Genomic DNA, 57,671 nt, shown 5'->3' on the forward strand with positions numbered 1-57,671 from the left:
CCGCCTCCGGCGCTGAACACCGGAGAGAACCTCGCCATCGTTGTAACGCCTGGTCGTACCGTCAGTCATATGCCTCACTCTTATCTAAGAGCGGGGCCCTGTCAGGTCATTTAGGGGGCCACCTCACATATTGTCTTCGTTAAAGACACATGCAGAGAATGAAGTGCAGCCATATTGCAGACTTAGCTGCTTGGGCGAGGGGTGTCACCCAAATCGGGCAGAAGGCTGAGCCGTTCTCTCGGCAATCGCGACCAGACCTTCACTCCATGATGCGTCGCCGGATAAGCCTGCGCCAAGGATCTTCGCGTGCGGTGGTAAATACCTAAATCAAACCACCGCGGCGAATATGAATGGATGGCCGAAGTTGAAGAGAAGGGAGGAGTTTGCGAGTGTCCGCTTGTATTTTTGCTTCAGATCGGAGCCCATAAGTGAACCATTGTAACCATAAGGCTGGTCGATGGTAACAAACACCTAAATATTGGAGATGCTTTCGGTTAGCCTGTTTCCGTACATTAAGCCGGGCCCGAACTCGAACGCCCTATAAAAGTATATGGTACCTGAACCGATCGCGCGGGCCGGTCGCCTGCCTGTTGGTACGAGGGATCGGCCAGGATATCGATGGCAACGCTTGCAAGAACGGCATTGGGCTGACGAATTGTGGTCAGCTGAGGCCACGCCATGCGGGAAATAGGCGCGTCGTCGAAGCCGACGACGGAGAGGGCCTTTGGTACGGGAATGTTCCTGTGCGCGGCGCTGACCAGAACACCCAGAGCCATCTCGTCGTTGGCGGCGAACACGGCGCTGGGATGGTCGTTGGTCGAGAGGATCGCGTCGCCGGCCGCCATGCCCGACCTGAAACTGAAGTCGCCGGCTTGAATCCAAGCATCTCTAATGCCGATTCCGGCGCAACGCATCGCGTCGCAAAAGCCCGCCAGTCGTTTGCCAGCCGCATCGTGTGATACGATCCCCTGAACGAACGCAATGTCGCGATGCCCCAGCGTGATAAGGTGATCGGTCATATCGCGCGCGGCCTGGTAGTCGTCGATGTGAATCACCGCGGCCGATGAGCCGTTTCGTGATGAATTCAGTTTCACGACCGGGATGCCGCGTTGATCGAGCAGGTCGGTGAGATCGGACCAGTCGCAGATCGGCGGGGTTAGAATGACCCCGGCGAGCTGCAAGGCCTGCAACGTTCTTGATACCTCGTCGAGCGTCTCGGGCCCGTCGCGGTCGATCCTTTCGACGACGAGATGATAGCCGTGATGGCGGCAGCGGGCCATTGCGCCCAGTTGGACCTCTGCAGCGTACCCCGATGCCGGATCGTCGAAGAATAATCCGATGAGGTAGGACCGCGAACTCGACAGGCTGCGGGCATAGGCGTTCGGGCGATAACCCAGTTCCTCGACGACACTCAGCACATGGTCTCGTACCGCTGGCCGAACATGTGCCTCCGCATTCATCACCCGCGAAACGGTCTTGGGCGACACGCCTGCAGCGCGCGCGACATCCTTGATAGTTACCGGCGGCATCATCGTGTTATCAATCCCATGTGCGATGCCGCCACCACGCGAACGCCGCGATGAACGTGTAGCAGATGCCAGGGAGCATGAATGACATCCTCAAGCTGACCACGTCCGCGACAACGCCGGTCAGCAACGGGATGACGGCGCCCCCGACGACTACCATGCACAACAGCATCGAGGCATAGGTCGCGGTGGAATGATCGTCGGGCAGCGAAAGCGCGAAGATCGTCGGATACATGATCGCGTTGCACAGCCCGACTGCAAGCAGCGCCGTGGCAGCCACGGGCCCGTGCAGGCCGATCGCCGCCGCCACGAGCGCGACGGCGGCGATCGCGCAACCGAGCAGCATCGTCGGCGCACCATAGCGGGTGAGGTAGCGCGCGCCTACCAGTCGGCCGACCAGCGCACCGGTCCAGTACAGACCCACGAGTTGCCCCGCCGCGACCGGCGAGACGTCCAGAATGTCGGGCATCGCCAGATATTCTACGAGCAGCGTGCCGATCGTGACCTCGGCGCCGACATAGGCGAACATCGCGCCGCCACCTGCCAGCAAGCGCCGGTTCGACAACACGCCGACGATGCCGGAGAGCGGCACGCGACGCGGCGCCGAGGACGCGCGCAGCAGATCGCGTTGGCAGATGAAGGCTGCGGCAAGCACAAGTGCTACCAGCGCGACCGCAAGGAACGGCAGAACGACTCGTAAGTGGTCTGCCAGGTCACCAAATCGTTGCCTACCCGTCCCGAGCAGCAGCGCGGATCCTGCCAGGGACGCCAGTACGGTACCAAGCGAGTTGAAGCCTTGCAGCAGGGTCAGTCGGGAGACGGCGCGGCGTGCCGGTTCGACAACCGGGACGACTATGTTGGCGGCGATCTGCAGGAAGGTGACGCCGCCGGCAATCGCGAGGAGCGAGAGTAGAACCGTCATGTACCCAAGCGACCCGAGCGAGGCAGCCAGCAGGCCGCAACCCAGCACGATGACGACCAGTCCCGCCGCGATGCTTCGCATGTAGCCGAACTTCACCACCACCACGGTGATCGGCACGGCGAAGAGGAGATAGCTCGAATGGAACGCGAACTGCACCAGCAGCGAGCGCGTGTGGTTCAGACCTTCGATCATCCGCAACCGGGGCACCAGCAATCCGACAAGCGAGTTGAGGAATCCGCCGAGAAAATAGACGCCGATACAAAGCTGGAACAGCAGTGTCGCGCGCTGTTCGCCGGTAGCGGGCGCAAGGGGCATGCTGCTGGTGTTCACGCCTCATCCTAGCAAGGCGGGGCTGCTGCGCAATGTATGACAACGGCATCGTGCTTCGCATTGACATCGATGTCGGAGTTGGCGATCACGCTGCCAAGCCGCTCGGGAAAATGCGGCATGGGAGGATATCTACGATGAGCACGGGATTTCCGCGCATCGCCTGCGCGCTGCTGAGCGTCGCGCCGATGGCGCTTTCGGCGCAGGCTCTGCCAGGGGTGGGGTCTGCAAAAGCTTCAGCTTCCAAGGTGGCTGGCGGAACGGGCGCAAGGACGTCGGAAATCTGGCGTGACACGACGAGAACCGCGGCGGACCGGGCTGACGCTTTGGTAAAGGCGATGACCAGGGCCGAAAAGCTGCTGTACGTGCACGGCATATTTCCGCCGATGGCGAAGCCGATGACATCCGACATGATTCCGTCCGCCGGTTACGTGCCCGGATTCCCCCGTCTGGGTATACCGACGTTGCGTGAGAGCGATGCGTCGCTGGGCGTTGCCAATCAGGTCGAGCAGCGCAAGGGCGATGTGGCCACGGCGCTTCCCGCAAGCCTTGCCACTGCCGCGAGTTTCGATCCCGCCATTGCCTATGCCGGGGGCGCGATGATTGGCAGCGAAGCGCGGGCGAAGACCTTCAACGTATTGCTTGCGGGCGGCGTGAACCTGACGCGTGATGCCTGGAACGGGCGGAACTTCGAGTATCTCGGCGAAGATCCGCTGCTCACAGGCGTCATGGGCGCGGCGTCGATCCGGGGCGTCCAGTCGAACCATATCGTCTCGACGATCAAGCATTTCGTCCTGAACAGCCAAGAGACCGGGCGAGCCGTTCTCGACGCGCGGATCGATCCGACGGCACTACGGGAAAGCGACCTGCTGGCGTTCGAGATCGCGATCGCGGATGGGAAGCCGGGCTCGGTGATGTGCGCGTACAATCGCATCGACGGCGACTATGCTTGCGAGAACAAGTTCCTGTTGACCGACGTCCTGCGCAGGGACTGGAAATATACCGGGTTCGTCATGTCAGACTGGGGTGCCGTACACTCAACCGAGAAGGCAGCCAATGCCGGGCTGGACCAGGAGTCCGGCCAGGAACTGGATGCCAAGGTCTACTTCGGCACCCCGCTTGCGGACGCCGTCGCTGCCGGGCGGGTCTCGACGGCACGGCTCGACGACATGGTACGCCGGATCCTGACCGGGGTCATCGCCAGCGGTCTTTACGACAATCCCACGCCTAAATCCGCACAGCCGATCGACTATGCCGCCAACGCCGAGATCGCACAGCGTACCGCCGAGGCCGGTATCGTTTTGCTCAAGAATGAGAAGGGTCTTTTGCCGCTTGCCAAGACGGTACGATCGATCGTGGTCATCGGCGGTCATGCTGACGTCGGCGTGCTGTCCGGGGGCGGCTCGTCCCAGGTTCGCTCCGTCGGCGGCGTGCCGATCGAGATCCCGCTCAAAAGCGGCGCGGCGGCGTCGTTCGCCCGGGTCACCTATCACTCGTCATCGCCGCTGCGTGCCATCAGGGCTCTGGCGCCGAACGCGCAGGTGACGTTCGTCGACGGCACCGACCCCGTTGCCGCCGCCAAGGCGGCCCGCGCCGCCGACCTCGCGATCGTGTTTGCAACGCATTGGCAGACCGAAGCGCAGGATGCGCCCTCCTTGTCGCTACCTGATAATCAGGATGCGGTGATCGACGCAGTCGTCGCCGCCAATCGACGTACCATCGTCGTGCTGGAGACCGGTGGACCGGTTCTGATGCCGTGGGCCACGCGGGTGCCGGCGATCATCGAGGCCTGGTATCCGGGCCAGCGCGGCGGTGAGGCGGTCGCGCGCGTGTTGTTCGGCGAGGTCGATGCGTCGGGCCGGCTGCCGATCAGCTTCCCGCGGAACATCGAGCAACTCCCTCGCCCTCGGCCGGTGACGTCGCCGACTGGCGCGACCAGCAACGACGCCTCCGCCAATGCCGGCGCCGGAGATGCCAGCCTGCTTCCGGCCTATCCCGTCACCTATCAGGAGGGGGCGAACGTCGGGTATCGTTGGTATGCCTCACGCAAGGACACACCGCTGTTCCCCTTCGGCTTCGGGCTGAGCTACGCCAACACGAAGATCAGCAACCCACGGTTTTCAGGCGGGACCAATGCCAGCGTAACGTTCGCCGTTACCAATCAGACCGCACGTACCGGCACCGCCGTACCTCAACTCTACGCGACGTCGCCGGACGGTGGCGCGCCTCGGTTGGTCGGCTGGTCACGTCAAACGCTGGCGGCCGGCGAGACCAGGAACGTGACGATCACAGCCGATCCACGCGCGTTGGCACGGTGGGAGACCTCCGGCTGGCGCTTAAAGGGCGGCGCGTATGCGCTAAAACTCGCGACGGACGCGCAGACGACGATCGGCGCAGGGACGGTCATCCTGACTGACCGGCGCCTTGCGTCGGCCCGTGCTGCTTTTGACACACCTTGAAACAAATCCGGGCCTGTTGGACATCGATGTCACGCTCTGATTGACATCGATGTCGGACGGCAGCACGGTTGAGTAACGCGGGGTTACACCGCCAGAATCATATACCGGTAGGGACATGCCGGTCAGGGAGGATGAGTATGAGGGGATCTATTCCGTCGGCGTTCGCGCGTTCGACGTCGGTGTTCGCGCTGGTGGCGGGGCTGACGATGCCCGGCTTGGCGAATGCGCAGGCCGCTCCAGATCAGACGCCGACCGTTCAGGCTCAACAGGGCACGCCACAAGCCGATACGTCGCCAGGCGTTCCGCAGGTTGAGACCGGTGCGACCGCGACCAACGCGATGCCCGACCAGGCCCCAGGCGACGAGATCGTCGTGACCGGCGTTCGTGCCTCGCTCGAGCGGTCGATCGCGATCAAGCGGGACTCGTTCGGCGTCGTCGATGCGATCAGCGCGGAAGACATCGGCAAGTTCGCCAACACCAACCTCGCGGAATCACTGCAGCGCATCACCGGCGTGTCGATCGATCGCCGCAACGGCGAAGGCTCGACCGTCACGGTTCGCGGCTTTGGCGCGCAGTACAACCTCGTCACACTCAACGGCCGCCAGCTCGCGACATCGAACATCGTTGCGGTGGGCGGTGATCAGGGCGGAGACGGCGCCGGTGGCTTCGGTCGTTCGTTCGACTTCTCCAACCTCGCTTCCGAAGGCGTAAAGACGCTGGAGGTCTACAAGACCGGCCGCGCTGCGATCCCCTCGGGTGGCATCGGCGCGGCCGTGAACGTCGTCAGCCGTCGTCCGCTTGATTCCAAGGACACGGGTCTGCTGGGCTCGCTCGGCGTCAAGGGCAGCTACGACAACAGCTCGTCAGACTGTTTCGACTGCGGTGCGCGCGTGACGCCCGAAGTGTCGGGTACCGCCAGCTGGAGCGATCCCAACCAGCGCTTCGGCGTGTCGCTGTTCGGCAGCTACCAGAAGCGCAACTTTAGCTTCTCGAGCGTCGCGCCGGACAACTGGAACATCCGGTCGCTGACCGACTTCCTCAATCCCGGCAACGGCTTCGTCAACGGTCAGACGGTGATCAATAACCGTCCGACCAATGGCAACGTCCTGGTCTCCGTACCGAACGACTCGCGCTATCACTTCTCCGAGGCGAGCCGCGAGCGCATCAACGGGTCGGGCGTCATTCAATTCCGTCCGACCGATACGCTGACCTTCACTGCAGACGGTCTCTACGCCCAGCTGCGCCAGTCCGAACGTCGCTCAACCCAGTCCAACTGGTTCAACCGCCCGTTCGGCGTGGTCACGTTCGACGACGCCAGCAATGGCATCGCGACGACGAGCTTTCTGTCCGAAACGATCAACGGCGTGAAGGATGAAGCGTTCGAGCAGGCGTATCGCGCGCAGAAGAACAAGCTGTACGACTTCGGGGGCAACATCGAATGGAAGCCGACCGAGCGCTTCTCGCTGGCGATCGACGGCCATATCGGTCGGGCCGACAGCTCGCCTGACAATCCCAATGGCCAGACGTCGACCACGGTCGCCTTCAACGCGCCGGTCGTCGCCGCACATTCGCTGACGCTCGGCAAGAATGGCTTTCCGCAGCAGACGATCGCGATCAACGACGGTTCGGCCAGCACAACGCCCAACGGCCAGTCCTTCATCAAGGGCAACGGCAACGGCGTGATCGATCTCGGCGATCTGTCGAGCGCGGTACAGCGTCAGTTCGCGTCCAATCAGACGCAGCGCGTCAAGGAGCTTCGCGCTGACGCCGGATGGGCACTGAATGATCAGCTCCGCCTCGACGCCGGTGCCGATTATCGCACCACGAATACGCGTCAGACGCAGTACAACACGCGCCAGGTCCTGGGTGACTGGGGCAATTCGCTGCCGCCCGACATCGCGCGTCTCGCGCCCGGTCAGGTCTTCCAGTTCTGCAACGTGTGCAAGTTCGAGCACAACGACGGAAATCCGGACGCCAATACGCTGGTGGCATTCCGTACGCAGGACGCGACGAAGCTCTACAACACGCTGCACGACTATTATCTCGGCGTGACGAATGACGGCGTGAACCACGCCGACAACATCGACGCGAACGACGACAATCGCGTCCGCGAAAACATCTGGTCGGGCTATGTCCAGGGATCCTGGAACGGCAAGCTGTTCGATCACAATGCGCAGCTGGTTGCCGGCGTCCGGTACGAGAACACCAAGGTGCGTGCGGTGTCGCTCCAGCCGGTACCGACCGCGGTCGTGTGGACTGCCGACAACGACTTCTTCGTGTTGAACACCGCCGATCGGCAGACGCTGTCGTCGCGTGGCGGTTACAGCAACTGGCTGCCGTCGGTGGATGCCAAGTTCGAGGTCGTCGACAACCTCTTCGCCCGCGCCTCGTACAGCAAGACGATCTCGCGTGCCGGTTACGGCGACCTGTTCGCTTCGACCAACGTCGCCGGTCCGGGCCGCCCGACCGCGATCGGTGGCATTGCCACCGGCACGGCGCACAACACCGATCTCGATCCGCTGTCGTCGGACAATATCGACGTCTCGCTCGAATGGTATCCGCGCAAGGACGTGTTCCTGTCGGCGGGCTTCTTCAACAAGAAGGTCCATAACTTCATCGGCCAGACGGTGGTCAACCGCAATCTGTTCGGTCTGCGCGATCCCACCTCGGGCACCGCCGGGACGCGTTCGGGTACCGCGCGGGAGCAGCTCGCCGGTACGTTCAACGCCGACATCACCGACGTGAACTTGTTCACCTACACGGCGCTGCTGCAGCAGAATGCGGGCAACGTCGCGACGACGAACGCCCAGTTCGCGGCAAACTACAACACGCAGAGCCGCGCGTTGAACCAGGGGTTCGTCGATCAGATCCTCGGCCAGTACGATATCACCGCCAATGGGCAGGATCCGCTGTTCAACTTCGCGGTGAATACGCCGATCAACAACCAGGACGCGCACATCTACGGTGTCGAACTCGCCGGGCAGTATTTCCTCGGGGATACGGGCTTCGGCGTGGCAGCCAGCTACACGCTCGTACGCGGCAACATCGGCATCGACATCGCGGCTGATCCGAGCGTGAACACGTTCGCACTGGTCGGCCTGTCTGATACCGCCAACGCCACGCTGATTTACGACAAGAACGGTATCTCGGCGCGCATGTCGTACAACTGGCGCGACAAGTTCCTCAGCGGCATCAACCGCGGCGGCGATCGCAATCCGGTGTTCACCGCGCCCTATGGTCAGCTCGACCTGTCGGTGAACTTCGACCTCACCTCGCGTTTCGCGCTAGGGTTCGAAGCGATCAACATCACCGAGGAGGGCGTGCGCTCCTACGGCCGCGACAAGAGCAACATCTGGTACCTGTCGGAAGGGTCCGCACGGTATCTGGTCGGAGCGCGATACCGCTTCTGACCAAGCGGCGAGAAGGCCGCTGACGACAGCGGCCTTCCTCGTCTAGGATCATCTCATGGCCTCGGTACTTCTCAACAACATCGACCACCGCGATCTGCGTGTCGCGGTCGGTCATCACGCGCGCTACGGCGATGCGATCAACCAGACGCGCGTCTTCCCGGCCGAGTTCGAGGAACTGCAGCGCGACTATGCGATCCTGCTGCGTCGCGATGAGCATGGTGTCCTATTCTCGACCGTCCTGTTGGGGCTCGATCTGGATGAGAATCTATTCCTGGACGGCGAGAAGTGGGACGCGCGGTACGTTCCGGCGGCACGGGCCCGCGGTCCCTTCTCGATCGGTTCGGGTGCCGATGGCGAACCTATGATCCACGTCGATCCGGACCATCCGCGCATCGTCGATAACGGCGAGCCGGTGTTCCGCGAGCTCGGCGGTAACGCGCCGTTGCTCGATCACGTCTCGGCGATGCTGCAGCGGATCTATGTCGGCCTGGAGACCGAGAAGGCGATGTTCGACGCGTTCGCCGCCGCCGGCCTGCTCGAACCCGCAACGCTCCAACTCGATCTCGCCGACGGGCGTCGTTATGACATTCCCGATCGCTTCACCGTCGATGCGGGGAAGCTGGCTGCGCTCGACGGCGATACCCTGGCACGGCTCCACCGCGACGACTTCTTGCGTCCGGCGTTCTGGATCGCCTCTTCGCTCGGCAACCTTCGCCACCTGATCGATCGGAAGCTGCGGAATGAGCTTCATGGCTGAGAAATTGCACGTATCGCGACGCGTGCGCGAGATCGATCACTCCGGTGTTCTCGATCTGGAGGCGTTGATAGCGACGGAAGAGCCGGTGATCCTTCGCGGGCTCGCCGCCGACTGGCCGCTGGTCCAGGCCGGACGCAGGTCGCCGCAAGAGGCTGCCGCCTATCTGCGCCGGTTCGACGCTGGCCGTCCCGTCACTGGCTATGTCGGCGAGCCCGCGATCAGGGGACGCTTCCATTATGACGAGACCGCCACCGCGATGAACTTCTCCGCCCAGCGGATCGCGCTTGGCGACTTCCTCGATTCCGTGCTTGGTCATCTCGGCGACGCCGAGGCACCCGCTTATTATATCGGTTCCACCGATCTCGACACCTATCTCCCCGAGTTCCGCGCCGAGAACGACCTGGTGCCGCACGGCAACGTGTTCGATCGCCACCCGCCGCTCGCCAGCATCTGGATTGGCAACCGCACGATCGCGTCCGCGCATCATGACATGTCGAACAACGCGGCGGTCTGCGCAGTCGGGCGACGACGCTTCACGCTGTTCCCACCGGACCAGGTCGCCAACCTCTATCCTGGCCCGCTTGCGCCTACGCCGGGTGGACAAGTCGTGAGCATGGTCGATTTCGCCGCGCCCGATGTCGATGCCTATCCAGGCTTCGCCGCCGCAGTCGCCGCCGGATCGGTCGCGGACCTGGAGGCAGGCGACGTCCTCGTCTACCCGGCTTTGTGGTGGCACCATGTCGAGGCGCTCGACGACTTCAACGTGCTCGTGAACTATTGGTGGAACGCGGCGCCCGCCTTCATGGATACGCCGATGGACACGATGCTGCACGCTCTGCTGAGCCTGCGCGACCGGCCCGCGCAGGAGAAGCGCGCGTGGCGCGCAATGTTCGATCATTACGTGTTTGGCGATGCGGAAGCGGTCGCAGCGCATCTACCACCGCCTGCGCGCGGACCGCTCGCACCGCTCGACGAGCCCGGCGCACGTCAGTTGCGCGCCTACCTGCTGCACCGGCTGAACCGATGAACCATACTTCTGAACCTCCACGTACCCGCGTCGTCGTCGCGGGTGGTGGCACCGCGGGGTGGATCGCTGCCGCAGCAATCGTGCGCCAGCTCGGGCCCCTGGTCGATGTAACGCTCGTTGAATCGGACGAGATCGGCACCGTCGGCGTCGGCGAATCCACCATACCGACCGCGCGCAGTTTCCACGCGTTTCTCGGCATCGACGAGGCCGCGTTCATGCGTGCCACGCAAGCCACCTTCAAGCTCGGCATCGCATTCGAGAACTGGCGCCAGGTCGGCGACCGCTATTTCCATCCGTTCGGCAGCGTCGGCAGGTCGGTAGCTATCGCCGACTTCCAGCATTTCTGGCTGGAGGCACGGGCACGCGGGTTCGGTGGCGCGTACGGCGACTATTCGCTCGAACAGCAGGCTGCCGGCGCGGGCCTCTTCGGTCACGACGAGCAGCATTCGCTGGCCTACGCCTATCACCTCGATGCAACCGCCTATGCCCGGTTCCTGCGCACGCTGGCCGAACCCTGGGGCGTCCGGCGCGTCGAAGGACGCATCGAACGGGTCGAACGGGACGGCAAGGGGGGCAATATCGCCGCGCTCGTCTTGGCATCGGGTGAGCGGATCGCGGGCGACATCTTCATCGATTGCACCGGCTTCCGCGCGCTTCTGACCGAAGGCGCGCTCGGGACTGGCTTTGAGGACTGGTCGGAGTGGCTTTCGACCGACCGGGCGCTTGCCGTGCAGACGGAGACGGTCGCCCCCCCCGTGCCGTACACGCGTGCGATCGCGCACGATGCCGGCTGGCGCTGGCAGATCCCGCTCCAGACGCGAACCGGCAACGGCCTCGTCTATTCCAGCGCGCATATGAGCGACGACGAGGCGCACGCGACATTGATCGGTGCTCTGGATGGCCGTCCGCTATTCGAGCCGCGACCGCTCCGTTTCCGCTCCGGGATGCGACGCCAGGCCTGGAACCGAAACTGTATCGCGCTGGGTCTGGCGGCGGGATTCATCGAGCCCCTCGAGTCGACCAGCATCCATCTGATCATGAACGCGGTGATCCGCCTGATCCAGCTGTTCCCATTCCATGGCGACGATCACGTGGCGCTTGCTGCGCGCTTCAACGCGCAGTCGCGCCACGAGTGGGAGCATGTACGCGACTTCATCATCCTCCATTACCATGTCACCCAACGTGACGATTCTCCGTTCTGGCGCGACTGCGCGCGCATGACGATCCCCGATAGCCTCGCTGAGCGGATCGCACTTTTCGCAAACACCGCTGGCGCCTGGCAGGGACAGGACGACCTGTTCAAAATCGATTCCTGGGTGTCAGTTATGCTCGGGCAAGGCGTCGTGCCGCGCGCGCATCATCGCATCGCGCGCATCATCAAGGAACACGAGTTGCAAACCTCCTTCGAAGATCTTTCCAAAGGAATAGCGGGTACAGTGCGGGCACTACCGCGACATTGCGACTTCCTAGCCCAGTATTGCCCGGCTGACGGCTGATGCATCACGTAGCCGCTTGTCTAGACAGATATCTTACATGAGGAGAATACTCTAATGTGAGGAGAAGGTGCTCTTCAGAAAGAGTGTTCATATCCACAGGTCGCTGATTTCTATCAGCCATCCGCGCTCCCGTTTCCAAAGGCAGCGACCCACCCTCTCTCACGATGAACGGGCGTCCGAAGTTGGGAGCAGAAACAGGCGCTCAAACGTCCGCTTCTGGGTCACCGCAGATGCAGCCTCGAAGGCGAAATGGCTGAATGGTATTGTATCTTCGCCCCGCGGCCAGCATTTCATTCGCAATTTCGGTGCCTAAGCTATCCTTCCATAAGGTTAGGAACCAGTGGTCGAACCCATGCGCCCCAAGCGCTGGCATTGAGGGAACAGCGATGGATGAGTTTGCCCGCATGATGAGTATGGAGGGTGTGCGTCCTCTCGATAGCCCGAAGGAAAAATCTCGCCGTGTCGTCAGACAGCCGTCTTCAGTCCCCAACCAGCCTTTAGTACCACCGTCGGAATTGGGGCTAGGTGGCTACGCATGGGTTACAGGAATTCGTGCGCGCACAGCGCTTGAGACGGCGCTGGAGCGCCTTGCGAACGAGATCCGCAATGGACGGCGTGGCTGGGCAACCGGCATTCTTCAGGATGGCAGGACGGTCACATTGCCTGCTTCTGCAGGAGCGGCATCGCTGCTTGGCACCGCGGATCGCCAATCGCTGCGCCTTATGATTGTCGGTGGCGACGGGTGGACCTTCGTAATGCATCCGATGATGGGGGTCGCTACGCTCGACGACGACCCTGCCCAATCCGAGTGAACGGGCGTCCGGAGATGGAATGCGGGTGGCACGCTCCGAACGTCCAAAACTGGGTCTTCGGCAGGAGCTATAGGGCAGGACGTTCGTCCAATATCAGATACTGAGCCTGGGGATCCTCGAGCCGAGATCAGCCATGCGTTAGGCGCGATCATTCCTACTTTCCCATCCTCGAAGAGCGATTTCGGAATGGAGTTATCGAGAACGGTTTTAGAGAGGGGATGGCGCGACGCCTGCCGGCGCCATCGCCAACGACTATCCTGCTCACAAGCGCGCTTGTCGGTTGGGGATCTGCCGCCTAAGGAAGCATGCAATGTTACTTTACAACATCACATGCTGATCTGACCATGACCGTGGCGGTTTGCGAGAGCGGGCAGCAGCGCGAGGCCACGCTGCTTCGACACGCGAGCATCCGCGCGCTTCGCAGTGCGCTGCTTGTCGCGGCCTTGTTCGCGATCCTGTTCCAGAGCTTCATCGTTCAGGCACATGCGCATACCTACCACGACACGGCGCCGACCGGTCATTCGGTTGCGACGCACACGCTAGCCGGTGTGGCCGATGACGCCTCAACGCAGCAGGACGAGTCGGATTGCTCGATCTGCTGGGAAATGGCGCACAGCGGCGTTTTCGTCCTGCCCGGCGACCCCGTTTTCCTTACCCCCAAGACCATCGAAATCTGGCTCGTGGGGCTGTTGCCGTCGGTATCCGTCCGCAACGGACGCTCTCACGCCTGGCGCAGCCGCGCGCCACCGCTCCCTCTCCAAGCCTGACACTATTTTAACGGGTGCGGTGTCGACGAACGCCGGTCCGTACCGCGTCGGCGTCGCGTAAGCGCGATCCGTCGCTCTAGGTTCCTGGAGCTCTTTTAAAAATGCGACATCTTCTTCTGCTGGGCGTAGCCATGGCTGCACCTTTCGCCCTGTTCGTTCCCGCCAGCGCGTCGGCGCAGACTGCCTCGGCCGATACCACTGCGGTACCACAAGCAGATACGTCGGTCCCGTCCGCCGCTGCGACTCCCGCTCCTGCCGCCGGCGGCGATATCGTCGTGACCGCGCGGCGGCTCGATGCTGCGCGCGATGCGATCCTCCCCTCGCTGGGGTCGAGCGACTATACGCTCGATCGCGCGCTTCTCGAGCGCCAGCCGGGCGGTCTCAATCGCAGCTTGGCGCAGGTCCTGCTCCAGGCACCGGGCGTGACGCTCGACAGCTACGGCGCGATCCATGTCCGCAACGAACACGCCAATCTCCAATACCGGCTGAACGGCGTGATCGTGCCGGAGAGCATCTCGGGCTTCGGCTCGACCTTCGATCCGCACATCGCCAAGTCGATCGACCTGCTGACCGGGACGCTGCCTGCGCAATACGGCTATCGGACCTCGGGCGTGATCGATCTGAAGACCGAGAACGGCGCGTTCGAGAATGGCGGCGATCTCGGCTTCTACGGCGGCAGCCGCGGTACGGTCCAGCCGACCGCCAGCGTCCATGGATCGAGCGGCGGGCTCAATTATTTCGCGTCGGGCAGCTATCTTGAGAACGATCTCGGCGTCGAGAACCCGACCGCCTCGCGCGACGCGATCCACGATCATACGCGCCAGTATCGCGGGTTCGGCTACGTCTCCGATATCCTGTCCGAGACGAGCCGGTTGACGGCGTTCGGCGGCACGTCGATCGGGTATTTCCAGATCCCGAACAACCCGGGGCAGGTACCGGCATACACGTTCAACGGCCAGTCGACGTTCGACTCCGCCAAGCTCGACCAGAACCAGCGCGAGATCACGCATTACGGCGTACTCGCATATCAATATGCCGGCGACGCGTTCAACTTCCAGATCGCGCCGTTCGTCCGCTACTCGCAGACCCGGTTCACGCCCGATCCGCAGGGCGGCGACCTGATCCTGGCAGGCGTCGCCGACACGTCGCGCCTGTCGAGCCTGACCGCAGGCGTCCAGGCCGATGGCAGCTACAAGCTGTCCGACAGCCATACCCTGCGCGTCGGGCTGTTCTTCCAGAACGAGCGGACGCGATCGAACATCTCGTCACGGGTCTTCTCGGTCGACGATGCCGGAGCCCAGACGTCCGACGTGCCGCTGACGATCAATGATCGCGGTGGCCGGAGCGGGCAACTCTACGGCGTATATCTTCAGGACGAATGGTCGCTGACCCCGACGCTGACGCTTAACTATGGCGCGCGGTTCGACGCGGTGCGCGCCTATACCGACGAGCAGCAGGTGAGCCCGCGCGCCAACCTGGTATGGAAGGCGGATGGCGCGACGGTGTTCCATCTCGGCTATGCGCGCAACTTCACGCCGCCCCCGCAGGAACTGATCGCGTCGCCCACGCTGGCGCTGTTTACCGGCACGACGAAGGCGACCGAGGTCTCGACCGCGGATCCGGTCCGCGCCGAACGCGAGCATTATTTCGATGGCGGGGTCCAGCACATGTTCGGCTCGGCGTTCAAGCTCGGCATCGACGCCTATTACAAGATCAAGCGCAACCTGCTCGACGAGGGCCAGTTCGGGCCGTCGCTGGTGCTGTCGCCGTTCAACTACGCAAAAGGCTACGCGTGGGGAACCGAGGTCACAGCCAGCTACACCAAGGGCCCGCTCGATCTGTACGCCAACGTCGCTCGAGGACAGGAGAAGGGCAAGGACATCGTCTCGAGCCAGTATTTCTTCGCACCCGACGAAATCGCCTACATCGCCGACCACTACATCTTCACCGACCATTCGCAGCGCTGGACCGCGTCGGCGGGTGGCAGCGTGTCGATCGACGACGGCATCGGCAAGCTCGTCCCCTCGATCACGATGCTCTACGGCGACGGCCTGCGTTCGGACGATCCCGCCGGCATCGTGCCGAACGGCGGCAAGCTGCCGTCCTACTTTACGGCGGATCTCGGCATCACGCAGAACATCGATGGGCCGGGAGTGCTGAAGGGCATCGCGATCAGCTTCAACGTCACCAACATCGCGGACAAGACCTTTCTGCTGCGTGACGGATCGGGCGTCGGGGTCGGCGCTCCGCAATATGGCGCGCGACGGGGTGTGTTCGCGGGCATTCGCAAGAGCTTCTGAACCTTTAGGCAATCAGTCCGGTCGGTGGCAGCACGACCGACATAGCTTTCGACGATCGGGGTTGGTCACCCCCGGTCGTCGTCCCCGATCATCAACACAAGGAAACATCGATGTCCCATGGACAGGATCTCGTCGACGCTCGCGCGACGGACTGGCTGGAGCGGGTCGCGGTCAGCGCGTCCGCTGTGTGTCTGGTACATTGTGTCGGACTGCCGCTCCTCTTGGCTGCACTGCCGGCGCTGGCGGCGGTCGTTGCGGTGCCCGAGAGCTTTCACGTCTGGGTTCTCGCCTTTGCCGTACCAGCGTCGGGGATCGCCCTGCTATTCGGCTATCGAAGCCACCGCGCTCGTTTGCCGCTGTTGGTCGGCGGTTCGGGATTGGCGTTGCTCGCACTCGGTGCCCTGGTACTGCTCGGCGGTCCGTTCGAGACGTCGGTGACGATCATCGGCAGTCTGACCTTGGCAATCTCACACGTGATGAACTGGCGACGCCGGCACAGTAGATACAGACATGACTGAGCGCGTCCTAGTTTTCGAGAATAGGCATGCCAGAATCCTCCTGACTGGCGATATCCCGAGCTAAATATGAAGCAAAAATCGGTTCAATCTCCGCGATCAACGAGCGTCCGGAGTCGAAGGCTAGGATGGTCGCCTGAGTGACTGGAGTTGGGTCTCCGGGGCCGCTGGTCGCCTGATCGCTGCATGACCAAGCTCGACTGCCCCCAAGGTCTTTCGCATCCTGGAACTCGCTGCTTTAAGAGGCTCGAAGCCTTTCCGTTTCTCCGTGTCCATCAGCCCATATTGGGAAAGTGTATGCGGGGAAGGGTTTAGGGAAAGCGGTTTACGATGGTGAACGGTCGCGTGGTAAGCACGGGCGGCATACCAGTGAGAGGGCAGTAATGACGGACGCCGCAAACGTAATCGCCGTGGACCACACAGGCTTCGCTGTGTCGTCTTTGGACGAAGCCGTTCGGTTCTGGACGGGAGCGCTCGGTTTCACACTTGAGCGGCAATCGGAGATGGGGGGCGACTTCCTGCATCAGGTGACAGGTGTCGATGATCCGAAAGTGAGAACGGCAATCGTCAAGGCACAAGACGGCTACGTGGTCGAACTGTTGGAATATTCAAACGGGCTCCAGAACGGGACGGTGCCCAGCGGCGCGGGATCGATCGGAGCGGCCCACCTGGCTCTGACCGTAAAGGATATTCATGTCGCCATTGCCCGCGTCGAAGCCGCAGGATGGAAGGCGAAAGGCAATCCGCTGCCAATTCCGGGGGGGCCACGGAAGGGGACGTTGGTGGCCTACGTTTCAGGCCCCGATCATATCACGATAGAGTTCATGCAGCCGACAGCTCGTTAATGGGCCGGCAAAAGCTTTGCCGCGTCATCATCCTTTTGAAAGCTGGCGAGGCAGCGTGCAGGGCCGAGGCTCAGCACCTGCTGCAATACTGAATGGATGGCAGAAGTTGGGGAGCCAGAAAGAGGCCGTTAATGACCGCAAGTGGGTCACTCATAAGCTGCGAGGATCGCGACTCAGTGCATCAATGAGAACGTACGGCGCGACATTTAAGCCGCGCGCATCGCGCGTTCCTTGGGGAATGACTTCCATCTAGGTACCGAAGAACGATATGTTCTGCCCTGTCTTGGGGGGCGCGCTGATCCCCGTCTGCTACGCGATCCGCTCCCGCGCGACCTTCTCCAGCACCGTCAACGGCATCGCTCCCATGGTCAGCACGCGGTGGAACTGCTTCGGGTCCCAGTTGGCGCCGGCCTTCCGCTTGGCTTCGTCGCGCAGGCGGACCCACACGGTATGACCGATCTTGTAGCTGCAGGCCTGTCCGGGCCAGACGGTGTAGCGGTCGATCTCACCCTGGCTGCGCCCTCGGGCGATACCGGTTGTGGCAATCAGGTAATCGGTCGCCTTCTCCCTGCTCCAGCGCTTGGCATGCATGCCTGAATCGACCACCAGACGGGTGGCGCGAAACAGCAGCGACTGGAGGTAGCCAACCTGGCCCAGCGGGTTTCCATCGTAAACGCTCATCTCGTCGGCAAGCTGTTCGGCGTAGAGCGCCCAGCCCTCGGAATACCCCGAATAGAAGCCGCGGCGGCGGATCAGCGGGATGTCCTCGCTCTCCAGCGCCGACATGACCTGGAGATGGTGGCCCGGAATCGCCTCGTGATAGCTCAGCGTCGCCAAGCCGAATTTCGGGCGATCGAACGTATCACGCAGATTAATGAAATAGATCGCCGATCGCGACCCATCGAGAGAGGCGGATTGATAATAGCCACCGGGCGCACCGGCCTGGATCGCCTCGGGAACGCGGCGCACCTCGACCGGTGCCCTGGGCAGAACCGCGAATTGCTCGGGCAGGCGCTTCGCCATCGCGGCGATTTGCGCACGGAGTTGCTCGAGCAGCGCCTCGCGACCGGTATCGGTGTTGGGGTAGAGCTGGTCGGGTCGCTTGTTGAGCGCGACGAGGCGCTCGCCGACGCTACCCTGCGTCATACCTTGCGTCTTCAGGATGCCATCGATACGCGCGCTGATTTCGGCGACCTGCGCCAGACCCAACTTGTGGATCTCGTCGCCTGTCAGTTCCACCGTGGTGGCGGCACTCGCCGCGGCGGCGTAATACGCGTCGCCGTCCGGCAACCGCCAGACGCCCGCATCGTGCGTCGCCTTGCTGCGCAGTTCGGTCACCAGAGCACGTTGCCGATCAAGCGCGGGAAACACCCGTTCGCTCATCAGCGCCGCGACCGCCAAGCCGCGCTCGAGCGGCAAGCCGGCCGCCTTGAGCTTGGCAGCCAGATCGGTTGCCGGGCCGGACAGTTCGGGCGCCTTGTCGCGCACCGACGCCAACTGTTTCAGCGTGGTGTCGAGGATATAGTCCGGCGCGAACACGCCCTTGGCTGCATCCTCGCGCTGCCGCTCGGTTTCGGCATCGATAGCGCCTGCAAAGGCTTGCACGCGGGCGACATAGGCGTCCGCGTCGCCGGCGGTTTTCACCGCATGCTGGTTGGCCAGGAAGTCGGGGACGTCGCGATAGGCGCCGCTCAACTGGGTCAGCACATAGGGCGCGTACCGGCCCGCACTGGCGCCGTACGCGAAGCGCTGCCCCGCGATCATGCGGTCCAGGCTGTATTGGACGACGTCGTAATCGATCTTTGCCGCGTCGCCCAACGCGTCGCGCGACACCGTCTTCAGCGTAGCGAGTTCGGTCTTGGCCCGCGCGAACTGGCGCTGCTCGCCGACACGCGAGGTATCGTCGAGCTTCGATTTAAGTCCGATCCGCGCGCCGGCGTCGAGGCCGAGCGAGGTCGCTTGTTCGGGGCTGTCGTCCAGCCGGGCGTAGAAGAACCGGTCGAGCATGGCACGCAATTTCGCGTCGTCGCGACCAATCGCAGCACGCGCGATCGCTGGCAGCGCCAACAGAGCAGAGGCGAGGCCGGCGGACGTGATAAAGTGGCGACGATGCATGAACGCTCCAGACCGATCGGTTACGCGCACCCTGCGCGGTACGGACACGGTCTGAAGGCCCCGACCGGATTTGTCGAGCATGCTCCGGGGGCACTCGGACCGAAGCATGCGGTCGTGCCCTGGCAACAAAGAAGCTCCGGCCGGTTTAGGCCAGTTTGGGCCTCATCGGTTCTGTTGGTGTGTAGCCAGAACAAGCTGCAAAGCCCCACGGCCTAGCAGGTGATTTCGTTGCAAGAAGAACTGGAGGTTAACTCTGCCGGTACCAACCATGATGCCGAAAACTTACTCACTGCTGAACTTGTCAGATGGACCGACCTTATTTTCGTCATGGAGAAGGCGCATCCAAGCAAGCTGCAGCAACGATTCCGAGAAGCTTTGTAGGCACGCGCGTAATTTGCTCGACATACCGGATGATTAGGCTTTGCTGCAGCCATAAGTGGTCCGCCTTATCGAGATCAAGGTGAGCAGGTACCCACCCGCGACCTCTATGGAAGCGCCGAAGAAGGGAGCTTAAGCGCGAAACCGGAACATGAATGAACGGCTGGCTTTGGGAAGCGGTGAAACCCGTCTGGACGTCGGCTTGTGGGTCGGTACAGCCGCCGTGGAGAGGCGGGTATTTAAAATAACCGTCACGCCTAGACCATGAGGGTCGGCGTAGCGGACCGGCTTACCATTAACCCGTGAACCCCTTTGGCGGCTCCGCTATTATAATCCGGTTGGCGTCCTGATCAGCAATCTCGGCTATAGCGCCAAAACTACCCCGGCTAATATCGCCGATAACGAGACCGAGATCGGCGAGTCTGTCCCTTTCCGCCTCAATGTTCGGCGTCACGATCGTAACTACGGATCCGCCAGCCTTCGCTACATCAAAGATTAGTTGGATGCCTGCCGTGCCGATGTTCCGCCATTGTGTCAGGGTAGGCATGGGATGGTCATCCGCGGGTCGGGCGAGTAGCGCTGAGTACCAATCTTCGGCGCGCACCATGTCGGTGACACATGCAACCGCATACAAGCCTTGGATGTTCATCGCTACTCTCCGATCAGCATCATCAGCAAGATAATGCAAAGATAGCATCACTTATAATAACGCGACGCAAAACATTTATACGCGCCTTCCAATTGTAGGCAATATCAGCCGTGAACATCGATCTGCTACGCTTGACCAGACCTATTGGCGTCTATCTTACTCCGATCATGGATATGAACGGGCGTCTAAATTTGAGGGGTGGGAAAAACGTTTGCATGCCCGTCGGTGGTTGATCCTCGTGCTTCCGGGCTGTCCTGCCTAGTTGCGCACGCGGGCATGATCGTTAAGCCTCGAAGCAAGCCAAAGCCGAGAGGGGCTAGAAATGACATACAAGACGGATCATCGCAGTCGGACTCTAGCCGTTGCTGTTTATGGTGTCGTCCTATGCGTAGGAGCGGCTGTAGGTTTGCTTGTCAGAGCTGGCGTGATCACCGACCATTTGCTCTGGTGATAGCAGCCAACGCTGGCTCAACCGACGCTCGCTTTACTCTCATAATTCGAGCTTTAACAGCAACGCCTCGGGTCGCCGAACGCGGTCCCGATGTAAACCCATGACTGAAGTCAGGGGCGGGTAGGTCTGCGCGAACGTCCGAGTATGGGCCTGGTCAGCAGAGGCCGGCCAAGACGCGGAGATAGTCACCGCAGCTGACTGTCCTTGCTGCCTCGCCGATTGAACGTAGCGGCAAGAGGCCGGTCGCGGCCGCTCTGACAAGTTACGCAGGTCCGCACCCCAGGCAGCGCTCGGCGCCGACCTTCGGGGATGTCGTCGCCACAGATTGCGCAGAACGGTTCACTCGTTCCGCTTGGCATGCTTGCGCGTGCGGTCAACACTGCGTCAGCCACTGAATCGTCAATCTGATCCTGCACCGCGCCATCGCGCGTCCAACCGCCGGCCATCTGCCTCTCCTTACTTGAGGTATATGGGGATCAGACACACCGGTGCTAATGCTAGCGCGTAAACCGATGTCCGATTCCGGGCGGCCGGTTACATCATAGACGACACTTCTGGGTCCGGCTGGACGCTGTAGGCCGGGGGGCGCTCGCCCACTTGTAGACGTTCAAACGCACGGTAGCCTTGCCAGAACCCGATATGCTCAGGGTTTATGGCTCAAGAAGCGTATGGCAGCGAACAGGGCTACAATTCTCTAACCATAAGGTAATGCTTTGGCGTCAAGCGGGGTTGGGGAGAAGCCTGTGCGACTATCGATATCAGCGCGCGTATCCATAGCCTGCACATCTGTCATCGTGATGGCGCTGGCACTGCTGGCTATCGGCCTTTCGGTTGGCAACAAGATCCATCAGGCTGACCTGCGCATTACGATTCTCAGCGATGCGTTGGGTCGCGAGGACCGGCTGGATCAGGCACAACGACGATTGCGCCAGGACGTTGGCCGCTTGACCCGGGGTGCCGAACAGGGAGTGAAGGTACCCGACGCACGTTGGAAAGAACTGCACGAGCAGATCGCGCAATTTGAGCGGGAGTCTTTGCAAGGGGGCCAATCGCACAATCGCCTAGAAACTGGATCGGCCGCTGTTCAGAAGGAGCGGCAGGCTGCAGCCGTATTCGCCACCGCCTCCGACCAGTTGATTGAAACGAGCCGTCTCAGACCCTCTGGCATCAAAGCGGACATGCCAAGGTTTCTGGGCGCGCTGACGTCTTTGGAATTGAGCCGTAGTCAGGCGCGACAAGAACTGACTACAGCGATTTGGAATGCGGCGGACAAGAACCGGCGGGAGAGCCGTCGGGATATCATTTCGGTCCTACTTGGCGGGCTCGGGATCGTAGCCATCATATTCAGCATGGCCATCTGGCTTCGTAGAAGGTTGGTATTGCCGATCACTGTCATGGCTGCGCGACTGCGCGATTTCCGTGTCGGGGAAAGCGATGGGGCGGTACCCGGACTAGAGCGGGACGACGAGCTGGGCGATCTTGCGCGTGGACTGTACGAATACCGCAGTGCAGTGGAGAGCCGTCGGTCCGCCGAGCGTCGTGCCGAGTTCCTCGCCAACCACGATATGCTGACCGGGTTAGCGAACCGACTTCTCTTCGAGAACCGTCTTGCCCACGAGCTCGCTCGCAGCGTGCGAACAGGTGACGTCGTAGCGGTCTTCGCCATCGATCTGGACGCGTTCAAGGCTATAAATGATCGAATGGGTCATTCCGGTGGAGATCAAGTGCTGAAGCGCACGGCACGGCTGTTGTCTTCGTGCGTCCGCGGCGATGACGTGGTTGCGCGTATTGGTGGTGACGAATTTGCCGTCATCCAGGTTGCGCGCTCACAACCCGAAGCCGCGGAAGCGCTGATCTCGCGCATCTTCAAGATGGCCGCCGCACCGTCAGACGAGACCGTAGCCATAAAGATGAGCATCGGAGCGGCGCTCTCCGAGCCTGGTCAGACCGGAGACGAGCTTCACGAGCTTGCGGACCGTGCATTGTACCGCGCCAAAGCCGACGGCAAAAACACGGCGCGCATCTACAACAAGGATTTGAGGGACGAGGAGAGGCGGCGAGTGCGGCTCGCGCGGGACCTCGAGGATGGCATCTCTGCGAACGAGTTTCGTCTTGCGTTTCAGCCGATCGCCGACGCTGTCTCGCTGGAGATCGTCGCGTATGAGGCTTTACTTCGCTGGCATCATCCCAGCCTGGGCGAGATACCGCCGGACATTTTCATACCCATCGCCGAGTCCAGCGGACTCATCGATGCTATCGGCTCATGGATGATCGATCACGCGCTTTGTGCTGCATCGACCTGGGCCCCGAAGGTATCGCTTGCGGTGAATCTGTCACCGATACAGTTTCGTTCAGTCGGGCTTGCTACCGAGATCTACGATGGGGCACTGCGGTGGGGGGTAGCGTTCGACCGACTAGAACTTGAAGTTACCGAGAGCGCAACTCTCCTTGGTTTCCAACGCGACAACGTCCTCACGACCCTCCGGGCGTTGCGGGAATGCGGCGCCAAAGTCGTGATGGACGATTTTGGAACAGGGCACTCGTCCCTCAGCAATCTCAAGGAATTCACCTTCGACAAGATCAAGATCGATCGGAGCTTTGTCGCGACCATGCACAACAACGCATCTTCGTCATCTATCGTGAAGGCTACGATCGGGCTCGGCAAAAGCCTGGGACTCATTATCGTTGCCGAAGGAGTTGAAACCGAAGAGCAGCTGTCCGTACTGCAGCAATGGGGTTGTGATCAGGTTCAAGGGTTCCTGATCGGGAAGCCATCTGACCTTCGCAGTATGGCCGGTGCCGAAGCGGTCAACTAGTGCCTATGAATGATCGGAGCCGTCTGCGGTATGCTAACGCCGCCAACTTCGAGAGTTTAAGCCGCTGTCGGTAGAGCAGTCGCATACCAGCATCGCTCGCCGACAAAGGTCTGGCTAGCGCTGGCCTGTTCCCGCGCTACAAGCACATGAGCTGTTGGGAGGAGCGCACAATGAAGACCGTCGTTCGGATAATTGCCGCCCTATTTTGCCTCGTTATGCCTTCCACAAGCTGGGCCGAGGATCAGTTCAAGCTGCTCGTGATCGCGACACCCAGCAAGTACCATTACGAGTATATACCTGTGGCGCGGGAAAACCTCGAGCGTTTGGCGAGGCTTCACTCGTTCGGGGTCACCTGGACAAGTGACCCTGCCGTCTTCGACCGCGACCTGCGTGAGTATGCAGCGGTGCTTTTCCTTAACACACCAGCGGAGCAGTTGAGCCAGACGCAGCGCAGCCATTTCGAGCAGTATATGCGGTCGGGTGGGAATGCCATGGTGGTGCACCGGGCAGCGATCATTCCGCCCAATGCCTGGCCATGGTACGAGAAGTTAATCGGCCGCTCCTTCATAAACCATCCGATGGTCCAGACTGCGGTCGTCACCATTGCGGACAATGGATTTCCCGCGACATTTGGCTTGCCCGACCGTTGGATATGGAGCGACGAATTCTACGTCACCAGCAATCCATATCGCATTACGATCAATCCCGTGCTGAAAGTGGACGAGACGAGCTACGATCCTACCAGGATCTGGCCTGACCAAGTGGGCAAACGGATGGGCGGGGACCATCCAGAGGCGTGGTTTCAGCAGTATGAGAAAGGGCGCGTGTTCATCACCCTGCTCGGACACAATGTCGAGATGTACCGGGACGAGCGGTATCTACAGCACCTGCTAGGCGGCATCTATTGGACGGCTACGGGGTTAGGGCGACAGCGTTGATCCATTCAGCGGGGACGGCGTTGAGACCAGTTGGATTTAAGATCTGAAACCGGCTGCACGGCTAGTGAACAAACGACCGCTTCCGGGTACCCTTGATCGGCCGGCAGACGTCCGCCTCTGGGGCTGGCCGGAAGCCGTAAGGGAGGGTACGTTCGCCCACTTGCAGACATTCAAGGCGCATGTGAAAGTAGCGTCGATGGAGGGTGTCTGTGACTGTATCGGCCAGTTCTCGAGCAGCTAATCTCGGACGCTGGCGTCCGGCCCTTTGGGCTATGCTTGGGGTCTCACTCATCCTTCCAGCCATCGCGATGTTGTTCACCGACGAGGTGCGTTGGACAGGTGCCGATTTCATTGCGGCTGCTGCTATTTTTGCCGTTTTTGGCTGTGCGATTGAGTTGATTGTTCGGTTCGTTGACCATTCGATCTTACGGATGGCTCTCGTTTGTGGAGTGATAATAGCAGCCTTGGCGATCTGGGCCGATGGCGCAGTCGGCATCCTCTAGCTTGTGTATCGGGACGGCGACTTTCCTCTCCCATCAAGACATTCGCGAGCGGATAGCCGGGCTTGAAAATCTGTTATTCGCAAAGATGAACCAGCGTCCGAGGTTGGGAAGCGAGGGAAGAGGCGTGAGCGTTTGCTTTGGGTCTTACCTCAATTATTCGTCGCATGGCCGATCACCCATAATCTTTGCCCGCGCCGCCAACGACAGTAGCGGTGAAAGTAGATCATCCGGATCAAAGCGTCGACGTTTGGGTTCGCAGGATATGTCATCGAGTCGTGACTTCTAATGTCCCCCCTATGAGCAGATCCGCATGCTGGAGGCGGAAGTTTGTAAGGGGCCGTCCGTTCAGGCTCGCGCGCGCGATCCGGCCGTTCTCGGGCCCGGAGCGCTGGATTGTCAGCGTGTGCCCATTGCCAAGTTCCATCGAGCTTCGACTGAACGCGGGCGTCGTCACGATATACCACGGTTCGCCCGGCACAAGCGGATACAGGCCGAGCGTCGCGAACACGTACCACGCTGTCAACCCGCCGGCATCGTCGTCCATTCCGTCGGCAAAGCCCTGCGGCGACAGCGCGAAGCTGCGGCCAACGAACGGCACCGGCAGCTTGCCGCTGTTGGTATAGGGATGCGCGATCGGCTTGGTCAGGATCGTGTGGATCAGGTCGGCGGTGGCTTGCGGCTGGCCGAGCGCGGCGAACATCCACGGGACCTGGATGTCGGGCTCGTTGGTCATGTTGAACAGGCCGGCATCGAAGAAATGGTGGAGTTCGCCGAGCATCCGTTCGCGGCCGACCGTCGCGGTCATCCACGGCAGGTCGAAGATCGGCGCCCAGCGATATTGCCACAAGGTGCCCTGATACAGCCCGCGCGCCTTGACCACGTCGCCGTCCGCGCCCGGCGTCTGGAACACCGATCGCCACATCGGGCGATAGCTCTGCGCCTTGGCGGTGAAGGTCCACGCAAGATCGGTGCGGCCGAGATCGCGCGCGAGTTCGGCGGTCGCCCAATCGTCATACGCCGCCTCGATCTGCTCGTCGGGCGTGCCGCGCTTGAGCGCGTCGCTGTCCGCCGCCATTCCCACCAGCGCGGCGTCCGCGTCGAACACGATGCCCTTGCGGTGCATGTCGAGAAGAGCGATCCCGGCATGTTCGGTGCGGACCGTCAGGAACGGCTCGTGCGGGGTCGACCATTGCGCTTTGCCGCCCGCGTAGAGTGCGACCAGCGATTGCGCGATATCGGCGCTGCGCTCGGGCTGGAGCAATGCGAGCAACGGCATCTGGGTACGGTAATTGTCCCATAGCGACCAGTTGGCGTAGCGCGTCCGACCCTTGAGCGAAGTCTGTACCACGCCCTTATTGTCGCGGTGGCGGCCGTCGGGATCGTCGATCGCGACCGGGGTTTCCATGACTCGGTAGAGCGACGTGTAGAACAGCGCGCGCCGGTCTTGCGAGCCGCTTAACGTGACGCGGCCTAGGATGCGGTTCCAGGCGGCGCGTGTTTCGCCCGCGACGGCGGCAAGGGACTTGCTACCGACTTCCGTGTCGCGAACCGATGCTGCGCCGCGTCCGTCGACGGTCGACAGGCCGGTACGGATTTCGATTGCGTCGCCCGCTTTGCCGATGATGTGGAGCGTTGCCAGATCGTTTGTACCAGCGGTCAGCGTCTGGTGGATTGGCCGTCCGTTGACGAGGATCCGGCTGGCGGTGTGGAGATGATAGGCACCTTGGTCACAGACCGTCCCCGCAACAAGGTCGGCGCGGAGGTCGTCGCTGGTGAGGCTGTCCCAGCTGGCCGCCAGACGTTTCGAATAGCTGTGTCGCGGGTCGATCCGCAGGTCGACGGCGCCAGCTCGGGGGAGGGTGAAGCGCAGCACGCCGGCACCCCGCGTCGCTGTCATCTCGGCTTGGATGCCACGGTCGTAGCGGACGCGGTAGGTGCCGGCGCGCGCGGTTTCGCTGGGTTTGTCGATTAACGCCGGGCCGGTCTGATCAGCATAACGCAGCGAGATCATCAGGTCGCCGCCTGCGCCGCCGCAGCCGACGCCGACGCCACGGGTGTGCGAGAAGCCGAGCAATGTGGTCGCGGCGTGATCGTAGCCGGCATGGTTGGCCGGGCTGGTGTCGGGGCCGAGCTGCATCATGCCGAACGGTGCGACGGCGGCGGGGGAGAGTTGGCCGAAGTCGGCGAGCGTGCCCACGAACGGGTCGACTAGGTCGGCGGGGGTGTCCTGAGCGTTAGCCGCAGCGGGGGCCAGGAGGAGCACGATGAGCAGCGGATATTTCAACCACGCCGGCGAAGGCCGGGGCCCAATTGGAAAGGTGGTCGTAATGGAGCGCGATCCCAAGTTACCGCCGTCCCCTGATTGGGCCCCGGCCTTCGCCGGGGTGGAACTAGGGGTGGTGTTTGTCGTGCTAGAGAATGCGTGCCTGAAATAATCGCTCATGGGTCGAGAGGATCGCGCGGATCTTGGCGTAGGGATAGCCGCGACGGTTCAAATTCGAGGTCGTACGCCGACAGCCGCCGCCCGACCGTACCCGGCAGATACCCCAGCTCCGTGCGGTTGCGGTCGGTGAAGGTCCGGCTGTCAATGTATTTGCTCTGCTCGGCGTCGGTTACGATCAGCGTCGGTCGGTCGAGTGGGATGCCAAGCGCTACCATCCGCCGCGTCGCGTTGCGCAGGTTGGTTGTCGTATGCCGCGCATACGGCTCGAGAATGACGCGGTCAGACGGGATGCCATAGCGCTCGACTAGTGCGCGACGGATCTCGACCGCTTCGACGAACCGGGTGCCGCGCGGATGCACCGCGCTGCCCGAGACGAGGATGAACGGTGCGAGACCTTGGCGATAGCGTTGCGCCGCGAGCAGCGCGTGGAGCTTGCTGCGTGGACTGAGCGTGGTGCCGACGTCCTCGGGGCCGACGCCGGGGACGATCAGCAGCGCATAGCGGAACGCCTTCCAGTCGGTCCGCGGCGCGAGTGCGCGCGCACCGGCATTCTCACGCTGGTCGAGTGGTTCGAACCGCGTCGCGGCCGTCGCATCGTTGGCGTCGAGCAACGCCACCGCCAACCGCACGCTCGCTGCGATCGTCGCAGGCGGCGCATCGGACGCGGCGCGCGCGGTATCGATCGCGACCTTTACGCTATCGGTGAAGAAGGGCGTGTCGGTGGCGAAGATCGGGCCGTCGATCTTGGGATAGCGGCCCGGCAAGCCGAGGCCGTAGACCCGGAGCACGACGTTCAGTGCATCGAGTTCCTGGTTGATGCCGGCCGCTACCGAAAGGTCGGCATTCGACTTCGGCCGCGCGCCATTCTTGGACAGACTGGGGACGACCATCGCCCGGTCCTGATCGGTCCAGATCGTCGCCTCGATCACGCAGGCGGGCACGTCACTGCATGCGGCAATCCGTCGCGCTCGCGTATCGAACGTCACGGTCGGCAGCCGGCCCAGCGCGCCGAGCATCGGGAACAGTCGCTCAGACAGCGTGTCGACCACCGTGTCGCTGACCGCCACGGGTGCAGGCGTCTGCGCCCACACCGGTGCAGCCGCCGTCATCGCCAGCGCCGCGACCATCAAACGCAAGCCCGTCACCAGGACTTGCTGACCACGAGGCGGACGTTGCGACCGAAGATCGGCCGGCCGTAGATCGCGTCCGCGGTACCCTGGCCGCTCAACTGATCGGTGCGCGTATTGCCTTCGGTAAGGCCCTTCGCGTTGAACAGATTGTCGCCGACGACCTGCATCTGCCACGTGTCGTGCGTCAGCGTGAGCCCAGCGCCGACCGTCTGATACGAAGGCAGGGCAGTGTTGTTGAAGAAGTCGACATAGCGTTTGCCGGTATATTCGTAGCGGCCGTACAGCTGCACGGAATTGCCCGCGACGTCGAAGTCGACCGAGGGACGGATGTTGCCATAGACCTTCGGCTCGCGGACGATCTGGTTGCCCTCGACGTCGCCCGCGCTCGCGCCGTTGGCGTTGACGAGGCTCTTATACTGCGGATCACTGATCGTCAGCGCGCCGGTGACCGCGAAACCGTGCGGGAGCGCGAGGTTGCCGTCGATCTCGATGCCCTTGATCTCCGCCTTCCCGACGAACGGCACCGACTGGTCGTTGCGGCCGGTGACCGGGTCCAGCGCGACGAACGACGCGTTGAGCGGATTGTAGCGCGTGTAGAAGCCGATCAGGTACAGATACGACCGGCCGAATGCGGCCTTCAGTCCGACCTCATACTGGTTCGCCTTCGACGTGATGATCGTCGGGTTGATCTGATACGTCACCTGCGTAGATGGCGGCGTTTCGAGGTGCGAGGCGCGCGCATAGGCACCGAAGTGCTTGGTGACGTCGTAGTTGATGCCCCCCGTCCAGTTGGTGATGCTGGGGCTGAGCTTCGAGTTGATGATCTGGCCGGTGAACGCGCGGACCGCGTTGTCGGCGAGCGTGTTCGAATCGCCGAGGTTGGCGGAGGCGGTTGCGAAGGCATAGCCCTCGAAGCTGTAGCGCTCGTGGCGAATGCCACCGTCGAGGGTCAGGCCCTTGACCAGTTCCCACGTGTCGTTGGCATAGAGCGCATACATCGAGGCGTCAGTGTTGCCGCGGTTGAGCGTCGTCGTATAGCGCAGCACGCCGTTGTCGGTGACCGAGCCGACCGCCTGGCCCGCGGCGTTGTACGCGATCAGATCGAGCGTGCGCGGCTTGCCCTTCACCTCAAGCAGATAGTCCTGGTACGCGACCTCGTTGGTCTCGCCGTACAGGCTGCCATACACGCCGACGCGCAGGTCATGCGTGCCGAACCCGGTCGCGATCGACCGCGTGACGCTCAGGTCGCCTTGTGTCGAATAGTATTTCGAGACGACGTCTCGGAACTGCGCGGGGACAACCAGGCCCGACGCGGTGTTCGGGTCATAGACCTCGGCGCCATTGGTGCCGGCGATCGCATAGCCCAGCCGCGTCACGCCGGCGCCGAACGCCTTGCGGGCGTTATCCAGGTTGGTCGGAGTGCCGATCCCGTTGCTCGTCGCGTTGGCGTAGGCGTTGGCATCCGACGGATTGCTGGTCGAATACAGCGCGTCGAAATGCAGCTTGCCGACGCTGACGCCGCCCTTCGCCGCGACTTTCCAACCGTCGAAATCGGCGTCGTATTGCACGCCGACGTTGCCGAACTGGGTGTGGCGACCATTACCGAGATCGGCGTCGACGTTGCGCGTCGTGCCGTCGGCCTCGCGGAACCGGATATTCGCGTTGCGCAGCCCGGGCGAGTTCATCGTGCCGCTGAAGAAATCGATATACTGGATGAGCGACTTGCTCGGATCGCGCGGGTCGGCAGTTGGGATCGGTAGGTAGAACACGTTGTGGTCGTTCAGGTAATTGCCCGAGAGTCGCAGCGACCCGTTGCTGAAGTCGTGCTTGATGTTGGCGCGGACCTGGCCACCGCGATCGTTCGGGAAGCCGTTATCGCGGTAGCCGTCGTGGCGGCGCAGGAACCCGCCGATCGCGTAATAGGTCGAGTCGTCGATCGGGCCTGCTTGGTACCCGTCGAGCCGGTAGAGCCCGGTGTCGCCGAGCGTCACCTGCGCCTTGCCGCGCGTCGTGTCGGTCCCCGATACGGTGATGTTGTTGACGATCGCCGCGGCATAGCTCGCATAGACCGGGGCAGGGCCGCCGCGTACGACCTCGACGCGCTGCGTCATCAGGTCGAACCGGTTGATGCTGTCGCCGCGGAAGAAGTTGCCGTCATTCTCGTGGAACAGCGGCAGTCCGTCCTGCTGGAAGGTGACGAGGCCGCCGTCGCTTGGCAGGCCGCGCAGGCGGATGATGTTCTGGACCTCGCCACCGGTGTTCTCGACCGCGAAGCCGGGCAATTTGCCGAGCAGGTCGGCAAAGTTGATCGGCGCGAGCTTCTGGATGTCGGCGTTGCTGAGCGAGTTGACCGCGTAGGAGACGTCGAAGCGGCGCTGCTGGCGGGCAGACCCGGTCACGATAATGTCGCTGCCGCCGGCGTCAGGCGCCGCGGCGTCTGGTACGGCAGTTTCTGGAACAGCATCGGCCGGGGGCGTGGCGGTCGTAGGAGTGACGGGGGCGGTTTGAGCCCAGGCCGGCGACTGCGGGGCGATGCTCAACGCGAGAATGGCGCAACCCGTGCGCAAGCCAAATTTGGTCATCTATTCGTCCCAACCCCTGTTCAATGAAGCGCCGTTGGACGCTCAATGTGACAGTTTCATTAACGGTGCGGAATAACGCGATGTACTAGACCAAAGGTAACGTAGCATCGATCCTGCCAGCGGGGATGACACCGGCGGATTTATCATCGGACTTGCCGCGCAAGCTTCTTATATCGCCATCCTCATTCAGCATCGGAGATTGCCTTAAGCTGTGCAACCGCCGAGCTATGCAAATACCACTCGGTCAGAGCCGCCTGCATCGGGTAGAAGCTTGTGGGGAGAGCAATAGCGCCGAGCAAAGTGGCAAGACCAAGCCGTTTCAACGTCATCTGAAAAGACTGCCAGCATCAACGAATGTCTGCAATTGGCAGGCGCTTGGCCAACACAGAACGACCCGATGTGGGCGTACTCACACTACGGTCATCGCACGTCTGGCGAATGCTATGCCGACGGCGCGCCGCGCGTCCATCAGATCGGCGCCAAGTCCTTGCGCCCGTCTTCGCAGACCCGTGGGTGGCGTATTCGCAACAACCGACCGCGAACGACGTAAATATCGGTCGTTCCGCATGACGAGTGGCCGGAAGCGCCGACACCGTCAGCGACGGTATTGCTCCGCCAGTTCCGTCGCGGCACCTCGCACCGCAAGCCATCGTTGACGCTCCGCCTCGGCGTCCGCCAGCGCTCTATGAGCTGGCGCCTTCCCGCGCGCGCGCGCCTCGATCAGCGTGACCAGATCCTCGACCGTTGCGTCCAGAAGGTCGGGCGGGACACTGGGGGCAAGGATTATGCGGGCATCTTCGTCGATGGCATCATCGGTGTCGCGAAGGCGAAGCGCGCGCCGGTCGAGACCCGCACCACGAAGCAGGACGCTAAGCCACTTCCCGTCCCAGGATGGCGCGCTGGCGAGGAGGTCGTGGCCGGCAAGTACGTCGATCATGCGCTGCGCAACTACGTCATGGGGCTCTCCGGCGCTCAGCAGCGTGCTGCGAGAAATATGATGGATAGCCTCCGCGTCTTCGTGCCAGTCGGTCCACGATGGTGCTGGGCGGATGAGGTGGGTCTCGGACCGCCCGTCCGCAAACACCCACGCCACCTCGATCGGGTAGCTTTGCTTGGCGAGCGACGAGGCTTCGAAGTCGAGAAAAACCAGCATGAGATCTTTAGCAGCCTTCGCGGGACGGTCCGAATGGATAGGACAATGGCGTCTGGGCCGCCATGGCTGGGCATACGCTGAGCCGCAACGGCCAAGGCGCTTTCCACAGACCTGTGCGCGCCTACCACCCAAATTTTTACGAGGTCGACTGCTCGACATGTACTGGTGTAGACGTGTCGAACATCATACATGTGGGGAGGTCTGCTGATGATGCGCAGGCAAGACGCGCATCATAATCAAAGACTTACAGAAATCGCTGTCCCGCATGATCCTTGAAGAGATCCGCATTACGGACATAGTCGGCAAGCACCTGTACCGATTTATGCCGGCTTACCTCCTGTAGCTTGAAAATCGTCGCCCCTTGCGACGCGCCCTCGGTGAGGAACCCTGCGCGTAAGGAATGCCCCGCAAAGTGCGTCGGATCATAGCCGGCAGCGGCCGCATAATGCTGGACGAGCCGCGCGATCGCCCGGTCTGACATGGGGGCGGGCGTCATCGCATCGCGCCGCGACAGGCGTCGAAACAGTGGTCCCTCGGCATGCCCAGCTGCAGCCATCCAAGCGAGAAGCAACGCCTTGGGTCGGATGCGCGAGCCTTCTGGGATCGCGATAACGATGCCTTGCCGTGTCTGATCGGTCTTCGAATGGGCGATGGTCAGCCTGAGCCCTTCGGGCACGATCCCGATATGTTCTACCTGCAGGGCGACGATCTCGGACCGCCGCAACGCGGCCGCCATCCCGATCGCCAGGATCGCCCGATCGCGTAGCGCCCTGAGCCCTTCGCCTTCGATCGCGGCCAGCATGTTGCGGAGCGCAGCCGCGTCTGCCGGACGCTTTTGTCGTTTGGCACACCCGTGTTCCGCGCGAATGCCGGCAAGCACTTCGGCCAGCCGCCCGGCGGTTGGCATCGCGGTCGGCGCCGGATGGCCGCCTGCGCGATGATGATGCCCGATTGCCGCCACCCGACGATTGATCGTCGACGGGTTGAGTCCCGCACTGGCCTGATCGCTGGCAAAGACGGCGACGACATCGGGCGTTGCCGGCAATGACGCCAGGCCGTGCTGCGTGCACCACGCCGTGAAGATCACCCAATCGGAGTCATACGCGCGCCGCGTCGCGCCGGCCCGGGCGGCTTTGGCGTATGCGGCCGCCCGCTCGATCTTTTCGTGGAGGATCGCGGGGAGCGTCGGCTCGTCAGGATCTACCGTAACGAGTGCGGTTGGCGCCAGCGCGAGGTCCAGATCGACCGGTGTTGGCTCGAGGGGGTGTGGAGCGACCATATAGAGCGTGTGCCACGCTCGCTTTCGGCGCGCTACCTTTTCGTCCGAGAATGACAGTTATCGGACACAAGTATGCGATGCACCGCCTTAGGACTTGTCGGCTACCTCAGATGCGCTTCGTCATGGTTCCGCCGACAAATATAGACGTCCGCGTCGTCGTGGACGGATTGCTAGGTCGTACAGAATGTTGATGACGAAACCATTGACGCCATCCCACACATCGAAGCCGAGCGAAGTTTGAGATGTTCAAAACGGCTCGCCATTGCCAAAACCTAGTCACGTTTAGACGACAGCTTCTCAGTTCGGTAGCCGTCGTACTAGTCACCTGCCCAATTACAGATCGATCAGGTTTACCTTGTGCCAACGACCACAACGCCTTCACGGACCAGATGTTGATCAGAGTTGGGCCATGACATGCCGGAATACAGATCTGTGAGATGCGCGGTAGTGAAGCGTTATTCCAAAATAAAACCAGGTTGTGACCGGGCCATGTCACTTGGCCAACCTTTAGAAATCGACCACGGTCAGCTACGGCGATCTACAACTTGTATCTCAATCCAGATGCGCAGCGCAATTGCAAAATTACTCAACGGCCCACCAATTCACCCGACAATTGAACGCGTCACACTATTGTCGACGCGACAGCTCCAGTCGAACGCTCTCTAACATACCAATGATTACTACAGAGCAGTAAGTAGGTTTATACGCTAGCGTGGCCATTCAAGTGCTTGACGACGGCGCCGTATGGATAGGCGCGAAGGTGTCAACAGCGGCATACACAACTGATCGAACCTAAGCTTGAAATACTGCCAATCGCCATCGGAACCGGCAAGAGGCTTGAGATGCTGTTCGATGCGATCAGGCAGCGTTCGAGTCGCGCTATATCCGCCGGCCCAATTCGCGTACCATGCATCCAGACAGGCTTGATGCGCCGCCTTTACGCGTTGACGCGTTTGCACGTCCAACGACTCAGCGAACGTAAGGTGCTCTAATATGCCAGTGACGAATAAACGTTCCCGCTCGACATTGCGTGACAACGTTTGGACCGCCGTCCGGCTAATAAACCGTGGAGCTCTGGGCTCGTTCGCGAACCATCCATTACTCTGGTTGGTATCATGGAGTCGGTGCCGTGTCTGGGCGGTGGGAATATAGACGATCCCGCCCCCGAACGCTGCTTCCAAAGATATCAGCCAATCAAATGCAAGAGCGCGCGTGAAGGCAGATCCGCCGAACAAGCGGCGCCGCACTAGCATACCATGGGCTGAGACAAGAGGACGAAATATCCAGGTCAGCCGATCTCTTGCGCGGTAAGGCGGTGGCAGGCTCGCCGACAGTTCTCGACCAAACTCTACACCATTTCCATCGATTAGCCACGACGAGCCAAAGCAAAGATCTGCCTCACCCAGTCCGTTAACGAGTTTTTCAAGCTTGTCTGACGCCCAGATATCATCTTGATCAGAAACGGCAATCAAATCGGCCCGTGCCACATGCGCAAGCTGCTGCAAACGTCGGCGTTGGCCCATATTACCTTCGCTAGGAAGGATAATAATACGATCATCCCGAGCAGCTAACCCCGTAGCTATCGACATGGTCCCGTCATTCGACCCATCGTCGCAAATCAACAATTCCCAATCTGCAAAGCTTTGCGCCGTGATCGAGTTGATTTGCTCCTCAAGGAACTGAGCACCATTATAGGTCGGCAGAAGAATACTGATTCTGGTCATTTTATTCACTGCATTGTTTTAAGGATTGAAGGTTGAAAAACCCCTAGGTTACGCCCAGTGGGTATAGCATGACGCAACTCTACGATTCCCAAAATACGCTCGGTCTGCTCTATATGCGACCCCGCAATAGGAACGCTTTGGGCTCGCCACATCGATCCAATACTTTTTACTCAGCGTATTTTATTATTGCTTAGAATTAGGCCGCCTTTGCCCAATTTACCCAACGCCAAGCGGTCGGGTATCCCAGAGAACACGCCGTTACTGACTATTGCCTGATGAAGTTTCGGCGCCGGATCGGCGTAAATGAAGCTGCGAATTGGGCCTGGCCGGGTTAGGCCCCGCGTCACCACAGTATGATCAATACGACAGTTTCCGCTTGCTGTTCGCGTGACGACGATCGGGATCCCCGCGACATTGTTCATGCGAATACGATCGATCACGACATCCTGTCCGCCGATTTCGACCCCGTTGGGGCGGAACGAGCCACTGGTAGGGGTTAAGTCAGTAAGAACCCCACCAGTGATTTTCGGGCGGATGGCATACTCATGGGTCGATATCCCGGCCCAGCATGCAGCGCCGGCTCCTTCCACGGTTGGATCCGTGACCATACAGTCGGCCGCCCCCCGTAAAAGCGTTGCGCCATCAACAAAGTCACTGCCGTCGCGCCCGCCGATAATGATCGCCGCATTGCTAAATCCGGGATCGCGGTTTCGGCCGGTAACGCAATCGCGCAGCGTAGGGGCAATAAGGTTGCAACCACTCACCCCGAACGTATCGTACGCCCCCTCGCCGTATAAATAGGCGCCAGCTGCCGAAGAACGCTCGACTAGCGGGCGCGTATAGATGACATTCTTTCCGCCAACGACCGAGAAGCCCCGCGCAGCGGAGTCGCGGCTTATCCCATTCGACACCTGAATGTCGCGACAGACTTGACCTTGATTCCGGTACGATACGACGGCGAATCCATCGTCGCCGGTACTTTCACTGAGCGGGCTCTCGAAGACGAGCTCGCGCGACCCATTGGTGATGTGAATGCCATCAGCGAGGCTGTCGCGCACAACTGCCCGAACGATGCGACCACGGCTCGCATTGTCGAACAAAAATCCCGCTCCGCCGACGCCGTAACCGGTACCCACCGCACCAACGGCAACGTTCTCTATCGTAAATTGTGTGGCAGGATTCGCTTTGCCGTCGCCGATCAGAATACCAATAGAGCCAGGGTTGGCCGTTCGCGCGCGTGCCGCACCTAGTAAACGCAGATTCGCCAGTCGCCACCCGTCACCGAGACAAACTAATACCTGCGGACCGTCCGACAATGCCGTAAACGTACACCCCTGCCCGTTGAGCGAAACACCATCAAGTTTCAGCGGACCGTCGTGACGGTAATTCGCATCGGCATCTGCAAAAAGATCAAAACGCTCTTCATGCGCCGCTAAGAATGCGTTTTTGAGCTGGGTCCACTGATCTTTCTTTGAAAAACGATCGATCCCAAAATGTGACAGTGGCAGCCCCCGTCGGCTACCCGCTGATCCGGCCTTTCGACCCGCACCCTGCGCCATTGTCGGCGCTTCGGTGTTTGCAAGCGCTCGTGTACCGGCGTTGCCGCAGGCGGCCGTGCCAAGCACACCGGCTAACCCCACTACGATGGTGCGTCGCGATGGGAAAGACTCAGTCATTTAGGAACGTGCGACGTAAAGCACCCTCAAGGCGTCCTATAGCGACGTTGGAATAATACGGTAACAGGTCGCGCCGCCCCTTAAATAGGGAAACCACAGCCCTCGCTATGGGACGCCCAACCCATATCGCCTGTCGTGGTATAGAGTATCCGTGCGCATGGAGGACGAACCCCATGCCTCGAGCGTAGCCACGCGCCTTGCGCAGAAGCTTCGCGTCAGGACGACCAATCACCATTTCCTCATGGTACCCGGTAATCGCAGGGTCATACCAACATGAATACCCGGATCGGATACTCCTTAGAATAATGTCCTGGATCTCACTCGACTGCCATGGGGTTGCTGCCCCGATCCCGATATCCTCATCAAAACCATCAATCGAACTCAGAACGGCTCGCTCGAAAAACACCATCCATTCGATCGCAGTCGTCCAGACATTCGCGACGTCGATCGGCTGCGCACTTACCTCGAAACGACCGTTGATGGTACGGCCGGTTTCATCCGTAGGTCGGCCGCTTAAAACAGCGCTGCCACGCTCCCGCATGGTCGCCAAGGCAGTTTCGAGGAAATTTGGCGGGTACCAGCAATCGTCGTCCGGAAACAGAATGACAGCCCCTCGCGCCGCGCGCCAGCCACGGTTGCGCGCCCGACTTGCACCGCGTTCCCCAGAGGTTGCCATGTGGCGTATTGCGAAAGGCCATTTTTGCTGCAGGACCGGCAACAACCGATCATCATCGTTCTGATCGACGACGACGACATCAAACGTAACGCCGCGTTGGGCTGCCAAGCTATGAAAAAGGCGCTCAACCTGCCAGGTCCGTCCTAAGGTCGCAACGACCAACGAGACCGCGACGTCCTCCTGCGCATTCAATGCAGCGTTCACGACGACGGCCCTCGGCTGACATGGCCTGCCATAGACAGAAAACGGTCACGCGGCATGGTTGACGATTTGATCGCCAATGCCACGGCAAGCCCGCCCAAAAACATTGGCAATGTACGAGTATCGGAGATGTACATGATCCTTATCAAATCGGTCATTCCAAGAAACACGACTGGATACAGCAAGAATCCGTAGATGCTCATGTTCTGGAATTTCCGGTGGATAATGCCGATTACCAGACCTATAAACACCATAAATATAGACGCCAGATAGAAGTTGTAGTCCAAAAACGCTGCATACAACCCACCTGGATTGTTGAACTCGGGGGACGCGTACATTTCGAGAAAGCGACTATGTAGAGTCTCACCGCCACGCGGAAATAATATTGGTCCTATGACCGGGAACCTCGTGATCCAGCCCACCGTTATTTCTGGAAATGGCGAATCACGACCATAAACAAGATAAGACCCCGATCCGTTATTGATCGCGGTAGAGAAATAGCCCGCAAACCTCTGGGATATAAAATCAAAATAGGAATCATAAGAGTACCGATAATACTGCCAACTACGATAATATTCGCCGGCGGCAAACAGTATAAAGACAAATACTATTCCAATATACGGTGCTATTGCCCGTACGGGAGAAGGGCGCCACCGATATGCAAGGGGAATGATGCCTATAGACGCCAAAGCCTCAAGCAGAGCAAGACGTTCAGATGCAAAGATGGATCTGAGAAAAACGAGGAAAAGGATAACCGCTGTCATCGTCCAAAGTCGTGGCGTGATTGTGTAGTTGGTCATTGTTGCCAACATCGATATCATCGCAAGATATATTACGCCAAGCTGCACAAAGGACGTCACCCCCGGAACACGTCCCAAAGAGTCACGCAAATCATCCGAGGCGCCGATACTACCGTTTAGCACGGCTATAACCAGCGGATAGTTCACTACGAGAGCACCAAACAGCACTATATAGGCAGCAATAGTGATCCAGCCGATGCGGACTAATATAAGTGTTGCGCGGTCACTATCGAATAAAGTTACCTCGCTCTCGCGCCGGATAACCAGGCGGCCAATCACAACGCCCAGAATGAGCATTCCAGCGCTATATATGCCAAGCCAGAATGTCGTTGATGTGACGAAATCGCGGCTCGCCCTGAATGTCCAGTAATTGTACCTATTTAGATAGGCCGAGAATCCAAATATCGGCAGAACAACGAACAAGATCGTTCGGATTGGATCCATCCACCACGCCAACGGCTGGTACAGGTTTGCGCCGAGCACCACAGCGGGACGCCATGACCGAGCCTCTCCAAAATCGTCCGTCTCGACGATGGGGCTGGGCAACGCGGGAGGAGAAGCAATACTCATTGACGGTTCAGACCAAAGGCTGTCGGTTGGCAGGCGGAAACGCCATGGCTCTAGGCCTTGCGGCGCACAACGCAAGGGCGCCATGACCGACCAGGATAACGCCATATCACCTCGAGCATTGGCAGTCTCGCCTTAATCCTCTAGAGCCGCAGCACATAGACCGTGCCTGCCACCAGGCCATGACAGCTGAAATAAAGATGAAGATAGCGATAATTCACGATTGGTTGGTAACCTACCGCGGCGGCGAACGCGTCGTTGCAGAGCTTATCAAAATGTACCCGGATGCTGACGTTTTCAGCACCGTCGATTTTATGAACGATAAAGATCGTCATATTCTCCAGGGCAAAACCCCAAAGACATCATTTATACAAAGATTACCGTTCGCTCGCAAGCATTACCGGATGTATTTGCCGTTGATGTTAACCGCGATCGAACAGTTTGATCTGACCGATTATGATCTTGTTATCAGTTCGAGCTCGGCTGTCGCGAAAGGCGTAATTACCGGACCTCGCCAACTTCACATTTCTTACGTCCATAGCCCAATTCGCTACGCGTGGGATCTTCAGCACATCTATCTTCGCGAAGCCGGACTGGATAAAGGAATGCGCGGGCTGTATGCGCGCGCGCTTCTCCACTATGTGCGGATGTGGGATCAGCGTACGGCCAACGGCGTCGATCACTTTGTAGCTAACTCACGTTTCATTGCGGCCAGAATAAGGAAGACTTATCGCCGTACGGCAGAAGTGATCTACCCCCCGGTTGATACGGATACGTTTACACCTGTGACACAGGCACGGGAGGACTTCTATCTTACCGCTTCAAGTTTGGTTCCGTACAAGCGCGTTCCCATGATCGCTGAGGCATTTGCGGCGATGCCAGACAAGACCTTGGTCGTAGTCGGTGACGGACCCGATATGGCGGCATTAAAGAAGATCGCGGGACCTAACGTTCGCGTGCTGGGATATCAGTCCCACGGCGAGTTGCTTCAACTATTCAGGACCGCGCGTGCCTTCGTCTTTGCGGCGGAAGAAGATTTTGGCATCATGCCCGTTGAAGCGCAGGCTTGTGGCCTACCCGTGATCGCTTATGCTCGAGGTGGATCGCTAGAAACTATCAGAGGACTGGATCACGAGACGCCAACGGGTGTCTTTTTTCCGGAACAGACGATACCCTCTGTCATACAAGCCGTGCGTGCATTCGAAGCAAACGCCGATCGCTTCGATCCTCACAATATTCGGACAAATGCGTTGCGCTTCTCCACGGAAAAGTTTCATCAACGCTTTCGAGATGCAGTAGAGCGGCAGTTAATCGGTCTTGATTACAATTCTACAGATATAACTCAAACGCCATTGCTCGACGAAGGCTCGGCCAGATGATGGCGCGGCGTACTCTACCGTTGATCGTCAATGGCCGCTTCCTGACCCAGCGTGTAACCGGGGTACAGCGTTACGCAATTGAGGTAACCCGTCGCTTAAAAGTCCTGCGACCGGACTTGCGCGTTCTTACCCCTAAAGGCGTGATCCATCACGAAATTGCGCGCGAACTGGGCGCCGAGAGAGTCGGGCGGTTGCGAGGCCATGCTTGGGAGCAGCTTGAATTGCCGTGGCATCGGCGTGGCGCAGGGTTAATAAACCTCTGCAATGCCGCCCCAGTTACGGTCACAAAACAGATTGTGACAATCCACGATTGCGCTCCCTTTGCTGTTCCAGAAGCATATTCTCGTGCATTCACGCAGTGGTACCGGTTTATAACGCGCCAGATCGGTCAGCGCGCGCGCCATATTTTGACAGTATCGCACTTTTCCGCTGGGGAATTGAATCGCTATTTGAAAATAGACCCAGCGAAGATAACGGTAATTCCTTTAGGCCGGGAGCATGTGTTTGCATGCGATGCCAGTTACGATGCCATCGAACGGCATAAATTGGGTAACGTCATATTTTTATTAGCGGTTGGCAGTCATAGCCCCCACAAGAACTTCGCAGCATTAGTGACGATAGCTGAGAAACTAAACAATGCCGACTGCCGCTTTGTTATCGTCGGTGGGGCTGATCCACGTGTGCACGCTAGTGACCCCACGGCACTTGACGAACGGGTGATACACGTCGGAGCCGTATCGGATGCCGAACTACGCGCCCTGTACGAAAACGCTGCTGGATATGTTCATCCCGCCTATTATGAAGGATTTGGTCTGCCGCCACTGGAGGCGATGGCGCTTGGTTGTCCTGTATTAACGTCGAGAGCAGCGGCGTTGCCCGAAACATGTGGCAATGCCGCAGCCTATTTCGATCCCTTTGATATGACTGACATGGTTACAGCTACACAACGCTTTCTCGCCGATGCCGCTCATCGCGCGGGTCTGGCGCAGGCCGGACGCGAGCGGGCTCAAATGTTTTCATGGGATGAATGCGCTCGGGCAATCCTGGAATCCGCTGAGGCCAATCTTGCGTAACCGTAGGCTTCGAGCGTTGCATGCGACCTTTCGTTCAGGTCGCCCTTACATTAAGATCGCGGGCATGAATCGTGCCCCGTTACCGTTTATCGCCCTGTTGGCATTCGCAATTTATGCATCGCCTGCGACAGCGCAGCTCCTTGACGATCGTGTCGTTGGTGACCAACGCATCTGTATCTACGTAGGCTCTGATCAGACTGCGGATGGGCAGTCTGTACCGCGAAGCAGTATTCTTCCCGCCGCACAGCCGTGTCCCGCCACGGCACCGTATGTTGACCCGAACCGGCCGGTTCCAGGCAACGCTGCTTTAACGGGCGAAACCACGGAAAATAATCAACGTCGCTGTACCTACACACAGGGTGGTGTCACTTACCAGCTTATGGTGCCCAACACCCGACGGTGTGCGATGACCCCAGATTTGCTCGACCGGGTAGACGGCGATACCGATAATATCGTAGGCAAGCAGTCAGTGTTAGGACAGCCCTGACCATGCCCCCTGTCCAGACCAACGCCGCTAGTGATCTCCCCCGCGTCTCTGTTGCGCTGGCTACGTACAACGGCGCCCAATACATTGATGCACAGTTGAATAGTCTGGCAGCTCAAACGCTTCTTCCGGCCGAACTTGTTGTTAGCGACGATGGGTCTAGTGATGACACATTGGCTATCGTCCGTACGTTTTCACTACGCGCGCCCTTTCCAGTGCGTATTGTCGACAAAACGGCGCGCCTGGGCTTCGGCGACAATTTCCTGTTTGCGGTAGCGCAATGCCAGTACGATGTGATTGCTCTGTGTGATCAAGACGATGTCTGGTTACCGGATAAGCTACGTCAGGGTGTACGGCGGCTAGTGGCTGACGACAGCTTGATGTCGCTGCATAGACTGACCCTGACCGACGCCTTACTCGCGCCGATCGGCATATGGGATCAAGGTATCACCGCCGATCGCACATATGAGCCCCTGGAACTCGATCCGTGGTCGGGCTGGGGCAATACAATGATTTTTCGGCGGAGTCTCGCTACACTGGTGCCGCCTGGTCAACGCCCGCGCCAGCCCGAAGCTAACCGCCCTTTAACGCACGATATCTGGCTTTATATTCTGGCCGCGGGTCTTGGCAGAGTGTCACACATAGTCGAGCCGCTTATTCTTTATCGCCAACACGGCGGTAATGCCTTAGGCATGACCAAGCCTCGTTTGGGTACGCGGTTGCGGACAATGGCAACTGTGCCGGTGGAGAGTTATCGCGAACGCGACGTATTTTTCGGCGCGCTAGCTACAACGTTCGACGCATTATCTCGCCATGCTGACACTACGCTCGCAGCTCGCGCCGAAGCGGCCGCAGCGCGCTACCGTATAAAGCAGGGCCGCGCGCGGCTTCGTGCCCGGATCCATGATTGCGCCAGTATCCGCGATCGCGCAGTGGCTTTCTGGCGTCTTTATGCTGTCCGCAATGCGGCAGATCACAGCCCGGTAACCGCGGCAAGCAAGGCTTCGATAGCAAAAGACGTCGTGCTGGGGGTGACCGGTTGGGGGCGCCACGTTTGAGCTCTATCAGCTTCCATGCGGCATCGGGTCTCATGGCGGTGTAAGACATTGCCGGCTTTCCCAGCGCCGGCAGTGGCATACGGCGATCGTACCGCGTAGAAAGAAGAATGTTGCTAAGAATCCGACCGATCGCTCGCGTAAGCGCTATCCTTTTTGTTGGGGTAATGTTGGCCGTCTTCGTCCTTGGCGTGACGCTTGACAGGATAACCGCACGCCCGAAGCCACAGATTGCGCTAGTGTGGAACCCTGGAAGCGCTGATGCAAATGCCCGTGCAGGACGATTGCTGCTGGAGCACATGACGGCCGGGATGAAAGAGCAAATACGCTCTTACGGAATGCGTTCACTTACCCGCCAGCCCGTCAACGCCGCTGCGCCGACCTTATTGGCTATCGTAGCAAGCTTGGACGGGAAAAATCAGCAGGCTGAACGCCTAGTCCGCTACGCTGAAACAATGTCGCGTCGAGATGTTCCTACCGAAATGTGGCTGATTGAACATAACGTTCAGCGGGGCGATATCCCAAACGCTTTAGTTCATTACGACCGTGCACTGAGGACCAACGATCAAACGCGCGAGATTTTGTTTCCCATTTTGAATCAGGCGGTTTCCGATCCCGAAATCGCTCGGCCTATGGCCATGTTCTTGGCACGCCGCCCGGTTTGGGGCCGCCCTTTCATGACGCAATATATCCCCGTCAGCACGTCGCCAAACGCGCTATATACCTTTGCCAGAGGGCTGAAGCTGGACCGTGCGCCAACCCCCGATCCGACAATGCTCCAGGCAATTGAGAAACGTCTCGTGGATCTATACGCCTACCAACAGTCGGCAGCGCTTTACAATCGAGCGCACGGACTACCGGCTGATGATCGCACGCCGATCCGCAATGGCGGTTTCGAACAGCCAGGCAATTGGGATCCATTTGACTGGAACCTTATCGACGATGAGAACCTTGCCGGCCTTCGCCAACCCAATCCAACAGCCAAAGGCGGTACGGCGTTGTTTCCGTTCGCGGCTAATGGTCGCGGTGGCGACGTGGCGGTACAGTTAACCCTCCTGCCGCCTGGAAATTATGCGATCACAGCACACGTTGGCGGAACCCGCGGAGATCCGTTGGCCTTTCCTCAACTCGTCGTACGGTGCGCTCGTGATGGTCGCGAGGTGCTCCATGCTGCATTCCCACCGTCGCCTGATACCGGTCAATCATGGCGCGTTGGCTTTACGATCCCGTCCAATTGTACGGCACAACGCATCGTCGTTCGCGCGGCTAGCGGTATCGACGGTCAGGTCACAGCACCCTGGATCGATGATATTTCTGTACGACCGCTAGGAGGTCGATAATATGTCTCTTGATCGCTCACACCGACGCTCCGCCGCGCCCGGTCGCCCTCGTAGACGGACGAAATGGCCCGTCCAACTGCCTGCAAACTGGCGAGCAGAGATCGATTTCATCCTGCTATCAGCACTCCTAATTTTAGTAGCATTAGGCGGCGGGTCGGCATTTGCTGATACCATGTCGCTTTTGTACGTCCGCCTCGCTGCGGTGGTTACGATGGTCGCCTTTTTGCTAACTCCGGCTCGGCCAGATTGGCACACCTACCGCGCACCGATACTGATGCTGGCTGTACTGGCAGCGATCATAGCTGCACAGCTCGTACCGTTACCGCCATCTATCTGGGAAACGCTACCTGGCCGCGAGCCCTACCTAGAAGCGGCTCGTGCGCTCGGCATCCCGCAGCCCTGGCGCCCCCTGTCGCTTACCCCTGACCTGACCGCGAACAGTTTAGCGACTTTGATCGTACCGGCAGCAGTGCTCCTTGGGGTCACCAAACTCGCCGCTCATCAGCGTGAGCGCCTTCTACCTGCTTTCATCATACTGTGCTCCGTGAGCATGGCCCTCGGCATTTTGCAGCTGGGTAGCGGCCATCAGTCGGCCCTTTATTGGTACAAACGCACCTATCCGGGGACAGCAGTCGGTCTACTCGCCAACCGCAACCATCAGGCCGCAATGCTCGCCGTATTGTTCACAGCGCTCTACGCGTGGAATCAGCTGCCTGTGCGCGATCGGACCTGGATGCGATGGCGTACAGGGATTGCGACAACCTTAGGCATTGCCGTCATTCCAGTCCTGCTGGCTACCGGCTCACGAGCAGGAGTTCTGCTCGCCCTGTTCAGCATTGCTGTTGCTATTTTCGCTTTCCCCGTAAACCGTTCGCGTCCGGGGGCTATAGCCAAAAATAACAGGCTGATCCGAACGGGCATCATTTCCCTGCTCGTCGTAATCGCCATCGCAACTTGGCGTTTCGGCCGTGCTCTATCGATTCAAAGGCTTCTGGGCGGTGCTCCTAACGTCGAAGAGGACTTGCGCTTTCGCTACGCACCGCTCGTGTGGGACATCATCCGCAAGACATTTCCAGCAGGCACTGGATTTGGCAGCTTTGATCCCATTTTCCGGCAGTACGAACCCGACGCCATTCTTAAGAACACGTATTTTAATCACGCCCATAACGAGCTGTTAGAGCTTGTTATGACCGCAGGATTGGCAGGCGTCGCATTACTCGGGGTCTTTCTTTCATGGTGCACGCTTAAGCTCGTGGCTGCGCTAAGGGACAAAAGTAACAAGCGTCGGTATCAGGATACCATGCTTGGCCTGACGATGATCGCTGTATTTTTGCTCGCGAGTCTCGTCGATTATCCACTACGTACGCCGCTACTTCAGTCATGGTTCGCGATCGCATGCGGATGGCTGTGTACCGCCCGCCAGGCACAGCGGTCGGAAGCTGGATGACCACACATTGCCGTTTTGCCCAAAGGCTTGTAGGCGGCACCTCAATGATCAGGGTCGGTTAGGTACTGCGTCGTGAAGTCATACTTGAAAATGATATGGGCTAGTGGTTTCATCCTGGCCACGGGATGCGCTGAGCAAAAATTTATCGGCCGACCGGGGGTCACGTTAGCTGAGCAGGTCCCACTGCCAGAACCAAGTGCGACCGATTTGGTTTCCAGCCCCCGCCCGTATGTCTTGGGGCCATTCGATCAGGTTTCGGTTGACGTCCTTGGCTTGCCTGAATTTAGCCGTACCGTTACGATTGACCGAAGCGGCAATATCTCGCTCCCGTTAGTGGGTCAGATCGCAGCTTCCGGAACGACCCCTATCCAACTCGGCGCCGCAGTGGCCCAGCGACTGCGTAACAACCATGTCCGCGCACCGCAGGTCAACGTGAACGTTACGCAGGTAGTCAGTCAGGTTCTGACCGTTTCCGGGGCAGTCCGCGCACCGGGTCTCTATCCCGTAACCGGCCGCATGACGCTCATGCGGGCGATTGCACGAGCGCAGGGCACCAGCGATTTTGCACGGGAAAACTACATACTCGTCTTTCGCCGCGTTGATGGTCGTGACGTTGTCGGCTTGTACGATCTACGCGCTATCAGGCAAGGCCTCTACCCGGATCCAGAAGTGTTCGCCAACGACGTGGTTGAGGTCGACGAATCGAGCGCCCGGCGGATCTTTAGTCTCGCCCTGCAATCCTCGGGCCTCATCATCGCACCTTTGGTTGCGGTCCTGAACTAACGAACCGGTAAGGTACGTAACGATGAATAATTTTCAGTTCCAGCCGGTTGGTCCGAATGGTTTAGCGACTGTTCCCGAGGTGTTGATTGAGGGTGATGGCGTGCGCGAGAAGCGCTCGCTCGTGTCCGAATATCTGTCGATCGCAAAACGCCGCAAGTGGTTGATCTTAGGAACAATCGTTGCGTTCGTTATTGGCGGGCTCTTAGTAACTTTGTTCACTACGCCGCTCTACAAGGCAAGTGCGACCTTGGAGATCCAACGTGAGAACCGGAACTTTGCCGACGTCAAGGGGACAGATCAGGCGCAAGCCGCGACTGATAACGAGTTTTACCAGACTCAATACGGACTGTTGAAATCACGCGCCTTGGCTGACCGCGTTGGACAATCGACGCGGTTAAGCGAAGACCCTGCGTTTTTCGAGCATTTCGGTATCACGCCGCCTGAAACGTTGTTCGAAAACCGACGCCCAGTGCAGACCGCAGCCGCCCGAAACGCGCGCATCAAGGCTGCAGGTAGCTTGATCCTTGCGAATATGACCGTCGACCCGGAACGACTGTCGAGGCTGGTAGAGATTAGCTTCAGCAGTCCTGACCCTGATCTATCGCGACGCGTGGTCAATGCTTGGTCGGAAAACTTCATTCAATCGACGCTGGAACGTCGTTTTTCTGCGACCTCCTATGCGCGCAACTTTCTTGAGGATCGCCTCAAGCAATTGCGAAACCGTATCGATGAATCGCAGCGTGCGTTGGTTGCGTACGCCTCCCGCGAAAACATTATCAGCATTCCCGGCACGACCGATTCTAACGGGCAAACGTCAGGTGAACGCTCCTTGGTGGTCGACGACCTCACCAGCCTCAATCGCGAACTCAGTGCAGCGACGGCGCAACGCGTGCTGGCCGAGAGTCGACTGCACACGGGAGACGTTGCCAAGGAACAGCTAGACAACGGTGCGAGCAGCACCTTGCGGGCGCGCCGAGCAGAACTGTCTGGTGACTACGCGCGAATGATGCAGCAATTCGATGCGGGCTATCCTCCCGCTAAAGCGCTACAAGCCCAAATCCGAGCACTCGACGCGTCGCTGCGCTCTGAAGACAACCGCGTCTCAAACGTATTGTCTCAAAACTACCAGGCAAGCCTGCGTCGCGAGCAACAGCTGCAAAGCCAGGTAAAGCAACTTACCGGTCGCGTTCTCGACTTTCGTCGTCGTAATATTCAATACGACATCTTACAGCGCGAAGTTGATACAAATCGCCAGCTCTATGACGCATTGCTACAACGCTACAAGGAGATTGGTGTAGCCGGGGGTGTAGGCGTTAACAACATCGCTATTGTCGATAGCGCTGAAACGCCAAGTCGCCCCGCTAGCCCGCGGCCGTTGCTTAACCTCGCCGTCGCAATGCTCTTAGGCCTGGTTGTTGGTGTCGGTATTGCACTGCTGCTTGAGCAGGTGGATGAAGGCCTCGCTGATCCAATCGAAGTGCAAGAAGCGCTGGGGCTGCCGCTCGTTGGCGTCACCCCCAAGCTGACTGGTGAAACATTAGAGGCGGCGCTGGCCAACCCTAAATCGGCTCTTACGGAAGCATACGCATCGATCGTAGCAAATTTGGGCTTTGCGACGTCGCACGGCATTCCAAAGACATTAGCGATCACCAGCTCGCAGGCGGCAGAAGGCAAAAGCTCCTCCAGCTATGCACTGGCCCGGCTGATCGCTCGGTCTAACAAGAACGTATTGCTAATCGATGCTGACATGCGCTCACCGTCCATACATGCGCTCATCGACCAGCCGCTGGGCGAGGGACTGAGTAATTATCTGTCCGGTACCGACGATTTAAACCGCCTGATGCGTGGGACAGACATCGGCACGCTGTCTGTTGTCACAGCCGGCCCACAACCGCTCAGCACGCCTGAATTGCTCGGGAGCGACCGATTTGCGCAGTTGATGACGCTTGTTAGTGCCCAATTCGATCACGTGCTGATCGATCTTCCGCCTGTGATGGGATTTGCCGATGCCCCACTTATCGCAAGTCAGGTTGAGGGCACGGTTGTCATGATCGCCGCAAATAGCACACACAAGAACGTCGCGCGCCTAACGGTAAGTCGTCTTCGTAAGGCGCATGCTCACCTACTGGGTGGTGTTTTGACTATGTTTGACGCGAAACAAGCAAGCTATGGCTACGGCTATGGTCATGGCTATGGCTTTGATTACGGCGACAAAAATAAGGGTCAGAGTTAATCTGATTGGTGACATTTTTTGTTTCAAATGTGGTCAAACGGATTCACGCATGACCAACGGAGTACGTCATGTGTAACAACGACCACATTGCTATTATCGACGTGCTTGTCCCAGCTTACAATGCGGAAAGAACGATCCTCGAAGCACTTACGTCGATCCAGACCCAAACTATTGCCGATATTCGCATAATTGTCGTCAACGATGGCTCGACCGACCGCACAATAGATATTGTTCGGTCGGTAGCCGCGAATGATACCCGTATTCTGGTGGTAGACCAACCGAACGGCGGTATTGTTGCTGCACGCAATCGACTCATAGACTTAAGTACCGCGCCTTATATCGCTATGCATGATGCAGACGATATCTCTTTTCCTGATCGACTCGATCGTCAGCTTTCTTTTCTTACTAGCAATCCCGACTGCATCGCGGTCAGCGGTAACGGCTGGCACATAGACGATAACGGACGTCGGTCAGGCGGTCATTCTACTTTTGGTGGAGACGTACGTCCTGATCCGTGGGCGATGCCGGCTGTAGAGCCTTATTTACCCCAAACGTTTGTCATGATGCGACGAGATGCGGTCATTGCTATCGGTGGCTACCGTGAAAGGACCAATGCCGAGGATACCGATTTGTATTGGCGCCTCTTATCAATAGGCCGGTTGCATAATCTTGTAGATATCATCGGTGAAATCCGAATGGGCAATTCTAGCGCATCAAGTGCAGCGGCTGCCAACGGTCGGATCTCGGCCATCAGTTCCCAACTAGCGGCGATATCCAGGCAACGTAGCCTAGAGGGTAAACCGGACGTGAGCATTCCGGCTCCTACCTATCGAAAGCTTAACGGGGCTTCGACAATAAGCGAGATGGTTACCTTACTTTCTGCTTATTTAACACGGGATGAAACTGCTTATCTACAACACTCTACGGCGGCAAAGTTACTAGAACTGGCGAGCTATCGCCCTTACTTGCTAACCATAGATGATTGTTCGTCGATTCATGCAGCGCTGGCACCGGTACGCAAGGCAAGTTCCTCACGTGAACGAATGCTGCTTGTTTATCGCCAAGCTCATGTTTTGCAAAAACTCTTAACAAACCGTCGATGGAAAGAGGCACGAGCTCTCCACGCATCGCCGTTGGTCTATACAAGCTTACTTCCGGCGCTGGCGAGCCGGCAGGTCAAAGCATTGATGCAGCGCGTTCGGCCGGACTTGGGCGGTTGAATTGTGCGCTCGTTACGAAAATGTTGTTTACCGCCGTCCTGCATCGCGACAAGATAGCGTGCAGCATGGACGGCTGCGGCGCTTCGCGCGACAATGTGTTCGGCGAGCGCCTGTGGCGTTCCGTGAAATACGAGGAGGCCAACCTGCAGGCTATGGCGTGGTTAGTGAGGCCCGCGCCTCGATCAGCCGCTATCAGTTCTTCTACGACGGGTGAGGCCAGCACTCGTTGCTTGACTGCAGGACATCCGATCAAAGCTACTTTAACCGACCGGTTCTAGCAACGGCATGAAACCGGTCGACGCTTCCATGTCGTAATCGCGCTGGGCTGTTTAGGTAAACCGAGCAACCCCTGCCAACAAGACGTACCGCAATAATTGACGTTGCGCGGGCTGCGGTCACTGTAGGACACGGCTTGTAACCTGTTCCAAGATGAGCGATTGAGCTTACGGGGATAGGTAACTGAGACGCAGGATGCCGTCACGCGCTGGGGAGGCGCCTATGACGCGTTCGGTGCCTACGGCCCCGGGGGGATTGGACTTGCAAGCGTCATGACGAGCTGGATGGCTGGTGTCGGCCGGCATTGCTGCATTGGGGAACAGCACAAGGGACTGATTGCTGGCGGGGTGGTCACAGGACTGACCCTGCTCGTAAGCACAGCGTCAGCCCACGCCTTTTCGCCTCAAGCCGCGCCCCCCCCGGCGGGGTCTTTGGTGGTCGACCCGCAACAAGGCGCAACCCCCCGCCCCTTACCGCCTGCCGCGCCAACGCTGCCACTCCAAATTCTGCCGGCGGTGCCGACGCCGAGCCCCACCGGCCCGATTGTCGTTCTTCCCACCGCGCCCGCCGTCACGCAGCTTTATAGCAGCCGGGTTGATCCCTCCGCTATGCCCGCACCCGAACCGCTCGGACTAACGCAGCAGGGTGGGTTGCCCGGTCCAAGCGGCGATCCGCTGCGGATCGACCCCCTCAACGACCCGATCCTGGCGATCGCACGTAGTGCGGCACCCGTAACGACATTCAATCATGCAATCGCAGAGGCAGTGGCACGCAACCCGGCGCTTGGCGAGATTGAGGCGCAGGCAGATGAGGCTGATGCGGTCCGCCGCGAGACGCGTGAGCGGGCGCTGTTCCCCACAGCCGACCTGTCGCTGACCAGCTTCCGGGTCATCAGTCGTGCCTTTTCCAATGACCCGGGCAACGTTCTGGAACGATCACGTCCACGCGAGCGGACTGATGGCTTGGTCCGCATCCAGCAGCCGGTCATCGACTTTGGCGCCAGCCTCAATCGCATCCGCGCTAGCGAGGCCCGACTGGAAGCAGCGCGCGCCGACATCGAGGACACTAGCAGTCAGGTTGCGCTACAGGCGGTTTCGGCTTGGTACTCGGTCTACGGCTACCGCGTATTGGTGCGTCTCGCTGGCGCGTACTCGACGACCCAACAAGAGTTGCGCCGCGCGGTGGAGACTCGAGTCCGTCAGGGTGCTACCGCCCCCGCTGACGTCGCCCAAGTGGACAGCTACATCGCCTCTGCCGATGCGCAGCGTGCCGATTTCCGGCGTCAACTGCTGAACGCGGAGGCTCAGTATGCAGCTGTGATCGGAGCACCACCCCCGGCGGACCTCGCACGCGCGCCGGTGCCTTCGCTCGACGGTATCGTCCGCGAGGGACTTGCCGCCAATACCGACAAACTGCCTGCGGCACGTTCGGCGCGGCTTGCAGTTACTGCTGCCCAGCGCGATGCCAAAGCGCTGCGCGCCGACCGGCTGCCCCAACTCGGCGTCTCAGTCGATGCCGGGCGCTACGGCGTGATCGAGACTAGGCGTGATTATGATGTGCGTGGCAGCCTCAACCTCACCATGCGTATCGGAGGCGGCGCCGGCCCCCGTGTCAGCCAGGCCGAGGCGCGAGTGGCGCGCGCCGACGCGCGGCTCAGCCGCACTCGGATCGAACTTCAGCGCGATGCTGAGATTGCATTATCCGACGTGGCGGCGCTGGAGGACTCGCAGAAGGCACTGGAAATCAACTACCTCGCCAGTCGCCGTTCACGCGATGCACTCGTCGAGCGCTTTCGGGTCGCGCGCGGGACGGTGTTCGAACTGCTTGGTGCGCAGAGCAACTATTTTGGAGTAGCGGCACGCTACGTCCAATCGTTGATCGAGCTTGATTCCGCTCGCTACGCTCTTCTCGCCCGGACCGGTAGGCTGTTGCCCACGCTGGGGATCGACCCTAGTGCGTCGGAGACCCTGCGATGACCGTTTACCATTCTGCTGACGGGGAAACCGATCTTGTCGCCCATCCGCGCCCGCGTTTCGCGCCGTGGCTGGTCGAGCCGATGCTGCGTAACAAATCGACCTACATCAAGGTCGCGTTGGCGGCGGCGATGATCAACATCTTCGGACTCGTGACCTCGCTCTTCACAATGACCGTTTATGACCGCGTCGTCCCTAACAGCGCCTGGTCGTCGCTGACCGCGCTGTCGATTGGCCTTATGGTCGTCATCGTCTTCGACTTCCTGCTCAGAGTGCTACGTGCCTATTTCACCGATCTCGCTGGTGCCGATATCGATCACGACATTGGCGGACGGGTATTTCGAAGATTGATCGCGATCCGGCTTGATGAGAAGAAGGGGTCGACCGGTGCGCTGACCGGCATGATGCGCGAGCTCGAGACACTGCGCGATTTCTTCGCGTCGGCCACAATGACCGCGCTGGTCGATGTGCCGTTTATTGTCGTGACGCTGGTGTTTATCGCAATCTTGGGCGGAATGATCGTGTTCGTACCGCTCGCCGCCATTCCGGTCGTGATCGGTGCGGGCATTCTGACCCGCCCTGCGATGGATCGCCTCTCTGCGCGATCAATGAGTGAGGGGCTCGCTAAGCAGGGGGTGCTGGTCGAGACAGTTGGTGCGCTCGAGATGGTCAAGTCGGCGGGTGCAGGACGTCTCCTTAGCCAACGCTGGCGCAAGGCGATGGAAAGCCATTCGGATAGCTCCACCCGTTCGCGGCTGGTGTCGACCATCGCTACTACCGTTGCGTCGTCGGCAAACACCCTGGCCTACGCAGGTACCGTGGTCGCGGGTGTGTTCCTGATTGACGACCATCGCCTGACAACCGGCGCACTGGTTGCCTGCTCTATCCTGTCGGGACGCGCGGTGCAGCCGCTCGCGACGATTGCTTCGCTTCTCTCGCGACTGTCGGCGACACGCACCGCCTACAAGCAGATCAACACGATGATGGAAACCGGCTCTGAAGAGGCGGCAAAGACTGCGCTCCGCCCAGCACGGATCGACGGGCGGATAGAGCTAAGGGGAATCGAGTTTCGTTATCCCGGCGCGGCCGAAAAGACGCTCGATGGGCTCGACCTCGTAATCCCCGCCGGGCAGCGAGTGGCGCTCCTTGGCAAGGTCGGCTCCGGCAAGTCGACCATAGCGCGGCTTATCCTCGGCCTCTACCAGCCCCAGGCAGGCCTAGTCATGATCGACGGCACCGACGTGCGTCAGTATGACGCCGTCGCTTTGCGAAGCCTCATCGGCACCGCGATTCAAGACAGCGCTCTGCTCAGTGGCACTGTACGGGAGAATATCGTCCTCGGTCGACCGGGAATTGATGATATGGAGATGCTGCGCGCGGCTGAACTCTCGGGCACACATAGCTTTATGGGCCGGATCGCGAACGGGTACGATTTGAAGCTTGCCGACCGCGGTGAGGGGCTATCGGGCGGGCAGCGTCAATCTATTGGACTTGCTCGCGCGCTTGCAGGACGGCCGCAGCTCCTGATCTTCGACGAGCCGACCAGTGCTATGGACAACGTCACCGAGGCGCAGCTCATCGCCCGGCTGGAAGCTGAGCTGAAGGGCCGCACGTTTCTTCTCATCACCCACCGTCCGGCGCTGGTGCGGCTGGTCGAGCGCGTTGTCGTTGTGGAGGCCGGCAAGGTCGTCCAGGATGGTCCGCGGGACGCCGTTCTTCAGGCGCTCCAGCGTCGCGGCCCGGCCTGAGGCAATCGTATGACAGACACCCATCTCGAAGACCTAGCCGACCGCATTCATCCCAAGGCGGTGTCGAATCTTCTCCTTTGGCTGATCTTCGGCTTCTTCGTTCTGTTCGTTATCTGGGCGGCGCTTTCAGAACTCGACCGCACCGTCCACGCTCCGGGCAGGGTGGTGCCTTCGAGCCGACTCCAAGTGGTCAGCAACCTCGAAGGGGGCATCGTCTCGCAGATCCTTGTTCATGCAGGCGACATCGTCCGCCGCGGACAGTCGCTAGTCCTGCTCGACCAAACGCAAGCAGGTGCCGATTTTGGCAGTTCGGAGGCGACTGTCGGCGCCTTGTCAGCCAAGATCGCACGGTTGGAGGCCGAGATTGCTGGCCGCGATCCTATTTATCCGGCCCCAACAAGCCCTGCCATGGTCGAACAGATCGGTATTGAGCGCTCGCTTCACGCCGCCCGGATCGCCGACCTCGCAAGTCTCACCTCGGGCGCTGCAGCGCGCGAGTCGGGTGCGCAGCGCGCCGTCTCAGAGGCACGCTCAGCCTACCAGTCGCGGGTCACTGCGCGCGACACCGCGCGACGCCAGCTCGACCTCATCCGCCCGCTAGTTGAGCGTGGAATCGAACCGCAGGCGACGCTGATCCAATTGGAGAACGACGCTGCCGTGTCGGGTACCGATGCGGCTCAGGCAGCCGCGGCGATCTCGCGCGCTGAGGCCGGGGTCAGCGAGGCGCGCGCGGCGCTTACACAGGGCCGCCAAGCATGGCGCGCGCAGGCGGGTACCGAGCTTGCTACCGCGCAAGGCGAGCGTGCGGCACGGCGCCAAGCGATGCCCGCGCTCGCTGCCAAGGTCCGTCGCGCTACCGTGGTTGCCCCGCTCGACGGCAAGGTCAATCGGGTGATGGTGACCACCGTCGGGGGTAGCATTGGCGCCGGCCAGCCGATCGCCGAGGTGGTGCCAAGCGCCGACGCGCTCACGATCGAAGCGATGGTCGCGCCAAAGGACATTGCCTCGATCCGCATCGGCCAGCACGCCAAGGTCAACATCACCGCTTACGAAAGCGGAGTCTATGGTGGCATGGACGGCCACGTCACCACCATCTCGCCAGACGCCACGGTCGAGGAACGGACCGGCGAGAGCCACTATATCGTTAGGGTTCGCGCCGATGCTCAAAGTTTCCGTGATCCCAACGGACGCCAGCTGCCGATCGGTCCCGGAATGACCGCCGACGTCAACCTGATTGGTGAGAAGCGGTCAATTTTGTCCTACCTCTTGACGCCCTTTACTCGGCTCAGTGAGCGGGCATTTCGAGAATGATGGCGCGAGCGGGTAAACAAGCGAACTCGGAATTCCTGTCAATGATTAGTGGGCTTCGCTGTTTAATACACGTCCCGGCTTTCACCAATAGACCGCGCTATATGCTCGCTGTTATCCAGGCGAAATCCGGTCAGGTCATTTGAAAGGTAATCACAGGCGCCGCGCCTGCTTCTACGCAAAGGCGAACTGCGTTTCAAACACGCTTGATGGATGCCATGCGCCGGCGCGAGCCGATCACGGCCTAGCTGACAGGTATCGGACCGCCGCGCGGGTGCCAGCATAATTACGATCGCACAGTCGTCAGTGATGCGGAACACGTCGAACTTTGACAACAAGCCAATTTAGAAAACGGCCGGTAAGAATGGGCCGCGCACGAGCGAATAGTCGATAAGCGACTTCAGGCATGAGGTCGGAACAGTCCGCTAGCCCCAAAATGCGTCATCACCAACCGACACCAGAAGGTTGGGGGCGGTATGCGCGCCCTCCCCTGCACGCGGGACGACACGGGCTAACTACGCGCAAGCCATATAACGACGTTATTTATTATTGGTCGTCAGCCCCCCGCTCGCGCCGCAGCGATGTCCGCGTAGCCACCGCAATACTTAGTTTTTTTCAGGCCCTCGAGCACTTGCATGCCACAATAGTCCTTGCGCCGCATGACCACGTCGCGAAGAACCAGCACACGCCCATCGTGCAATTCCACCGTCAGATGACCGTCAGCTCCTACCCTAACGAACGCCGTGGACAAGGTCCGGCGTCCTATAGCCCCTGCGGGCAAATCCACCGGGGTATGCGTCGGTATGGATCGGCTGGGGACCCCTGCTGCAGAGACCGGCACTGGGATTGGTCCCTGAGCGGCCTGGTCGCGGTCATTAGCGTCTTGCCCGGTCGAACTAGGGGCTGGCGAATCCAGCCTTGCCTTGCCTGAACTTAAAGCGATCGTTTTCAAAACGGGACTGGACCTGCGCATGGCGGCATCCTGGGGTGAAAGCATGGATACGGCGAGCGCCGCAAAAATTGATAGAAAATTGCGGAGCATGGCGTTCTCCGTCCCTTGGACACCGCTGTTGATAAGCGAACTCCAGCCTAGAGTCACGAGTGGTCGAGACGGAGCGGTGTTAGCCATGAGCAAAAGGGGGCACAGGCAGCATCCACCGCGGCCTGCTTTCAGATACAGTCAATCTTCAGGCTGATCTGTAGCCGGTCCCTTGCATCGCCCCTCACGGTGTTTTGTGCCGAGTTGAAGACTCGCATCACATTGGTCAAACTCGCTATTGACCGGTTCCCGCGTACCGTGAATACATGAAGTAATTGTCATCGATTGCGAGTGAAACCAGCCGCAGAAGCGGGCCTGTGTCATAAGAGGGGACTATCAATGAGCATCTCTGATCACGGTAGCATTGCGCCCAACGACGTGGTGATCGGTATTCGAAATCGGCCCGCTGAAACCGATCCCCTGCTCGGCAACACCGTGACAGAATCGCCCATCGGCAACGGTGACCTTACGTGGGATACGCTATCGGAAATCGACCAAGTGACGATCGCCGACGAAGAAGCCGACGGCACCACCCCAAAGAGTGCCAATTCGCTCGGCGTCGATCCCACCAGTGCCAATCCGGTCGGCAACAATATCGGCACGCTGCTGCCGCTCGGCACCAATCCGGACGGAAGCCACTTCTTCACGGGCAACCGCAACGTCGACGCCACCCTGATCGGCTCCAAATGGGGTAGCCTGAACCTCACCTACAGCTTCCCGACGTCAGGCTCGAACTATAACGGCAGCGGCTACGACACCAACGGTGTAAGCCTCTATCACATTGATCTGGGCACGCAGCAGCAAGTCGCTGCGCGTGCCGCCTTCGCTCAGCTCTCAGCGGCAACAGGCCTGACGTTCACTGAGATCACGGATACGGACACGGTTCACGCCAACATCCGCATCTCGCAGAGCGCCGACAACGATGTTGCGTCCGCCTATGGTAACTTCCCGTCCGATACCAAGGGCTTGGCCGGCGACATCTGGTTCGGCCGCACCAGCCAACCTTATTACGACCTCGCCTTTAAGGGCACGTGGGGCTACGCCACCATGATGCACGAGATCGGCCACA

The 57,671-nt window shown here is 60.1% G+C and carries 39 protein-coding genes and 1 pseudogene (1 of these 40 running past the window's edge); 26 read left to right on the plus strand and 14 right to left on the minus strand.

Annotation, left to right across the window (positions count from 1 at the left end):
• Positions 1-512: 512 nt before the first annotated feature.
• Together J4O76_RS18570 and J4O76_RS18575 are read right to left on the minus strand one after the other, a co-directional pair.
• The gene (locus J4O76_RS18570) at positions 513-1,532 is read right to left on the minus strand and encodes a LacI family DNA-binding transcriptional regulator (RefSeq protein ID WP_426283509.1); all 1,020 of its coding nucleotides are present in this window, start codon (positions 1,530-1,532) and stop codon (positions 513-515) included.
• A 7-nt stretch (positions 1,533-1,539) separates the two neighbouring features.
• Positions 1,540-2,778: an MFS transporter gene (locus J4O76_RS18575; protein WP_426283511.1), complete on the minus strand. Its 1,239-nt coding sequence runs from the start codon at positions 2,776-2,778 to the stop codon at positions 1,540-1,542.
• Between the two features lie 185 nt (positions 2,779-2,963).
• Here J4O76_RS18575 and J4O76_RS18580 point away from each other — a divergent pair, with 185 nt between their 5' ends.
• The 10 genes from J4O76_RS18580 to J4O76_RS18625 all read left to right on the plus strand — a co-directional run bounded on the left by J4O76_RS18580 (position 2,964) and on the right by J4O76_RS18625 (position 17,163).
• Positions 2,964-5,234: a beta-glucosidase gene (locus J4O76_RS18580; RefSeq protein ID WP_426283775.1), complete on the plus strand. Its 2,271-nt coding sequence runs from the start codon at positions 2,964-2,966 to the stop codon at positions 5,232-5,234.
• A gap of 137 nt (positions 5,235-5,371) precedes the next feature.
• Entirely contained in the window at positions 5,372-8,644 is a 3,273-nt protein-coding gene (locus J4O76_RS18585; protein WP_426283513.1) for a TonB-dependent receptor, read from the plus strand.
• Positions 8,645-8,699: 55 nt separating this feature from the next.
• Complete coding sequence (locus tag J4O76_RS18590; protein WP_426283515.1) at positions 8,700-9,401, plus strand: SapC family protein; 702 nt, start codon at positions 8,700-8,702, stop codon at positions 9,399-9,401.
• Positions 9,394-10,428 carry a cupin-like domain-containing protein gene (locus J4O76_RS18595; protein ID WP_426283516.1) on the plus strand — a complete coding sequence of 345 codons (1,035 nt, stop codon included), beginning with the start codon at positions 9,394-9,396 and terminating at the stop codon, positions 10,426-10,428. The genes J4O76_RS18590 and J4O76_RS18595 overlap by 8 nt, the downstream gene beginning before the upstream one ends.
• On the plus strand, positions 10,425-11,924 hold the full coding sequence (locus J4O76_RS18600; protein ID WP_426283518.1) for a tryptophan halogenase family protein: 1,500 nt from the start codon (positions 10,425-10,427) through the stop codon (positions 11,922-11,924). Before J4O76_RS18595 ends, J4O76_RS18600 begins: the two co-directional genes overlap by 4 nt.
• A gap of 386 nt (positions 11,925-12,310) precedes the next feature.
• Positions 12,311-12,736 carry a hypothetical protein gene (locus J4O76_RS18605; RefSeq protein WP_426283520.1) on the plus strand — a complete coding sequence of 142 codons (426 nt, stop codon included), beginning with the start codon at positions 12,311-12,313 and terminating at the stop codon, positions 12,734-12,736.
• A 344-nt stretch (positions 12,737-13,080) separates the two neighbouring features.
• Positions 13,081-13,503, plus strand: coding sequence for a DUF2946 family protein (locus tag J4O76_RS18610; RefSeq protein WP_426283522.1), 423 nt, complete (start codon positions 13,081-13,083; stop codon positions 13,501-13,503).
• Positions 13,504-13,634: 131 nt separating this feature from the next.
• Positions 13,635-15,803, plus strand: coding sequence for a TonB-dependent receptor (locus J4O76_RS18615; RefSeq protein ID WP_426283524.1), 2,169 nt, complete (start codon positions 13,635-13,637; stop codon positions 15,801-15,803).
• Positions 15,804-15,913: 110 nt separating this feature from the next.
• On the plus strand, positions 15,914-16,321 hold the full coding sequence (locus tag J4O76_RS18620) for a MerC domain-containing protein (protein WP_426283526.1): 408 nt from the start codon (positions 15,914-15,916) through the stop codon (positions 16,319-16,321).
• Between the two features lie 380 nt (positions 16,322-16,701).
• Positions 16,702-17,163 (plus strand): VOC family protein, encoded by a 462-nt coding sequence (locus tag J4O76_RS18625; RefSeq protein ID WP_426283528.1) that lies wholly within the window; start codon positions 16,702-16,704, stop codon positions 17,161-17,163.
• Between the two features lie 309 nt (positions 17,164-17,472).
• Here the strand turns inward: J4O76_RS18625 and J4O76_RS18630 are convergent, their stop codons facing one another.
• From J4O76_RS18630 to J4O76_RS18640, 3 genes are all read right to left on the minus strand, one after another.
• Positions 17,473-19,278 (minus strand): DUF885 domain-containing protein, encoded by a 1,806-nt coding sequence (locus tag J4O76_RS18630; protein WP_426283530.1) that lies wholly within the window; start codon positions 19,276-19,278, stop codon positions 17,473-17,475.
• 673 nt (positions 19,279-19,951) lie between these two features.
• Positions 19,952-20,305 (minus strand): VOC family protein, encoded by a 354-nt coding sequence (locus tag J4O76_RS18635; RefSeq protein WP_426283532.1) that lies wholly within the window; start codon positions 20,303-20,305, stop codon positions 19,952-19,954.
• 636 nt (positions 20,306-20,941) lie between these two features.
• Positions 20,942-21,202: a DksA/TraR family C4-type zinc finger protein gene (locus J4O76_RS18640; protein ID WP_426283534.1), complete on the minus strand. Its 261-nt coding sequence runs from the start codon at positions 21,200-21,202 to the stop codon at positions 20,942-20,944.
• A 351-nt stretch (positions 21,203-21,553) separates the two neighbouring features.
• On the opposite strand from J4O76_RS18640, the gene J4O76_RS18645 reads away from it, so the two are divergent.
• From J4O76_RS18645 to J4O76_RS18655, 3 genes are all read left to right on the plus strand, one after another.
• The gene (locus tag J4O76_RS18645; RefSeq protein ID WP_426283535.1) at positions 21,554-23,572 is read left to right on the plus strand and encodes a putative bifunctional diguanylate cyclase/phosphodiesterase; all 2,019 of its coding nucleotides are present in this window, start codon (positions 21,554-21,556) and stop codon (positions 23,570-23,572) included.
• Between the two features lie 170 nt (positions 23,573-23,742).
• Positions 23,743-24,510 carry a ThuA domain-containing protein gene (locus tag J4O76_RS18650; protein WP_426283537.1) on the plus strand — a complete coding sequence of 256 codons (768 nt, stop codon included), beginning with the start codon at positions 23,743-23,745 and terminating at the stop codon, positions 24,508-24,510.
• Between the two features lie 308 nt (positions 24,511-24,818).
• Positions 24,819-25,013, plus strand: a complete 195-nt coding sequence (locus J4O76_RS18655) for a hypothetical protein (protein ID WP_426283539.1) — start codon at positions 24,819-24,821, stop codon at positions 25,011-25,013.
• 265 nt (positions 25,014-25,278) lie between these two features.
• Here J4O76_RS18655 and J4O76_RS18660 read toward each other — a convergent pair whose 3' ends face one another.
• The 9 genes from J4O76_RS18660 to J4O76_RS18700 all read right to left on the minus strand — a co-directional run bounded on the left by J4O76_RS18660 (position 25,279) and on the right by J4O76_RS18700 (position 39,331).
• Complete coding sequence (locus J4O76_RS18660; protein ID WP_426283542.1) at positions 25,279-27,276, minus strand: glycoside hydrolase domain-containing protein; 1,998 nt, start codon at positions 27,274-27,276, stop codon at positions 25,279-25,281.
• A 176-nt stretch (positions 27,277-27,452) separates the two neighbouring features.
• Positions 27,453-28,601, minus strand: a complete 1,149-nt coding sequence (locus J4O76_RS18665) for a YdcF family protein (RefSeq protein WP_426283544.1) — start codon at positions 28,599-28,601, stop codon at positions 27,453-27,455.
• The gene (locus J4O76_RS18670) at positions 28,598-31,168 is read right to left on the minus strand and encodes a TonB-dependent receptor (protein WP_426283547.1); all 2,571 of its coding nucleotides are present in this window, start codon (positions 31,166-31,168) and stop codon (positions 28,598-28,600) included. The genes J4O76_RS18665 and J4O76_RS18670 overlap by 4 nt, the downstream gene beginning before the upstream one ends.
• 595 nt (positions 31,169-31,763) lie before the next feature.
• On the minus strand, positions 31,764-32,321 hold the full coding sequence (locus J4O76_RS18675) for a transcriptional regulator (RefSeq protein WP_426283548.1): 558 nt from the start codon (positions 32,319-32,321) through the stop codon (positions 31,764-31,766).
• Positions 32,322-32,565: 244 nt separating this feature from the next.
• Positions 32,566-33,600 (minus strand): site-specific integrase, encoded by a 1,035-nt coding sequence (locus tag J4O76_RS18680; RefSeq protein WP_426283549.1) that lies wholly within the window; start codon positions 33,598-33,600, stop codon positions 32,566-32,568.
• 707 nt (positions 33,601-34,307) lie between these two features.
• Positions 34,308-35,324, minus strand: a complete 1,017-nt coding sequence (locus J4O76_RS18685; protein WP_426283776.1) for a glycosyltransferase — start codon at positions 35,322-35,324, stop codon at positions 34,308-34,310.
• A gap of 170 nt (positions 35,325-35,494) precedes the next feature.
• Positions 35,495-36,883 (minus strand): hypothetical protein, encoded by a 1,389-nt coding sequence (locus tag J4O76_RS18690; RefSeq protein ID WP_426283551.1) that lies wholly within the window; start codon positions 36,881-36,883, stop codon positions 35,495-35,497.
• A gap of 109 nt (positions 36,884-36,992) precedes the next feature.
• Positions 36,993-37,880 (minus strand): glycosyltransferase family 2 protein, encoded by an 888-nt coding sequence (locus J4O76_RS18695; RefSeq protein ID WP_426283553.1) that lies wholly within the window; start codon positions 37,878-37,880, stop codon positions 36,993-36,995.
• Complete coding sequence (locus tag J4O76_RS18700) at positions 37,877-39,331, minus strand: O-antigen polymerase (protein ID WP_426283556.1); 1,455 nt, start codon at positions 39,329-39,331, stop codon at positions 37,877-37,879. Before J4O76_RS18700 ends, J4O76_RS18695 begins: the two co-directional genes overlap by 4 nt.
• 95 nt (positions 39,332-39,426) lie before the next feature.
• On the opposite strand from J4O76_RS18700, the gene J4O76_RS18705 reads away from it, so the two are divergent.
• The 13 genes and pseudogenes from J4O76_RS18705 to J4O76_RS18765 form a co-directional block, all read left to right on the plus strand.
• Positions 39,427-40,623 (plus strand): glycosyltransferase family 4 protein, encoded by a 1,197-nt coding sequence (locus J4O76_RS18705; RefSeq protein ID WP_426283558.1) that lies wholly within the window; start codon positions 39,427-39,429, stop codon positions 40,621-40,623.
• On the plus strand, positions 40,620-41,696 hold the full coding sequence (locus J4O76_RS18710; protein ID WP_426283560.1) for a glycosyltransferase family 4 protein: 1,077 nt from the start codon (positions 40,620-40,622) through the stop codon (positions 41,694-41,696). Before J4O76_RS18705 ends, J4O76_RS18710 begins: the two co-directional genes overlap by 4 nt.
• Positions 41,697-42,185: 489 nt before the next feature.
• On the plus strand, positions 42,186-43,238 hold the full coding sequence (locus J4O76_RS18715; protein ID WP_426283562.1) for a glycosyltransferase family 2 protein: 1,053 nt from the start codon (positions 42,186-42,188) through the stop codon (positions 43,236-43,238).
• A 296-nt stretch (positions 43,239-43,534) separates the two neighbouring features.
• Positions 43,535-44,575: a tetratricopeptide repeat protein gene (locus J4O76_RS18720; protein WP_426283564.1), complete on the plus strand. Its 1,041-nt coding sequence runs from the start codon at positions 43,535-43,537 to the stop codon at positions 44,573-44,575.
• Position 44,576: 1 nt separating this feature from the next.
• Complete coding sequence (locus tag J4O76_RS18725) at positions 44,577-46,022, plus strand: O-antigen ligase family protein (protein ID WP_426283566.1); 1,446 nt, start codon at positions 44,577-44,579, stop codon at positions 46,020-46,022.
• A 72-nt stretch (positions 46,023-46,094) separates the two neighbouring features.
• Entirely contained in the window at positions 46,095-46,805 is a 711-nt protein-coding gene (locus J4O76_RS18730) for a polysaccharide biosynthesis/export family protein (RefSeq protein ID WP_426283568.1), read from the plus strand.
• Positions 46,806-46,827: 22 nt separating this feature from the next.
• Entirely contained in the window at positions 46,828-49,038 is a 2,211-nt protein-coding gene (locus J4O76_RS18735) for a GumC family protein (protein WP_426283570.1), read from the plus strand.
• Between the two features lie 68 nt (positions 49,039-49,106).
• Positions 49,107-50,258, plus strand: a complete 1,152-nt coding sequence (locus J4O76_RS18740; RefSeq protein ID WP_426283572.1) for a glycosyltransferase family 2 protein — start codon at positions 49,107-49,109, stop codon at positions 50,256-50,258.
• A gap of 14 nt (positions 50,259-50,272) precedes the next feature.
• A pseudogene (locus tag J4O76_RS18745) lies at positions 50,273-50,469 on the plus strand (IS3 family transposase); the annotation flags it as partial.
• 673 nt (positions 50,470-51,142) lie between these two features.
• Positions 51,143-52,510 (plus strand): TolC family protein, encoded by a 1,368-nt coding sequence (locus J4O76_RS18750; RefSeq protein WP_426283574.1) that lies wholly within the window; start codon positions 51,143-51,145, stop codon positions 52,508-52,510.
• Entirely contained in the window at positions 52,507-54,255 is a 1,749-nt protein-coding gene (locus tag J4O76_RS18755; protein ID WP_426283575.1) for an ATP-binding cassette domain-containing protein, read from the plus strand. Before J4O76_RS18750 ends, J4O76_RS18755 begins: the two co-directional genes overlap by 4 nt.
• A 9-nt stretch (positions 54,256-54,264) precedes the next feature.
• On the plus strand, positions 54,265-55,566 hold the full coding sequence (locus tag J4O76_RS18760) for an HlyD family type I secretion periplasmic adaptor subunit (RefSeq protein ID WP_426283578.1): 1,302 nt from the start codon (positions 54,265-54,267) through the stop codon (positions 55,564-55,566).
• Positions 55,567-56,941: 1,375 nt separating this feature from the next.
• Positions 56,942-57,671, plus strand: partial view of a M10 family metallopeptidase C-terminal domain-containing protein gene (locus tag J4O76_RS18765; protein ID WP_426283580.1) — the 5' portion only. Its footprint extends 5,480 nt past the window's final position; 730 of the gene's 6,210 nt are visible here — the first part of the coding sequence; the start codon lies at positions 56,942-56,944; its stop codon lies beyond the right edge, outside the window.

The sequence above is a fragment of the Sphingomonas sp. NFX23 genome (assembly GCF_049887795.1).
GTDB lineage: Bacteria > Pseudomonadota > Alphaproteobacteria > Sphingomonadales > Sphingomonadaceae > Sphingomonas.

Coding starts and splice junctions, on each gene's coding strand:
- J4O76_RS18570 (WP_426283509.1), bottom strand. CDS start 1,532: ATGATGCCGCCGGTAACTATCAAGGATGTCGCGCGCGCTGCAGGCGTG.
- J4O76_RS18580 (WP_426283775.1), top strand. CDS start 2,964: ATGGCGCTTTCGGCGCAGGCTCTGCCAGGGGTGGGGTCTGCAAAAGCT.
- J4O76_RS18585 (WP_426283513.1), top strand. CDS start 5,372: ATGAGGGGATCTATTCCGTCGGCGTTCGCGCGTTCGACGTCGGTGTTC.
- J4O76_RS18590 (WP_426283515.1), top strand. CDS start 8,700: ATGGCCTCGGTACTTCTCAACAACATCGACCACCGCGATCTGCGTGTC.
- J4O76_RS18595 (WP_426283516.1), top strand. CDS start 9,394: ATGGCTGAGAAATTGCACGTATCGCGACGCGTGCGCGAGATCGATCAC.
- J4O76_RS18600 (WP_426283518.1), top strand. CDS start 10,425: ATGAACCATACTTCTGAACCTCCACGTACCCGCGTCGTCGTCGCGGGT.
- J4O76_RS18605 (WP_426283520.1), top strand. CDS start 12,311: ATGGATGAGTTTGCCCGCATGATGAGTATGGAGGGTGTGCGTCCTCTC.
- J4O76_RS18610 (WP_426283522.1), top strand. CDS start 13,081: ATGACCGTGGCGGTTTGCGAGAGCGGGCAGCAGCGCGAGGCCACGCTG.
- J4O76_RS18615 (WP_426283524.1), top strand. CDS start 13,635: ATGGCTGCACCTTTCGCCCTGTTCGTTCCCGCCAGCGCGTCGGCGCAG.
- J4O76_RS18620 (WP_426283526.1), top strand. CDS start 15,914: ATGTCCCATGGACAGGATCTCGTCGACGCTCGCGCGACGGACTGGCTG.
- J4O76_RS18625 (WP_426283528.1), top strand. CDS start 16,702: ATGACGGACGCCGCAAACGTAATCGCCGTGGACCACACAGGCTTCGCT.
- J4O76_RS18630 (WP_426283530.1), bottom strand. CDS start 19,278: ATGCATCGTCGCCACTTTATCACGTCCGCCGGCCTCGCCTCTGCTCTG.
- J4O76_RS18635 (WP_426283532.1), bottom strand. CDS start 20,305: ATGAACATCCAAGGCTTGTATGCGGTTGCATGTGTCACCGACATGGTG.
- J4O76_RS18640 (WP_426283534.1), bottom strand. CDS start 21,202: ATGGCCGGCGGTTGGACGCGCGATGGCGCGGTGCAGGATCAGATTGAC.
- J4O76_RS18645 (WP_426283535.1), top strand. CDS start 21,554: ATGGCGCTGGCACTGCTGGCTATCGGCCTTTCGGTTGGCAACAAGATC.
- J4O76_RS18650 (WP_426283537.1), top strand. CDS start 23,743: ATGAAGACCGTCGTTCGGATAATTGCCGCCCTATTTTGCCTCGTTATG.
- J4O76_RS18655 (WP_426283539.1), top strand. CDS start 24,819: ATGTTGTTCACCGACGAGGTGCGTTGGACAGGTGCCGATTTCATTGCG.
- J4O76_RS18670 (WP_426283547.1), bottom strand. CDS start 31,168: ATGACCAAATTTGGCTTGCGCACGGGTTGCGCCATTCTCGCGTTGAGC.
- J4O76_RS18675 (WP_426283548.1), bottom strand. CDS start 32,321: ATGCTGGTTTTTCTCGACTTCGAAGCCTCGTCGCTCGCCAAGCAAAGC.
- J4O76_RS18680 (WP_426283549.1), bottom strand. CDS start 33,600: ATGGTCGCTCCACACCCCCTCGAGCCAACACCGGTCGATCTGGACCTC.
- J4O76_RS18685 (WP_426283776.1), bottom strand. CDS start 35,324: ATGACCAGAATCAGTATTCTTCTGCCGACCTATAATGGTGCTCAGTTC.
- J4O76_RS18690 (WP_426283551.1), bottom strand. CDS start 36,883: ATGGCGCAGGGTGCGGGTCGAAAGGCCGGATCAGCGGGTAGCCGACGG.
- J4O76_RS18700 (WP_426283556.1), bottom strand. CDS start 39,331: ATGGCGCCCTTGCGTTGTGCGCCGCAAGGCCTAGAGCCATGGCGTTTC.
- J4O76_RS18705 (WP_426283558.1), top strand. CDS start 39,427: ATGACAGCTGAAATAAAGATGAAGATAGCGATAATTCACGATTGGTTG.
- J4O76_RS18710 (WP_426283560.1), top strand. CDS start 40,620: ATGATGGCGCGGCGTACTCTACCGTTGATCGTCAATGGCCGCTTCCTG.
- J4O76_RS18715 (WP_426283562.1), top strand. CDS start 42,186: ATGCCCCCTGTCCAGACCAACGCCGCTAGTGATCTCCCCCGCGTCTCT.
- J4O76_RS18720 (WP_426283564.1), top strand. CDS start 43,535: ATGACGGCCGGGATGAAAGAGCAAATACGCTCTTACGGAATGCGTTCA.
- J4O76_RS18725 (WP_426283566.1), top strand. CDS start 44,577: ATGTCTCTTGATCGCTCACACCGACGCTCCGCCGCGCCCGGTCGCCCT.
- J4O76_RS18735 (WP_426283570.1), top strand. CDS start 46,828: ATGAATAATTTTCAGTTCCAGCCGGTTGGTCCGAATGGTTTAGCGACT.
- J4O76_RS18740 (WP_426283572.1), top strand. CDS start 49,107: ATGTGTAACAACGACCACATTGCTATTATCGACGTGCTTGTCCCAGCT.
- J4O76_RS18750 (WP_426283574.1), top strand. CDS start 51,143: ATGCCCGCACCCGAACCGCTCGGACTAACGCAGCAGGGTGGGTTGCCC.
- J4O76_RS18755 (WP_426283575.1), top strand. CDS start 52,507: ATGACCGTTTACCATTCTGCTGACGGGGAAACCGATCTTGTCGCCCAT.
- J4O76_RS18760 (WP_426283578.1), top strand. CDS start 54,265: ATGACAGACACCCATCTCGAAGACCTAGCCGACCGCATTCATCCCAAG.